Below are 55747 nucleotides of genomic sequence, written 5' to 3' on the forward strand. Positions count from 1 at the left end.
TCTCGCGGGCCTTGCCCTGCGCGTCGCGCAGCGACTTGGCGTAGGCCTCGCCGGCGGCGTCGGCTTCCGTCTTCATCGCCTGCGCCTGGTCGAGGTCGGCGGCGAGGCGCGCGGAGCGGTCGTGGAGAATGCCCTGGATGCGCGGGAGCGCGATGTTGGCCATCAGCCAGTAGAGCAGGCCGAAGGCGAGGGCGAGCCAGATCAGCTGCGCCAGGAAGGTGTGGGTCTCGAAGGGGGGGAACGCGGCGGCGTGCGCCGGCTCCGCGGCACCGGCCGGGACCATGTGGACGTCGGAACCGGCGGGCGGTGTGGTGAGGGAATTCGGCTGCGCCATGGCCCCGTCCGTATGACCTTGAAAGACGATGGAGCGCTCGCGCGAGGGGCGGAGCGCTCACTGGTGATCGGCCGCCGCGACCTCGAACGGCGCGGCGGCGGTGTCGGCGTCGATCAGACGGCGAACAGCAGGAGCAGGGCGATCAGCAGCGAGAAGATGCCGAGCGCTTCCGTCAGCGCGAAGCCGAGGAGCAGCGTGGCGCGCTGGCCGTCGGCGGCCGAGGGGTTGCGAAGGGCGCCTGCCAGGAACTGGCCGAACAGGTTGCCGAGGCCGATGCCCGCGCCGGCCATGCCGAGGCAGGCGAGGCCGGCGCCGATGTACTTCGCAGCGACGGGATCCATAGAAAACTCCTGAAGTGTCTTGAGAGTGCGTCGTTTGCCGCGGGTGGAGCCGGCCTGTTCAGTGGCCGGGGTGAAGCGCGTCGTTGAGGTAGATCGCCGTCAGCGTCGCGAAGACGTAGGCCTGAAGCGCCGCAACGAGGAATTCGAGAGCCGTCAGCGCGATCGTCAGGAACAGCGGGAGGGGCGATAGCACGCTCCATGCGCCTGCGGAAAGCAGCCCGACGACGAAGAACGCGAAGATCTTCATCGCGATGTGACCGGCGAGCACGTTCGCGAACAGACGCACCGACAGGCTGATCGGCCGCGAGATGAACGAGATCACCTCGATCGGCACGAGGAGGGCCAGCAGCGGCTTGGGCACGCCCTGCGGCACGAACAGGCCGAAGAAGTGCGCGCCGTGCTTCATCACGCCGTAGATCACCACGACCGAGATCACCAGGGCGGCGAGGCCGAAGGTGATGACGAGGTGGCTGGTCACCGCGAAGGCGTAGGGGATCATGCCGAACAGATTCAGGATCAGCACGAACATGAAGAGCGAGAACACCAGCGGCATGAAGCGCTTGCCGCCGTCGCCGGTGGCCTGGTGCAGGGTGTCGGCGATGAACTCGTAGAAGATCTCGGCCAGCGACTGCATCCGGCCCGGCACGACCGAGCGGCTGGAGGTGGCGACGATCGTCAGGAGCGCGATGACGCCGACGGCGGCGAACATGTAGAGCGCCGACTGGGTGAACGCGAGTTCCTGATGGCCGAGATGCCCGAAGGGCAGGATCGACTTGAGCTCGAACTGATGGATCGGATCCGGTCGCAAGGCGACGGAGTGCCCCGGGTCGATGCTGGCCGCCATGCCGTCTTCCGCCCTCACGTCTCGTTGCCGGCGGCCCGCATGGCCGAACCGGATCGATGGTTACAAAACACCGGTCGCCCTCACGGATCCCGCGGGGTGTCCCGTCCGGAACGGGCGCCGGCGAAGCCGGATGCCCGCATCACGTTGAAGACGCCAGCGACGAAGCCCAGCATCAGAAGTACGATCAGACCCCAGGGTTTCGTCCCGAGCATCCGATCGAAGATCCAGCCGAGCACCCCTCCCGCGATCACGCCGGCGACGAACTCCGTGGAGAGCGTCATGGCCTGCCCGAGGGAGGACGGACTTTCGGACGAACCCGAACGCGACGAATGAGCGGGAGGGGCCGGGGGCCGCTTCCGTTCGATCTGCGTCTCGAGGCGTCGGAGCCTCGCTGAGAGTTCGCTGTCGGGCGGCGTGGGCCGTCCGGTCTCTCCCTCGTCCCTTGCGTCGTTGCCGCTCACAGCGAGAACTCACATCGGCGAGAGGAACGGAACCGGGCGGATTGCCTCCTTCGAGCGCGGCGCACCTTAGTTTCGGCGCCCCGGGGTGTCAAGGCTCGAAAGGTCGAGCTTAAGGCATTCCAGGCGTTGAGAAAATTACGCTCGGGGCCGTGCGCGTGCGCAGCGTCGCGCGAGACCCGCCCGGAACCCTCACGCACCGAGGATCGGCTTGATGATCTTCTCGATTCCGTCGACCGTCATCTCGCCGGTGTAGCGCTCGCCGTTGATGAAGAAGGTCGGCGTCGAATCGACCTTGAACGTCTCAAGGCCGCGCTGCTTCACGCCGTTGACCGCCGCGTAGAGCTTCTGGTCCTTGAGGCAGGCCTCGAACTTCTCCTTCGAGAACCCGGCCTGCTTGAGCATCTGCTCCAGGGCGTCGACCGGCTTCGGGGTGAAGGCCCAGGCCGGCTGCTGGTCGAACAGCAGGTCGGTGATCGGGTAGTACTTCGCCTCGCCGTCGCAGCGCGCCAGCATGAAGGCGGCGGTGGCGAGCGGATCGAGCGGAAACTCGCGCAGCGTGAACCGGACCTTGCCGGTGTCGATGTAGCGCTCCTTGAGCGTCGGATAGGTCATCTTGTGGAAGGCGGCGCAGTGCGAGCAGGTCATCGAGGCGTACTCGATGATCGTCACCTTCGCGTCCTTCGGCCCGAGCCAGACGTCGCCGAGCGGGCCCGGCTGCATCAGGCCGTCGACCGGCACGCTCTCGGCGAGCGCCGCCATCGACAGCTTGGGGAGGGTGAGGGCGGCGCCGATGGCGAGGCCCGTGGCTTTCAAAGCGTCGCGCCGGGTGATCATGGCCGTGGCTGCCTCCGCGTTCCGTCCTGTCGTCTTGTTGAGAGTGCGGTAACGGCGCGGGCGCATCGTGGCAAGGCGCCTAGCGCTTCGCCGACGTCGCGACGACGGCGAGCCCGAGCCGGTCGAGGGCGTCGCGCAGGCCGTCGTGCTCGATCGTCGAGACCGCCTGCGCGATCTCGCCGCGCCGGGCCGGGTCGACGGTCGCCTCCGGCGGGCGCCGGGCGCTGCGGCCGACCCGGTCCTGCTGCAGCACGATCCGGCCGACGCAGGCCCAGCCGTAATGGGCGTTGATGCGCTGGATCACCACCGGCGCGAGGTGCTGCAGCTCGATCGCGAACACGCCCTCGACCCGCACCACCAGCGTCCCCGAATCGGGCGCGTCGTCCGTCCGGCGCTTGCGCTTGGGCCATTCGAGCTTCGAGGGCCGGCAGAATCGTGCCAGCCGCTCCCCGACGATGTCGGGCCAGGCGGCGAGGATGTCGGTCGAGGCGAAGCCCTGCGCCGCGAAGGCCGGGCCGATGCAGCCCTCGATCAGTTCCGCCAGCGGTTTGACGCGCGCCATGTTCTTGGGACATCCCGCCGGTTGCGGGCGCGAGGATAGCGCAAGGCCGGCGGCAAAGGGAGCGCTTTCGGTGGAGAGCCCGGGCCGCTATGCCTGCCGGCGATGCCCGCGTCCGAACCCTTTCCGAAGGCCGCCGACCTGCTGGTCTGGTACGACCGGCACCGCCGCGTGCTGCCGTGGCGGGCGCTGCCCGGCGAGCGGCCCGATCCCTACCGGGTCTGGCTCTCCGAGGTGATGCTGCAGCAGACCACGATCGCGGCGGTGAAGCCCTACTTCGCGACCTTCCTCGCCCGCTTCCCCGACGTCGACGCCCTGGCCGCGGCGCCGGAGGAGGCGGTGATGTCGGCCTGGGCCGGGCTCGGCTACTATTCCCGGGCGCGCAACCTCCACGCCTGCGCCAAGGCGGTGGCCGCGGCCGGGCGCTTCCCCGATACCCTCGACGGGCTGCGCAAGCTCCCCGGCATCGGCGCCTACACGGCCGGCGCGGTCGCGGCGATCGCCTTCGACCGCCCGGAAGCGGCGGTCGACGGCAACGTCGAGCGGGTGATGACGCGGCTCTACGCGATCGAGGCGCCGCTGCCCGGCGCCCGGCCCGAGATCCGGCGCGTGACGCAAGCGCTGGTGCCGCTCGACCGGCCCGGCGATTTCGCGCAGGCCGTGATGGATCTTGGCGCCACCATCTGCACGCCGAAGCGCCCGGCCTGCGCGCTCTGCCCGTGGATGGCGCCCTGCCGCGCCCGCGCGGCCGGCAACCCGGAGACCTACCCGCGCAAGCTTAAGGCCGTGAAGGGCTCCCTGCGGCGCGGCGCGGCCTTCGTCGTCCTCCGCTCCGGCGACGAGGCCGTCCTGCTGCGCACCCGGCCGCCGGAAGGCCTGCTCGGCAGCATGGCCGAGCCGCCGATGAGCGCATGGGCACCGGACTACGACCCCGCAGGCGCGCTCCTCGACGCGCCCCTCGACGCGCGCTGGAAACGGCTGCCGGGCCTGGTGCGGCACGGCTTCACGCATTTCCCGCTGGAGCTGACCGTGTTTCTCGCCCGCGTCGCGCTGTCGACGCAGGCGCCGGCCGGGATGCGCTTCACGCCGCGGCGCGACCTCGACGCGGAGCCGCTGCCCGGCGTGATGAGGAAGGTGCTGGCCCAAGCCTTCGATCCGAAGCCGGAATCCGAGGCGAAGCCCCGCGGCCGGCCGAAGCGCGATCCGCCGCCGATGCCGATGCTGGCGGTCTGGGAAGCGCCCGAGATGGTCGCGGACCCGCCGCGCTTCCGCCCGGTGCCGAAGCCGACGCCGCGCATCGTCGAGCCGCCGGCGCCGACGGACGAGATGTTCGAAGGGGAGGCGGAGGTCGTGCCGCCCCCCCGCAAGCCGGCGCGGAAGGCGACGCGGAAACGCTGACGGCGCGCACGCATTCCCTCCGCCGCACCCAAGTCGGGCCTGCCCGACTTGGGCACACGAGATGCGGATCTCGGGAAAGCCCGCGATCCGTCGGGGGGGAGGGGGCGGGGTTCTAGCCCGCCGCCCCCATCACCGCGCGGAGCTTCGCGCGATAGGTGTCGATCACCACCAGCTTGCCGGCGCGCTCGGCGTGCCAGAACGTCCAGCCGTTGCAGGCGGGCAGGCCCTGGACCAGGGCGCCGACCTTGTGGATCGAGCCGATGGCGACGCCGACGTCGAGCTGGCCGTCCGGCCGCACCGTCGCCTTGAAGCAGCGGCGCTCGTCGGTGAGCACGTCGCCGGCCTTGAGATGGCCGGCCTCGACCACGCCGAGGAACGGCACCCGCGGCTCGGCGCGCTTGGTCGGCGCGACGAGGAGCGCGGCCCGCGACAGCGGCACCACCGCGTCGATGCGCCGGCGCGCGGCGTCGGCGTAGACCGCCTCGCGCTCGCAGCCGATGAAGCGACGCCCGAGCAGCTTGGCCACCGCGCCGGTGGTGCCGGTGCCGAAGAATGGGTCGAGCACCACGTCGCCGGGATTGGTCGCCGAGAGCAGCGTGCGGGCGAGCAGCGCCTCCGGCTTCTGGGTCGGGTGCACCTTGCTGCCGTCGGCGCCCTTCAGGCGCTCGTCGCCGGTGCAGAGCGGGATGAACCAGTCCGAGCGCATCTGAAGGTCTTCGTTGCCGCCCTTCAGCGCGTCGTAATGGAAGGTGTAGCCCTTCGATTCGGCCGAGCGGGAGGCCCAGATCAGGGTCTCGTGCGCGTTGGTGAAGCGCTTGCCGCGGAAGTTCGGCATCGGGTTGGCCTTGCGCCAGACGATGTCGTTGAGGATCCAGAAACCAAGATCCTGCAGCACGCTGCCGACGCGGAAGATGTTGTGGTACGACCCGATCACCCACAGCGTGGCGTTCGGCTTCATCACCCGGCGGCAGGCGGTGAGCCAGTCGCGGGTGAAGCTGTCGTAGCTGGCGAAGCTCGCGAACTTGTCCCAGTCGTCGTCGACGGCGTCGACCCGGCTCTGGTCCGGCCGCATCAGCGAGGCGTCGCCGAGCTGGAGATTGTAGGGCGGGTCGGCGAAGACGCAGTCGACCGACGACGCCGGCAGGCGGTTCATCGCCGCGATGCAGTCGCCGACGAGGATCTCGTCGAGGGGAAGGCGCTGGACGGCGGGTACGAGACCCATCCGTGGTGCCGACGAAGCGCGCCCGGTACGCGAGACATGTTTCCGGGCGGCGGCGTCGGCAACCACGGTACGCGGGGAAGCCATGGCAAACACCGGTTACGCGACTGACCGGCAGACCATGGCCCCGTTAAGGTAAAGGTCGCGTTTCCGATTTGCGGAACTTCATGTCCCGGTTTGGGGCTGGCGTTGCTTTCGATCTTTTTCTGGATCGTCGCGGCCTGTCGCGTTCACGTCGCCTTAACCATTCCCGTCACGGCGATTTGCCTTGCCGGGACCGCATCGACCGCACCCGATGCGGCGATTGTCGCGTTTCGCGCTCGCATGTCCGGATGGATCGCTCCAAGCGCCACGCGGCGACCGGGTCGTGCGACGACACGGTCGGGAACCGGAACGACCCGGCGGTGCAGGCAGGCGCCTGCGGCGCCGCGCCCACGAGCCCGGCCCAGCCCTACGCTAAGGCCAAGCTCAGTCGCGGGGCGGGCAGCAGGGTTTCGCTGAGTGCACGTCTCGGACCTCGACGGCGGTTCTTCCTGCGTCCCTGTGCGGGGGCATGAAGACTATACCGCAGCGTAATCGGGCATTCGCACCGAGAAAAAGACAAGTCTTCAATGCTTGCGCGTTGCTTGTAGCGACGAATGCGGACGACATCTTCGAAATTCGGCCGGAATGTGATCCGGCTGCCCAAAATGTGGGGGTCTCATTTCAGCCCCGTTCGGTCTCGATTGGCGCCGCCCTCGTCAACAGCCAAGGACCGAAGCATGCATTTCCGACCCGTCGCCAGAAACGCCGCCGTCACCCTCGGAACCGCCCTGTCGCTCGTCGCCGCCTCCTTGCCGGCCGCCGCCCAGAGCGGAGGCGCATCCTGGTACGGCAGCGGCCATCGCACCGCGAGCGGCGAGCGCTTCAACCCGAACGGGATGACCGCCGCCCACCGCAGCCTGCCCTTCGGCACCCGCGTCCGCGTCGAGAACCGGCGCACCGGCCGGTCGGTCGTGGTGCGGATCAACGATCGCGGCCCGTTCGTCCATGGCCGCATCATCGATCTGTCCCGCGGCTCGGCCCGGGCGCTCGGCATGGGCGGCACCACCTACGTCTCGCTGCACGTCGTGAACTGATGGGCAGGCCGGCCGACGTTGCCCTGCACCCCGGCCGGCCCCATCTCCGGGCTTGAACCGGAGACGCAGCGCGAAAAGCCATGGCAAAACCCCTCATCGTCGACATCCCGCACGACCTCGGCCGCGACGAGGCGCGCCGCCGCATCGAGACCGGCGTCGAGCAGGGGCGCGCCTTGCTCGCCAAGAGCGGCGTCACCATCGAGAACCTCGCCTGGACCGGCGACCGGCTCGACTTCGCGATCTCGGCGATGAAGCAGAACATGAACGGCCAGATCGACGTCGGCCAGGAGAGCGTGCGCGTCGAGTGCCACCTGCCGCTGCTGCTCGCGCTGTTCGCCGACAAGGTGAAGAAGATGGTCGGCAAGGAAGGCAATCTGCTGCTGACCAAGAAGTAGCGCCGGAACACCCGGCGCGACCGCGCCGTTCACGCTCGTCACGCGGCGCGCGCCAAGACGCGCCGCGACCCCAGCGAGGAGCGTTTCCCATGGCCGATCCCGGCGCGATCCCCGAGGTGCCGACGAACCCGACGCCGGCCCCCGACACGCCCTACGACCCGCCGACCGTGCCGAGCCCTGCGCCCGGCCCGGAGATCCCCGGCGAAACCCCGAGCGAGGCGCCCGGCATCACCCCGGCCGAGGTCCCCGTGACCACGCCCGGCATGCCGACGCCGACCGGCCCCGCCGACCCGGTCGCCTGAGCGCATCGGCATTTGTGGTGAAGCGGCCGCGCTGCCATAAGCCCGGCCATGGCCGCCCCACCGCTCCTGACCCTTCAAGACATCGCGCTCACCTTCGGCGGCACGCCGCTGATCGAGGGAGCGGGGTTCTCCGTCTCGCCCGGCGAGCGCACCTGCCTCGTCGGGCGCAACGGCTCGGGCAAGTCGACGCTGATGAAGATCGCCGCCGGGCACGTCGAGCCGGATCGCGGCGTCCGCTTCGTCCAGCCCGGCACAACGATCCGCTATCTCGCCCAGGAGCCGGATTTCTCCGGCTTCGCCACCACCCTTGACTTCGTCGAGGCGGGCCTCGGCGACGGCGACGCCCATCACCGCGCCCGCTACCTGCTCGAGAGCCTCGGCCTCGACGGCAGCGAGGACCCGACGCGGCTCTCGGGCGGCGAGGGCCGCCGCGTCGCGCTCGCCCAGGCGCTGGCGCCCGAGCCCGACGTGCTGCTGCTGGACGAGCCGACCAACCACCTCGACCTGCCGGCGATCGAGTGGCTCGAGGCCGAGCTGAAGGGCACCCGCGCCGCGATGGTGCTGATCAGCCACGACCGGCGCTTCCTCTCCGCCCTGTCCCGCGCCACGATCTGGCTCGACCGCGGGGTCACCCGCCGGATCGAGCAGGGGTTTTCCGGCTTCGAGGCCTGGCGCGACGCGTTCTTCGAGGAGGAGGAGCGCGACCGGCACAAGCTCGAGCGCAAGATCAACGACGAGGAGCACTGGCTCCGCTACGGCGTCACCGCCCGGCGCAAGCGCAACGTGCGCCGCCTCGGCAACCTGCACGCGCTGCGCAAGGAGCGCCGCGACGACCGCCGCCCGGTCGGCACCGTGACGATGCAGGCCGGCGAGGCCGAGGCCTCGGGCACGCTGGTGATGGAGGCCAAGAACGCGAGCAAGAGCTTCGGCGAGCGCCGGATCGTCGCCGACCTGTCCCTGCGGGTGATGCGCGGCGACCGCCTCGGCATCGTCGGCGCCAACGGCGCCGGCAAGACCACGCTGATCAACCTGCTCACCGGCAAGCTGCAGCCCGACGACGGCAGCGTCCGCCAGGGCACCAACCTGAAGATGATGCTGCTCGACCAGGCCCGCGCGGTGCTGGAGCCGAGCATGACCGTGACCGAGGTGCTGACCGGCGGCAGCGGCGATTCCGTCGTCGTCAACGGCGTCAGCCGCCACGTGGTCGGCTACCTGAAGGATTTCCTGTTCACCCCCGAGCAGGCGCGCACCCCGGTGTCGGTGCTCTCGGGCGGCGAGCGCAACCGGCTGCTGATCGCCCGCGCGCTGGCGCAGCCGGCCAACCTTCTGGTCCTCGACGAGCCGACCAACGACCTCGATCTGGAGACCCTCGACCTGCTGCAGGAGATGCTTGGCGACTATTCCGGCACCCTGATCCTGGTGAGCCACGACCGCGACTTCCTCGACCGCGTCGTCGGCAGCGTGCTGGTCTCGGAAGGCGACGGGCGCTGGGTCGAGTATGCCGGCGGCTACTCCGACATGGTCAACCAGCGCGGGATCGGCGTGCAGGCGCGCGCCGGCGCCAAGGGAAAAGCCGAAGCCAAGAGCGGCGCAAAGGCGGACCTCCGCGAAAGGGCCGAGGCGGCGCCCGCGTCGAAGGCGAAGCTGAACTTCAAGGACCAGCACGAGCTGAAGACGCTGCCCGCGCGGATGGAGAAGCTGCAGGGCGCAATCGCGCAGCTGCGCACGGTGCTGGCCGATCCCGGCCTGTACGCCCGCGACGCGGCCCGCTTCGACAAGGCGTCGGCGATGCTCGCCCAGGCCGAGGTCGAGCTGTCCGGCGCCGAGGAGCGCTGGCTCGAGCTGGAGATGCTGCGCGAAGGGTGAGCGTCCGCCGGCCTTCATGATGCCGCGATGGCGGTTCAGGTTTCCGGTGCAGAAGTTCCAGGACTCACACATCTCCGGGTGGCGGCACCGGACGGCGTGTTCGAAGCACGGCGCAGCACTCTCTCCCGCGCGGGGGAGGGGACCCGTGCCCGATCATGCGCTCTGTGAGACGAGGATCGCCCGCCATCATCGGATCGTAGCCCGTGCCGTCTCGCCATCCGCCCGCATCGCTTGACGGCCTGCGATCCAAGGGCTGGCTGCTCGGCTTGCCCGTGGTCGGGCTGATCTGGGTCGGCACCACGCTGTACGCCGGGCCCGGGATCGGCGCGCGGATCGCCGAGGCCGGCGAGGCGGTGGCGCAGGCGACCGAGGCCGGATCGCCCGAGCCCTGGCTCCGCGTCACGGTCCGCGGGCGCGACATCGTCGCCGAGGGCGAGGCGCCGGGGCCGGCCGCGCGCGCGGCGGCGCTCGCCCGGCTGGAGGCGCTGGCCGAGCCGCGCCGGATCGTGCCCGAGATCGGGCTGATCGAGACCGCCGCGCCCTTCGCCTGGAGCGCCACCCGGACCGCCCCCGACCGCATCGCGTTCTCCGGCAGCCGCCCGGCGGAGATCGGCCGCGCCGCCCTGCGGACGCGCCTGGCCGCCGAGATCCCCGACGAGACGGCGATCGACGACGCGGCCCATGCCGCCCGCGGCGCGCCGCCCGACTTCCCCGCGGCGGCGGCCTACGCGGTCGCGCGCCTGCGCAACCTCGCGCCGGGCGCCATCGCCACGGTGACGGACATGGCGATCGCCGTTTCGGGCGAGGCGGTGGACGTCGCCGCCTACGACGCGCTGCGCGCCGCGCTCGCCGAGCCGCCGCCGGGCTACACGCTCGGCCGGGTCGACGTCCTGCCGGCGCGGATCGACGACTTCACCATGGCCGTGTCGCGAAACCCCGGCGGCGGGGTGGTGCTCACCGGCTCGGTGGTCTCGGAGGCGGCGCGGGCCGAGATCGGGCGGCTGGCCGCGGAGATCGCCGATGGCGTCGCGGTCGAGGACCGGATGCGCACCGCCCGCGGCCTCGCCAAGGACATCGAGCCGGACGCGCTCGCCCGGTTCCTGGTCCGCCTCGTCGGGCTGATGCAGAGCGGCGGCGCCCGCTTCGACGGCGCCCGGGTGTCGGTCGCGGGCGACGCCGTCGACAGCCAGGCCGTCGGGGAGATCGAGACGGCGATGCGCGACGCCAGGCCCGCCGGGGTCGGAGCCGGCGCGGTGGCGCTCACGGTGAAGCCGCTCTCGCCCTACCGCGTCGCGATCCGGCGCGAGGCCGACAGCGTCAGCCTGTCCGGCCACCTCCCCGATACGGAAGCGCGCGACCGGCTGCTCGCGGTGGTGAAGCCGCGCTTCTTCCGCGAGCGCATCGTCGACCGCACCCGCATCGCCGACGGCGCGCCGCCGGACCTCGCCGCCGCCCTGTCCGCCGCGGTGCCGGTGCTGGCGAGCCTGTCGAGCGGCGAGGTCGCGGTCGCCGACCGCACGCTGACGCTCTCGGGCGAGAGCCTGTATCGCGAGGCCGCGGGACGGGTCGCCCGGACACTGCCGGCCGCGATGCCGCCGGGCTGGAGCGCCACCGTCGCGGTGGTGCCGAAGACCCCCGTGCCGACGCGCGATCCCGAGGCCTGCCGCGCCGAGGCGACGGCGCTCGTCGGCGGAACCAGCCTGCGCTTCCCGCCCGGCTCGGGCGCGCTCGCGCCGATCTTCTATCCGGTGCTCGATCGTCTCGCCGATCTCGCCAAAACCTGCCCCGCGCTGCGCATCTCGGTCGCCGGCCACGGCGATCCGGCCAAGCCCGCGCCCGCTCCGCCCGAGGCGAAGGTCGCCGACGCGTCCGGGGCGCAGGCAGGGGCCAAGCCCGATCCGGCCAAGGTCGATGCCACGAAGCCTGACGCCAAGGCATCGGACAAGAAGGCCGCGCCGGCGTCCAAGGATGCCAAGCCTGCCAAGGATGCCAAGTCGAGGGATGCCAAGCCGAAGGACGCGAAGCCCAGGGAGGCGACCGAAGCGCCCGAGCCCGACCTGGCGCGGCTGCGCGCCGGGGTGGTCGTCGAGTACCTGCTCCAGGCCGGCGCCGGCGTCGATCAGCTCAGCATCGCGGACAAACCCTCGGACCGGCCGGGCATCGCCTTCGCCGTGCTGCCCTGACCGTCAAGAGGCTGTTCGCCCGTGATGCTTCTCCTCGCCGGCCTGTGGCCGGGATCGCTCGCCGCCCTGATGCTCGGGCTCGGCGTCGGCCGGCTCGCCGGGTTGCCTTCCGGCCCCGCGATTCCCGCTGCGCTCGGGATCGCGACCCTGGTGCTGGCCGGCATCGCCCTCGCGGGGATCGTGCCCGGCACCGCCGGGTTCTGGCTCGAGAGCGCGGTCGCGATGCTGGCGCCCTACCTCGCCGGCTGCGCGCTCGGCGGGCTCGCCCGGCGCCTCGCGGGGGTGCGACCGAGCGAGCCCCCCACAACCTGAAGCCGGCGCGGAACCGAGGCGCCCCGGTCCGGCGTTGCCCCTCCAGACAGAGCCTTCGGGCTCACCGGAGACACGCAACGGACCCCAAACCATGAGACTCGATCGCTCCGCCCGCCGTCGCCTCACCTTGCGCCCGCGCGCCGGCCTCGCCGCCACCGCGCTCCTCGCCGCCGGCCTCGCCGGCTCCGGTGCGCTCGCAATGCTCGGCGACTTCGTCGAGCCGGCGCGCGCGCAGTCGGCGGCCAGCCGCATCGACCAGCCCACCGCCGCGACCCTGCCGGAGGCCGAAGGGCGGTTGAACGGGACCGTCCCCTCGGCCCGCGCCCTCGCGCCCGGCACCGACGTGATGGACACCGGCACCGTCGGCGCCGCGCGGGTGAACCCGAAAGCGCACCTACCCGACGCCACGCGCTCCGCCCGCTAGGCGCGACGCAACCTCGGCCCGGCCCCCGCCGTTGATCGGCGGGGCTTTTTCGTGCGCTCCGTCCATCCTGATTGAAGGAAACCACCATGGGTCTGCTCGATTCGGTGATCGGCGGCGTGCTCGGGCAGGTGCTCGGCGGCGGACGCAGCGGCAACCCGGGCGGCGCGGCCGGTGGCGCGATGTCGCCGATCGTGAAGGCGCTGCTGATGCTGCTGCTCGCCAAGGGCGCGAGCGGCGGGTTGGGCGGCGCCCTCGGCGACGTGTTTGGCGGCGGCCAGCGCCGGCCGGAACCCGGCCCGGACACCGAACGCTCCGGCGGCGCCGGCCCCTACGGCCGCGATCCGGGCCACTCCGCCGACGATTCCGCCCAGGATCCCGGCGACATCGGCGGCTTCGACCAGGACGGCGGCCGCCGCGACGCTCCGCTGCCGCCCGGCGATTTCAGCGACCTCTCCGGCATGCTCGACGGCCCCGGCGACCGAGCCAATGTTCCTCAATCAGGAAATGTTTCACATGAAACATCGGGCCAGATCGGCGGGCTCGACAGCCTCGTCGACCGCTTCCGGCAGGGCGGCCTCGGCGACGTGATCGACTCATGGATCGGCCACGGCAGCAACCGCAGCATCGAGCCCCAGGACCTCGCCCGCGCGCTCGGCCCCGACACCCTCGGCGCGCTCCAGTGCCAGACCGGGATGGACCGGGACTCGCTGCTGTCGCAGCTGTCTCAGGTGCTGCCGGAGGTGGTGCACGGGCTCACGCCGCAGGGGCGTGTGCCGGATGCAGGTGAGCGGCGGGGGTGGTAAACCTAAGGTACGATAGCGCTCATATTTTCGACTTTCGAATCTGTTTTATCAGATTGTCTCGAAAATCCTGTTGTCTCGCAGTCTCTGAAGAAAAATCTCTGCCTGTATCTTTGACCGCTAGTTCGATAAATTCACAGACTTTATCAAACTCTATCTTCGACTTTTCCTCATCCCATAAAACGGCGTTCACTTTATTACAGTAACTATCGATTTTTCCACTCGAAAGCTGCGGCATTTCATCGCCACTTATTGAATAACGCAATCCCATGGGAAGATACCATCTAAAATTTTTATACTTTGACTCCAGGCGAGTATTTCGAAATAGAAATTCCATCCTATATGCTGCGAACGCTGATGTATAGTAGGGTGATAATTTATGCCCTTTGGCAAAAATATTTTTTCCAACTGTGCTCAATATTCTGCCGTAATAGCGGCTAGACCTGTGAGGTTCATCTAGAAATGTCGCAGCAAAAGCGCGTACTAATACGCCGCGCGAGATAACCTTGACTTTCTGCAGCGATTGACCTGCATATTGTTTAGATCTCCTTTCATAGAAAACTCTTTGCTCATCATCAAATGTTTCAAAATAGGATTCTATCTTTTTCTGAAATTCATCCAAGGATATAAAGTCTTCTTCAGTTACCTCTGTTTGGCGATTTGATGATCGGATTACAAAATTTATTATTTCTTCATTTTCGGTGACGACAATCTTTACCGGAACATTGACTGTGTCATCGAGTAATTCTTTGTTTGAATACAAAACAAGACTCGTCTGACAACCATTTACAATCTGAAAATCTTTTAGAGTGAAGGTATCTGAAACTCTTACAAGTTCTTTCGCGACAACTGTCACGCCATTGTTTTTGATCGCAAAGTCAATCTTTCGATCAGATTGCAAAGTACTGTCGATTTCTTTATTTACATCGTTACTTCCTTGATAGTCTCTAACATTTGCATAAAAGACGGACTTTCTGATATTACCACTTTCGTCAGTGATAAGTTTCAAATATTCGGACGAAGGTAAAAGCGCTAGATGAGCTTCACTCACTTGCGCGTCAGTGGGTATAATAATGGATTTCGAAACCTTAAATTTTACGGTCAATGCAGCTTCGGCAGATCGATATAGATCTTGCAGCTCGGATCCGCCTACTGGAATAAATTCAACACTCCTGAAAATTTGCAGGTCTTGTAGTTGCTTTTGATGGGCCGTTGCAGCATTCTGCGGATGAACTTCGTTATTCCAAATACCGGTTGTAACATAGTAACATTTTATTCGAGGATTTCCATGCTTGAAGAGAGATGGATCAGAGTAAATAGCGTCACGCATTAACTCGAAATCTTGGATTTTTTCTGCCCTAGGAAGTTTCGGATCCGTCGAGAAAAAGTCATTCACTCCAAGAAAGAACTTAGAAATGTCTCCAGTGTCGAAAGACGGAGATGTTTTAGACTGGACAAAGATAAATGTATCGTCTAAAAATTTATTGTCTTTTGCGTAAGACATGATTTCTTCGGCAGAAGAAACAAACGACCCGTTCACGAAAACGCCCATTCCATCAATGGACATCTGATCGTTTTCTCCAGTATGGAAATCCATTACTGAGATTTCGTCTTCGTCAAATTGTTTGAGTATTAGATAATTCGCAAAATGCTCAAATTGCGTTTCAATAGTTAGATTTGTAATGCTTTGATTTACAACAAATTTATCAAGTAGACTTTTAGTAATTCTGTCCATCGAAGTGGTCTTTACTTCGGCTTTTTTTGCCATCTTAACCTACCAGTTCGACGGACATTTTTAAGTCCGGTCAAACTGATTATACCTAGGTTCGATTAAAAATCAACGCTAGGTTAAACCCGACGCATCACCAAGCTCGCATTCGTCCCGCCAAACCCGAACGAATTCGACAGCGCGATGTCCACCCGCCGGCGCTTGGCCTCGTGCGGCACGAGGTCGAGGGCGGTCTCGACGCTCGGGTCGTCGAGGTTGAGGGTCGGGGGGATGACGCCGTCGCGGATGGTCAGGATCGAGAAGATCGCCTCGATCGCGCCGGCGGCGCCGAGGAGGTGGCCGACGGCCGACTTGGTCGAGGACATCGCGACGCCCTCGGCGGAGGCGCCGAGCAGGCGCTCGACGGCGCGCAGCTCGAGCTCGTCGCCCATCGGCGTCGAGGTGCCGTGGGCGTTGATGTAGTCGATCGCGCCCGGGTCGATGCCGGCCCGCTTCACGGCCGCCGTCATGCAGCGGAAGGCGCCGTCGCCGTCCGGCGAGGGGGAGGTGATGTGGTAGGCGTCGCCCGACATGCCGTAGCCGACCACCTCGGCGTAGATCTTGGCGCCGCGGGCCTTGGCGTGCTCGTACTCCTCGAGCACCACCACGCCGGCGCCTTCGCCCATCACGAAGCCGTCGCGGGCCTTGTCGTAGGGGCGCGAGGCCTTGGTCGGCGTGTCGTTGAAGCCGGTGGACAGCGCCCGGCAGGCGGCGAAGCCCGCGATCGACAGGCGGTCGACCGGCGATTCGGCGCCGCCCGCGACCATCACGTCGGCGTCGCCCAGCATGATCAGGCGGGCCGCGTCGCCGATCGCGTGCGTGCCGGTGGAGCAGGCGGTGACGACGGCGCTGTTCGGACCTTTCAGCCCGTGCGCGATCGAGACCTGGCCCGAGGCCATGTTGATGATGCGGCCGGGGATGAAGAATGGCGAGATCCGCCGCGGGCCCTTGTCCTTCAGGGTCACCGAGGCGTCGTAGATGCCGCCGATGCCGCCGATGCCGGAGCCGATCATCACGCCGGTGGCGCACTGGTCCTCGTAGCTCGTCGGGTGCCAGCCGGCATCGTCGAGCGCCTGGCCCGCGGCGGCCATCGCGAAGACGATGAACGGGTCGACCTTGCGCTGCTCCTTCGGCTCCATCCACGCGTCGGGATCGAAGGTGCCGTCGCTGCCGTCGCCCAGCGGCACCGTGCAGGCGATGCGGCAGGCGAGGTCGGAGGTCTCGAAGGTGGTGATCGGCCCGGCGCCGCTGTCGCCGGCGATCAGCCGGCTCCAGGTGTGCTCGACTCCGCTGCCGAGCGGCGTGACCATCCCCAGACCCGTAACCACCACCTGCCGCATCGCGCTATCCCGAACCCGTTCCGCTTGAACAACGACAGCGGCGCGTCGGGTGTTTCCACCCCGCCCGCGCCGCGTCGACCCGAAGGACGTTTTGGCCGATCAGGCGGCCGAGTTCTTCTCCAGGAACTTCACCGCATCGCCGACCGTCTGGATGGTCTCGGCGGCGTCGTCCGGAATCTCGACGTTGAACTCTTCCTCGAACGCCATCACGAGCTCGACGGTGTCGAGGCTGTCGGCACCGAGGTCGTCGATGAAGTTGGCGCCCTCGACCACCTTCTCGGGCTCGACGCCCAGGTGCTCGACGACGATCTTCTTCACGCGCTCAGCGATATCGCTCATCGTTGCTGGTCCTCGGTCTTCACGTTACGTGGGTGAAAGGAATGGCGCCGTTGCCGCCGTGGCCCTTGCTTCGGGCCGGTCCTGTTTCGAGCGGCTGGTGACCGAACGCGCTGGGTCCTGAAATCCTGTTGGCCTTGGACTCGGAACCCGCCGAACCGTCAACCCCTTGCACGGCAGCCGGGGTGTTAACACAGGGTTTCGGCGCTGGCGAGGCCCGGTTCACGAACCGTTCATCGGTGTGCTCCGGGCGCCGATTCCGCCGCGTTTTCCGCGGGATGGCCGGGCCGCGCGCCCCGGCGTCACACCATCGCCATGCCGCCGTTGACGTGCAGCGTCTGGCCGGTGACGTAGGCCGCTTCCGCCGAGGCGAGGTAGACCACGGCGGCGGCCACCTCCGCGCCCTCGCCGAGGCGCCCGGCCGGCACCCGGCCGAGGATGCCCTCGCGCTGCTTCTCGTTGAGCACGTCGGTCATCGGCGAGGCGATGAAGCCGGGGCTGACGCAGTTCACGGTGACGTTGCGCGAGGCGACCTCCGCCGCCAGCGCCTTGGTCAGCCCGACGAGCCCGGCCTTGGCCGCCGCGTAGTTGCCCTGGCCGGGGTTGCCGGTGGTGCCGACCACCGAGCCGATGTTGACGATGCGCCCGGCCCGCCGCCGCATCATCCCCCGCACCGCCGCCCGCGACAGGCGGAACGCGGCGGTGAGGTTGACGGCGATGACCTGGTCCCACTCCTCGTCCTTCATCCGCACGAAGATGTTGTCCCGGGTGATGCCGGCGTTGTTGACGAGGATGTCGAGACCGCCGAGCGCGGCCTCCGCCGCCGGCACCAGCGCCTCGACGGCGGCCGTGTCGGACAGGTTCGTCGGCAGCACGTGCGTGCGCTCGCCGAGCTCGCCCGCCAGCGCCTCCAGCGCCTCGGCGCGGGTGCCCGACAGCGCCACCGCCGCCCCCTGCGCATGCAGCGCCCGCGCGATGGCGCCGCCGAGCCCGCCGGTGGCACCGGTGACGAGGGCTTTCTTGCCGGTGAGATCGAACATGGGGATCACCTCATCTGTGGGTGTCGAAGTCTTGGTATCGGCTCCGCGCGTTTCCCGCCCCCTCTGCGGGGGAGGGTGGCCCCTGCGTCAGCGGGGGGCGGGGGAGGGGAGCGCCGTATCCGGAGGCGTCGCTCCCCGCATCCGACCCGCTTCGCGGGCCACCTTCTCCCGCAGAGGGGAGAAGGAAGGCGCCCGCGGGCCTCGATCACGCCACGGAGAACGCGGCGACGTCGTCCGGCGTGCCGACTGGCACCGCCGCGGCACCGGCCGCGATGCGCTTGACGAGGCCCGACAGAACCTTGCCGGAGCCGATCTCGGAGAACGCGTCGACGCCCGCCGCCGCCATGGCCGCGATGCTCTCGCGCCAGCGCACGGTTCCGGTCACCTGCGCCACGAGGTTTCGGCGAATCGCATCCGGATCCGAGACCGGCGCCGCGAGCACGTTGGCGTAGAGCGGCACGGCCGGCGGGTTGAGCATGACCGCGTCGAGCGCCGCCCGCATCGCCTCGGCGGCGGGCTGCATCAGGCGGCAGTGGAACGGCGCCGAGACGTTGAGCATCACCGCGCGCTTGATCCCGCGCGCCTGCGCGAGCGCCACGGCGCGCTCGACCGCGGCCCGGTCGCCCGAGAGAACGACCTGGCCGGCGCCGTTGTCGTTGGCGACGTCGCAGACCGCGCCCTCGGCCGCCTCCGCCGCGATCGCCGCGGCGGTCTCGACCTCGGCGCCGATCAGCGCCGCCATGGCGCCGTCGCCGGGGGCGACCGCCGCCTGCATCGCCTCGCCGCGGATGCGCAGCAGCCGCGCGGTGTCGGCGATCGTGAGGCTGCCGGCGGCGGCGAGGGCGGAATATTCCCCGAGCGAATGCCCGGCGACGAAGGCGACGTCGCGCGCGAGATCGAGCCCGCGCTCGGCCTCCAGCACCCGCAGCACCGCGAGGCTCGCGGCCATCAGCGCCGGCTGCGCGTTGGCGGTCAGCGTCAGCGCGTCGAGCGGGCCCTCGAACATCACGCGGGAGAGCGGTTGGCCCAGAGCGTCGTCGACCTCGGCGAACACGGCGCGCGCCTGCGGGAAGGCCTCGGCCAGCGCCTTGCCCATGCCGACGGCTTGGCTGCCCTGGCCCGGAAAGATGAGTGCCCGCACGGTCGCTCCGTCGCCTAACCCATTGTCGGAAAGGGCGGCGCAGTCGCACCACCCGCCGCGGGTGTCAACAATGCAGCGCACAAACGGGGCCTGCGCCCCGGGTCGTCGCGGCTCGGCGATTCGTGCCGTCGGCGGCACGGTCTCGCGGGGATGCACGACGCAATAAACCGCTGTGCTTGTTGCCAAACCGCAACCGGTGTATGAGCCGGCACCGCCCGACATCCCCGTATCCGCTGGAAGGAGCCGCCGCGCATGGCTCGCGTCACCGTCGAAGATTGCATCGAGAAGGTCGAGAACCGGTTCGAGCTGGTCCTGCTCGCGAGCCACCGCGCGCGTCTCCTCGCCGCCGGCGCGCCGCTCACCGTGGACCGCGACCGCGACAAGAACCCGGTCGTGGCGCTCCGCGAGATCGGCGACGAGACCATCACCGCCGACGACCTCAAGGAACAGCTGATCCACTCGATGCAGAAGTACGTCGAGGTCGACGAGCCGGAGGCCGAGGCCGTGCCGTTGCTGTCGAGCTCGCCTACCGCCGCCGCCGTCTCGCCGACCGCCGCGAGCGACGATTCCGCGCCGCAGTTCGACCGCATGAGCGAGGAGGACCTGCTCCGCGGCCTCGAGAACCTGGCGCCGCCGGTCGAGACCGACGACGAGGGCGAGTAGCCTTCGGCGTCGTCGCCGGACTTCGGACTTTCACGGGCCCGGCGGAGACGCCGGGCCTTTTGCTTGCGCGCCGCCTCGGCTTTCTCGGGCTGCGACGCATTCGGGGCTGGCGCGCGGCCGCGGCTTGCGTGAGACTTGCGCCTCCTCGCGATCGGAAAGGGTCTCCCGGCGGATGATGCGCCAGTACGAACTCGTCGAGCGGGTGAAGCGCTACAACCCCGCGACGAACGAGGCGCTGCTCAACCGTGCCTACGTCTACGCCATGCGCGCGCACGGCACGCAGAAGCGGGCGTCCGGCGACCCGTTCTTCGCCCATCCCCTCGAGGTCGCCGCGATCCTCACGGACTTGCGCCTCGACGACGCGACCATCGTCGCGGCGGTGCTGCACGACACCGTCGAGGATACGGCGGCGACGCTCGACGAGATCCGCGAGCTGTTCAGCCCCGAGATCGGCGCGCTGGTCGACGGCCTGACCAAGCTCAAGCGCCTCGACCTCGTCTCGAAGCGCGCGGCGCAGGGCGAGAACTTCCGCAAGCTGCTGCTCGCCGTGGCGGCGGACGTGCGCGTGCTGCTGGTCAAGCTCGCCGACCGCCTGCACAACATGCGCACGCTCCAGCACATGCGCGCGGACAAGCGCGAGCGGATCGCGCAGGAGACGCTGGACATCTACGCGCCGCTGGCCGGCCGCATGGGCATGCAGGAGCTGCGCGAGGAGCTGGAGGACCTGTCCTTCCGCAACCTCAAGCCGGAGATCTACGCCACCGTCACGCGGCGGCTCTCCGACCTCACCGCGAAGACCGAGAGCCTGGTCGACACCATCGAGCGCGACCTCACCGCAAAACTCTCCGCCCGCGGGATCGAGGCCGCCGTCACTGGCCGCCAGAAGCGGCCGTTCTCGATCTGGTCGAAGATGGAGCGCAAATCCGTCGCCTTCGAGCAGCTCTCGGACGTGTTCGGTTTCCGCGTCGTCGTCGAGACGCTGGACGATTGCTACGCGGCGCTCGGCGTCGTCCACACCACCTGGCCGATGGTGCCGGGGCGCTACAAGGACTACATCTCGACACCGAAGCAGAACGACTACCGCTCGATCCACACTACGGTGATCGGCCCGAAGAGCCAGCGCGTCGAGCTGCAGATCCGCACCCGGGCGATGGACGACATCGCCGAGTACGGCATCGCCGCGCACGCGCATTACAAGGAGGCCGGCAAGCTGCCGGCCGGCCGCGAGCCGGAGGGCGGCGTCGCCCCGCGGCTGGCGGCCGAGAGCGGCGCCTACCAGTGGCTGCGCCGCACGATCGAGCTGCTGGCCGAGGGCGACAGCCCCGAGGAGTTCCTCGAGCACACCAAGCTCGAGCTGTTCCAGGACCAGGTGTTCTGCTTCACGCCGAAGGGCCGGCTCATCGCCCTCCCGCGCGGCGCCACGCCGATCGACTTCGCCTACGCGGTGCACACCGACGTCGGCAACTCGGCGGTCGGCGCCAAGATCAACGGCCGGATGGCGCCGCTGCTGCACGAGCTCGCCAACGGCGACGAGGTCGAGATCTCGCGCTCGGACGGCGCCGCGCCGCCGGCCGCCTGGGAATCGCTCGTCGTCACCGGCAAGGCCCGCGCCGCGATCCGGCGCGCGACCCGCTCGGCGGTGCGTCGGCAATATGCCGGCCTCGGGCGCCAGATCCTCGACCGGGCGTTCGAGCGCGCGGGCAAGAGCTTCACCGACGACAAGCTGCGCGGCGCGCTCCCGCGCCTCGCCCGCGCCTCGGCCGAGGACGTGTTCGCGGCGGTGGGGCGCGGCGAGATGTTCTCGGGCGACGTCGTGCGCGGCGTCTACCCAGACTACAAGGACGAGCGGAAATCGGGCCCGGCCGGGGTGCCGCAACCGGTAGTCAACGGCGCCGGCCGCTTGATCCGGTCGAAGGACCAGACCATGCGCCTGACCTTCCCGGGCGGCGGCGCGGCGGACGGAACCGACGCGATCCCGATCCGCGGCCTCGCCGGCGACCTGCCCGTGAGCTTCGCCCCGGACGGCGGCGCGGTGCCCGGCGACCGCATCGTCGGCATCCTGACGCCCGGCGTCGGCGTGACGATCTACCCGATCCAGTCGGCGGCCCTGGCCGCGTTCGACAACGAGCCCGAGCGCTGGCTCGACGTGCGCTGGGACATCGAGGCGGACGCCACCGAGCGCTTCCCCGCGCGGCTCGCCACGCAATCGATCAACGAGCCCGGCGTGCTGGCGCAGATCGCACAGGTGATCGCCGACCACGACGGCAACATCGACAACCTCTCGATGAAGCGCCGCACCCAGGACTTCACCGACATCGTGATCGACCTCTCGGTCTGGGACCTGCAGCATCTGAACGCGATCATCGCGGAGCTGCGCGGCAAGCGGACGGTGAGCCGGGTCGACCGGGTGAACGGGTAGGGCGCCTCGGCGCGAGGACGTGGACGACGACTCGCGGCTTGCCACACCAGCTCGCCGCACCCTGGAGGCCATGCCCGCGGTGCCCGTGCTCTTGGTCGAACGATGCTTCACGCCGGGCCCGGTCGACGCCATCGCGGAGCGCTTTTCCCGGTCCGGGCGGGTGAGCCCGGACTTGTGGCGATGCCGCTCTCGGATCGCGTGGCCGCAGCACGAACCCGATCGCGCCGCCTGAAGCACGCTCGGGACGATGGATCCAGTCCCGACCGGATCATCCCTGAAGAATGCACCGTTCAGTTTCGCAAGATCGCCGGAATGGCGCTCGCGGTGATCGGCGCGAAGCGGCAAAGCTCATCGGCGAGATCGGCACCCCGGCGCTCGACCCGATGCTCGAAACCGTTCTGTCGCGCCTTTCCATCCTTCGGGGAGCCGGCCTTCTGGACGCGGTCCTCGACCCGGCATCGATCGGCATCCACCCGATCGACTATCGTTCGCGAAATGAGCGCCCTCGACACGCCTCCGAAATTGGTAGAGGATCGTATTCGCTCGACGATGTATTATATCGTCCGATTCGCATGCAATCACCCGAGGAGGCGCCCATGCTACGCAGCCTGTGTGCGGTCGCGCTGCTGTCGATCCCGGCGACCGCCGACGCCATCGAGCCGTCGGAGGTGTACGGCACCTGGAAGCTTGTCAGCAGCGTGACGCGCTTCATCGATTCCGGCGAGGAGCGCAACACCCTCGGGTCGAAGCCGGTCGGTTACATCACCTACTCGCCCGACGGGCGCATGATGACGGTTGCCGTGAGCAACGAGCGGCCGAATGTCGAGAAGGCGACCAATCTGACCGATGCCGATCGCGCGAAACTGTTCCGGACGATGTGGGCCTATGCGGGAACGTTCACCTTGAACGGCAACGCCATCACCCACCACGTCGATGCATCGTGGAACGAATTCTGGAGCGGCCAAGACTTCATACGGGATATCGTGGCTCGGGATGGTCGGCTGATCTACACGACGAAGCCGCAGATGTCGGTCCAGGAGGGGAAGATGGAGGTGCTCACGATCGTCTGGGAGAAGGTCAGATAGTTTTCTTGCTGCGTACTCGACACGCTGCTCGGCGAGGCATGGCGCATGTCGAAGGATCGAGAGCGACCCCTCTGCGACTCAGCCTGCATTGGTGCCGCTCGTTGCCCGAAGACGTTTCGGATACGGTCGAGAATGGCATGCGCCACGTACTTCGCCGTATCGCATGATCCATCATATTATTTGGATGTTTCGATTGCGAGGTCGATTGTTGTTCGAGGAAATATTGCAGATACGGACAGTTGTTTGATCGGCCGTAGATACGTATATAGACGTGTCTGACCGCCATATTTCATAAGAGGGTTTGGCGATAATCTACGTCCGTTAAAAAAATCATGCACCTCAGCGAGGAGGACGTCCAATGTTGAAGAAGACAGTGGTATCCGCTGCCGTTGCAACGATGATCGCCGGGACGGTGGCTGCTCGCGCCATGCCGATGAACGGCACGTTCTGGGTTCACTACGACAAGCAGAGTCCGCAACCGACGGGTCCTGACCGCGTGCAGATCGACGAGAGCGGTTCGGGCGTCAACAGGAGCCCGGGTCAGCCGCTCGACAACGCGCAGGTCACGCTCGAGGACAGCGTGACGCTCGTGAAAGGTCAGGGGCCGGTGAAGGGTAGGATTACCCTGACGACGCCGGACGGTTCGGTGACCAGTACGCTGCAAGGGAAGGTGACGACCGATCCGCAGGGGCGCCTCATGGCCGTCGGAAGCTCGAAGGTCGTCGAGGCGACGGGCCCGTTCGTGGGCATGAAGGGGAACGGGAATTTCACGACCACCTTCTCCTCGCCGACGGATCAGGTCACCCAATGGCAGGGGAACTTCAAGCCGCCCGCCGGCATGGCGTCCAACCGCTGACGTCGGCGACGCCGGCCCGTCCGCTGCCCCGCGGGCGGGTTTTTCGGGTTCCGAATGCGAGCCGGGACACGAACGCCTTCCTCTTCCCCTTCCGCTTGCCTCCACCTGCTCCCGCTGCCACAAGCGCAGCGGCCGCCATCACCCCGCGAGGAGCCGTGCGCATGAGTCCGGATGAGGTTCTCGCGGAGTTCCGCGATGCGGGCGCGCTGCTCGAAGGCCACTTCATCCTGAGCTCCGGCCTGCGCTCGGCGGTCTTCCTGCAGAAGATGGCGATTTTCTCCGAGCCGCCGCGCACCGAGCGCCTGTGCAGGGCGCTCGCCGCCGTGATCACGGCGCGCTTCGGCCCAATCGACATCGTCGTTTCGCCGGCGATCGGCGGCATCGTGCCCGGCTACGAGACCGCGCGGCACCTCGGGGCGCGCGCGATCTTCGTCGAGCGCGATCCCGGCGGCCCGTTCACCCTGCGGCGCGGCTTCAGCATCCCGGCCGGCCAGCGCGCGGTGATCGTCGAGGACATCGTCACGACCGGGCTGTCCGCGCGCGAATGCCTCGCCTCGCTGCGGGGCGAGCCCGGCGAGATCGTCGGCGCCGCCTGCCTGATCGACCGCTCGGGCGGCCGCGGCGAGATCGGCCTGCCGCTGCTCTCGCTCGTCACACTCGACATCCCGGCCTATCCCCCCGACGCGCTGCCGCCCGAGCTGGCCGCATTGCCTCCGGTAAAGCCGGGCAGCCGTGTCATGTCGCAGGCCTGAGCGCTGGCCGACGGGCTCACGCGCGTTTGATCGTCCCGGCAGCAGATGTTTCGCTGTTGTTGCGGGGCGAATGAGAAAAAGATCGACGAGGTTGTGTCGACCGATCGTCGAAAGGACGTTTTCCGTCGAAGGTTGACACATTCCATCGTGCGCTTCACACATGCCGTACGGTCACTATTGCGCACCGTCGCCGGCGATTTTTGGAACAAGCAGCGTCCACTGTCCTCCGTTGGGCCGACTTTGCACCCGTAACCTTGATGCGTGTCGTCCACCTGCTTTTCCGCGGGCGGTACGTGCCATGATTGTTTTGGTTATATTTTAGAAATGGATCGTGCCATGAGTGCACTACAGCGCAGCGCCCTGTTCATCGACGGCGCCAACCTCTACGCGACGACGAAGGCCCTCGGCTTCGACATCGACTACAAGCGGCTTCTGAAAGAATTCCAGTCCCGCGACAACATGATTCGGGCGTTCTACTACACCGCGATGATCGAGGATCAGGAGTATTCCTCGATCCGTCCGCTGATCGACTGGCTCGACTACAACGGCTACCGCGTCGTCACCAAGCCCGCCAAGGAGTTCACCGACTCGCTCGGCCGCCGCAAGGTCAAGGGCAACATGGACATCGAGCTTGCGATCGATGCGCTCGAGCTGAGCCAGTACATCGACCACATGGTGCTGTTCTCCGGCGATGGCGATTTCCGCTCGCTGGTCGAGGCGATGCAGCGCCGCGGCGTGAAGGTCACGGTGGTCTCCACCATCCAGACCCAGCCGGCGATGATCTCCGACGACCTGCGCCGCCAGGCCGACGAGTTCGTCGACCTCGTGCAGCTGATCGGCAAGGTCGGGCGAGACCCCGGCGAGCGGCAGGCTCGCCCGGCCGGCGACCGGACGCGCGACTATGCCGAGCGGCCCGCCCGCGCCAACCCGGGCCTGGAAAGCCGCTACGGCATCCGTCAGGGCGCGAACGGAGCGCCGGACGCCCCCGCCGAGGATTAGGCCTTCGCGGTTCCCTCCCCATCGAGCCAGGCCAGGATGTCGGCCGCGCTGCGATCGGGTGGGAACACCGGGTAGAACACCTTCGTCACGACGCCGTCGTCGACGACGAGGCTGAGCCTGCACAGCAGGATGGTACCGGCCGCCTCGAAGGTCGGCAGCCGCACCGCCATCGCGAAGGCGCGCGAGGCGTCCGACAGCAGCGTGAACGGCAGCTGCAGGCGCGTCGCCGCCTCGCGCTGGTAGGCGCCCGTCTGCGTCGAGAGCCCGTGCACCTGCGCGACGCCGCGGGCCTTCAGGTCGTCATGGAGATCGCGGAAGCCGCACGCTTGCGGCGTGCAGCCGCGTGCACCGGGAATCGCGTCCCAGTCCGCCACCAGGTTCGGCTGTCCCGGCGCGCCGGTTCGCGGATAGGCGAAGACCACCGTCCGCCCGGCGAGCTTCGCCAGCGAGACGCGGGTGCCGTCGGTCGCCGCGAGCGACACGTCCGGCAGCCTCATCCCGGTCAGGTGCGCCGCCGCACCGTCGTCGATCGGGGTGGGAAGGTCGGCGGGCAGGGCGAGGTTCGGGTCCATGGCGCGGCTCCGGTTCGAGCAGGCGATTCAACGAGATGGGGCATCGCGCACGCCACCTCTCGTTCCAGCCTCGAAATCTGCTTTCTTGAACGAACATCCGCGCGTCGCTTCCCTCCCCCCTCTGCGGGGGAGAGTGGCCCGCGAAGCGGGTCGGGAGAGGGGTGCGACGCTGCCGGATACGGCGCACCCCTCTCCCGACCCTCGCTCACGCGAGGCCCACCCTCCCCCGCAATGGGGGGAGGGAAGGCGCAATCGGACTCTCGCAACCCGGGCCGGGCATCGTCGCGCCGACCCGCGCGGCCGTCCGGGAGCTACCCCCGGTCGCGCATGATCCGGGCGCGGTCGCGCTGCCAGTCGCGCTCCTTGGCGGCCTCGCGCTTGTCGTGGGCCTGCTTACCCTTGCCGAGACCGAGCTCGACCTTCGCGCGGCCCTTCTCGTTGAAGTAGATCTTCAGCGGCACCACCGTGTAGCCCTGGCGCTGCGTCGCGCCGATCCACTTGTCGATCTGGCGGCGGTGCATCAGCAGGCGCCGCGGGCGCTTGGTCTCGTGGTTGAAGCGGCTCGCCTGGACGTATTCCGGGATGTAGGCGTTGAACAGCATCAGGTCGCCGCCCGACGGGCCGGCATAGGCCTCGCCGATGGTCGCGCGCCCGCTGCGCAGCGATTTCACCTCGGTTCCGGTCAGCGAGATGCCGGCCTCCAGGGTGTCCTCGATCGCGTAGTGGAAGCGCGCGGCGCGGTTGTCGGCGACGATGCGGCGGTTCGGTTCGGGTTTGGGAGCCATCGGTCTCTTCGGTGCCTGGCGTCAGCCGGCCAGGAGGCCGGCATGGCGCAGGGCGGCGTCGACGATCGCCTTGGTCGCGTCCGAGACCGGCACGAGCGGCAGGCGCACGTCGGCGCTCATGTGGCCGAGGCGTTCCAGGGCGTACTTCACCGGCGACGGGTTGGATTCGGCGAACAGCCCGACCTGGAGCGGCAGCAGCCGGTCCTGCAGCTGCAGCGCCTTGGCGAAGTCGCCCGACAGCGTCGCCTCCTGGAGGTCGGCGCAGAGCCGCGGCGCCACGTTCGACACCACCGAGATGCAGCCGTGGCCGCCATGGGCGTTGTAGCCGAGCGCGGTCGCATCTTCGCCCGAAAGCTGGATGAAACCCTCGCCCATGGCCTGCCGCTGGAGGCTGACGCGATCGATCTTGGCGGTCGCGTCCTTCACCCCGGCGATGTTCTTGAGCTCGAACAGGCGCGCCATCGTCTCGACGCTCATGTCGACGACGGAGCGCGGAGGGATGTTGTAGATGATGATCGGAATGCCGACCGCGTCGTTGACGGCCTTGAAGTGGGCGTAGAGCCCGCTCTGCGTCGGCTTGTTGTAGTACGGCGTGACCACGAGCACCGCGTCGGCGCCCGCCTTCTCGGCGTGCTGCGCCCGCTCGACCGCCTCGGCCGTGGAGTTCGACCCGGCGCCGGCGATCACCGGCACGCGGCCGCCGGCCTCGTCGATGCAGGCCTCGACCACGCGGTCGTGCTCGCTGTGCGTCAGTGTCGGGCTCTCGCCGGTGGTGCCGGTCGGCACCAGGCCGTGGCTGCCCTGCTCGATCTGCCAGGCCACGAACTTTCGGAACGCCGCCTCGTCGAAGGCGCCGTCGCGGAACGGCGTCACCAGGGCGGTCATGGAGCCCCGAAGGCGGCGCGCAGTGGTCTCGGTCATCTCGGGCGTCCCAGCCGGTCTCGTTGCCCGCTCCGGCCTGGGCCGGTGGTCCGGCGCCGCGCTGCGGGCGGCGCAGACATAGGGCTTCCGCCACCCCCGCGCAAACCCTTCGCGCACGCGGTTAATGCGTTCTTAACGCTCGGCGTCGAGGCTGTCCTTTGCCGGCATCCGTCGAAACCGGATCGCAGAGAGTGACCGCATCCATGGCGTCCCTCACACGCTCGCAGATCGTTGCCCTCGGCCTCGCGCTGACCGCGGGCGTGGCGCTGGCCGCGCCGGCGGTCGACCTGCCGCGGGTCCAGGCCCCGCCCGCCTCGCAGCCGACGCCGCCGGCGAGCGACGCCACGGCGCCGGCCAGCCAGGTCGAGGGCTCCAGGACCGCGATCGATCCGGTCGCCGCCGACGCGCTCAAGCTCGATCTGAAGGCCGCCGGCGATGCCGGGGCCGCCAAGCCGCTTCCGCCCGGGCAGGCGCTCCCGGCGGGCTCCGCCGCCTACGCCTCGGCCGACCCGGACGCGCCCGTCGCCTTCCCGCTGCCCGACGCCGCCGTGACGCCGGCCGCCCCCGTGCCGGAGGTGCCGGGCCTCGGCCCGATCGCCCGCGTCGGCGACACCGACGTCGCCCAGCTGCGCCAGGCGATCGACTTCTACCGCAAGGGCAAGGTCGCCGACGGCGACCGCCTGCGCGACGGCTTCTCCGATCCGGCGGCGCGGGCGCTGCTCGAATGGGTCGCGATCCGCGCCGGCGCCGGCATCGGCTTCGAGCGCACCGTCGCCTTCACCCGCGCCAACCCGGACTGGCCGGCGGGCCCGCTGCTCCGCCGCCGCGCCGAGGAGGCGTTGCTCACCGAGCGCAGGAATCCGGCGACGGTGCGCGCCTATTTCGGTGCGACCCGGCCGGCGAGCGCGCCGGGCAAGTTCGCCCTGGCGCTGGCGTTCAAGGCGGACGGGCTCGATGCGGACGCCGCCGACCTCGTCCGCGACCTGTGGCGCTCCGAGACCTTCGGCCGCTCGCTCGAGGCCAGGGTCGCCGACGCCTTCCCGGGCGTGCTCACCCGCATCGATCACCGCTACCGCATGGAGCGTGCGCTCCTGAAGGAAGACTGGGAGGCGGCCGGCCGGGCCGCGACCTATGCCGGCGGCGCGTATGCCAGCCTGGTGCGGGCGCGCCGCGCCGTCGAGGACAAGAGCTCCGGGGCCGCGTCCGCGCTTGCGGCGGTGCCGCCGTCGCTGCGCAGCGACAGCTCCTACATCCTGTCGCGGGCGCAGTTCCTGCGCCGGGCCGACAAGCCGGCCGAGGCGGCGGCCGTGCTGGCGACCGCGCCGAGCAATCCGGACGTGCTCGTCGACGGCGACGAATGGTGGGTCGAGCGCCGCATCGTCGCGCGCAAACTGATCGACCTCGGCGACGCCAGGACCGCCTACGCGGTGGCGAGCGCCAACCCGGCCCGCACGGTCGAGAAGCGGATCGAGGCCGAGTTCCACGCCGGCTGGATCGCGCTCCGCTTCGGCAGCGACCCGGAGGCCGCGTCCCGCCACTTCGCGCTCGCCGCCGGCATCGCCGAGACGCCGATCTCGATCGCCCGCGCCGCCTACTGGCAGGGCCGGGCGGCCGAAGCCCTCGGGCAGGCCGATGCGGCCAAGGGGTTCTACGAGACCGCGGCGCTGCAGCCGATCGCCTATTACGGGCAGCTCGCCCGGGCCAAGCTCGGCCAGACCAGCCTCGCGCTGCGCGCGCCCGCCGACCTCGACGGCCCGGCGCGCGCCGCCTTCGACGACCGGCTCTGCATCCGTGCCCTGCGCCTGCTCGGGGCCGCCTCGCTGAAGGAGCTGGCGCTTCCGCTCTACATCGACACCGCGCAGCGCCTCACCGATGCGCGCGAGGTGCAGGCCCTCGGCGACCTCGCCGTCGAGATGAAGGACGCCCGCGCCCTCGTCGCCGTCGGCAAGCTCGCGGTGCAGCGCGGCCTGCCCCTCGACGCGCACGCCTACCCCACCATCGGCATCCCGGCCTACGAGGCGTTCGGCTCGGTGCCGCTGGTCGAGAAGGCGATGGTCTTCGCGATCGCGCGCCAGGAAAGCCAGTTCGACCCGCGGGCGCAGTCCGGCGTCGGCGCGCGCGGCCTGATGCAGATGATGCCGGCCACCGCCCAGCGCACCGCGCGACGCGTCTCGGCCGCCTACGACCCGGACCGGCTCGGCACCGACGCGATCTACAGCGCGCGCCTCGGCCAGGCCCATCTCGGCGAGCTGATGGAGGATTGGCGCGGCTCCTACATCCTCGCCTTCGCCTCCTACAACGCCGGCGGCGGCAACGTGAAGAAGTGGATCGACGCCTACGGCGATCCGCGCAAGGGCGAGGTCGACGCGATCGACTGGGTCGAGCGCATCCCGTTCACCGAGACCCGCAACTACGTCCAGCGGGTGATGGAGAACCTGCAGGTCTACCGCACCCGCCTCGACGGCAAGAGCGCGCTGCTGATCGACGGGGACCTTCATCGCGGAGCGCGGTGAGGGGGTCGCGGGCGGCCGACGTGCCCGAACGGCGAAGCACGGTTCGACGACCCGACCGCGACCGTCCTGAAACCCGACCCGTCAGTCCGGGGCCGCGCAGCCGAGCCCGGAACCCAGAACCGCCAGCGAAGCTGTCCGAATCGACCGTCGCCGCCCTTTCGGGTCGGCTCGGCGGTTCGGGATTCCGAGCTCGCCTTCGGTGCCCCGGAATGACGGGTCGGGTTTGGCGAACGAGCCGCCCCGATCGGCGCAATTCGACCCGTCCGCAAGTCGATGCGGGAGACGAGCCCCATCGCCCGATCGCATGGGGGTCCGACGAAGACGACCCCTGGATGGCGGGCACGCCCTTCACCCAGAGGCCTGGCCTGCTGCTTCGACTGCCTCAGGACCAACGCGATGGCCCGAGCCCACCCGGCCCGAGCCGGGCGGGAGGCGCGCTCAGAACTCGCCGCCGAGCCCGGCCCGCACCCCGTGGCCGCCGTCGCCGCCATAGGCGTAGCCGACGTTGATCGCCAGCGGCACGGCGGTCGGCAGGCGGTGCGAGAGTGCCGCGCCGCCGGCCCACTCGCCGCGATAGGTCGCGCTGTTGAGGACCCAGGTGGTGCGGCCGGGTGCCGAGGGCATCGACGCGGTCGGCATCGCCAGCGCCGTGGCGACGCCCTGGCGTGCCTCGCGCCGGGTCTCGGTAGTGTATTGCGACAGGGCGTTCGTGCGCGATTCCAGCGCGCCGACGCGCGACTCGACGCCGCCGATCCGCCCTTCCGCCGAGTCGAGGCGGGAGCCGAGGCCTGCGATGGTGCTCGGGCCGTAGCCGGAGGTCGCGAGGTTGCCCGCCGCGTCGGTGGTCACGAACTGCGTCGCGCCGTTCTGGGCCGCGGCGCTCTGCGCCGACGTGATCCCGCCGAGCGTATAGGTGTTCGAGCCGTTGCCGATCGCGACCTGGTTCGTGCGGGTGGTCTGCGCGCCGGGACCGATCGCGATGGTGTTGGCCTGCGTCGCCGAGGCGCTGCGGCCGATCGCGATGGAGCCGTCGCCCGCCGCGTTCGCCTCGGTCCCGAGGGCCGTCGCGCTTACGCCGCCCGCCGTGGCGCCGTAGCCGGCCGCGAGCGCGTCAGCGCCGCCGGCGACCGGGAGCGGGAACTGGCTGACGTTGTTGCCGCGGATCGGCAGGTTCTCGGCGTTCGACAGCCGCAGCTCGATCGCCGCGATGCGGGCCGGATCGTACACGGTGCTGCCGCCGCCGCCGCCGGGTCCGGCTCCGCCGCCCGTGCAGGGATTGCAGGCGGTGCCGCCCGTCGTGCCGGTTCCGGTTCCGGTGCCGGCGGTGGTCCCGGTTCCGCCGCCGACCGACACGCCGACGGATCCGATCGTGCCGCCGCCGACCGTGGCGCCGACATTGGCGACGGTGCCGCCGCCGACGGTCGCGCCGACCCCGGCGATCGTGCCGCCTCCGACCGTGGCGCCGACATTGGCGATCGTGCCGCCGCCGACGGTGGCACCGACCGTCGCGACCGATCCGCCGCCGACCGTCGCTCCGACGTTGGCGACGGTGCCGCCGCCGACGGTGGCCCCGACATCCGCGACCGATCCGCCACCGACGGTTGCACCGACATTCGCGACCGATCCGCCGCCGACCGTCGCGCCGACGGTCGCGAGGTTGCCGCCGCCGAGGGTCGCATCGACCGTCGCCAGGCTTCCGGCGGTGCTGTTCACGGCCGTGGTCACCGTATCGAGCGCCCCGCGCAGGACCTGGGCCTCGGCCAGGCCCGAAGTGCCGAGGAGCAGAACGCCTCCGAGCAGCGGGATCGCGATCGTGCTGCGCGAGCGGGCCGCTTCGCGACGCGGCGCAGGGGTGGACGTGCGCGCGGAGGCGCGGTTCTGGCGACGAGACATGGGGGCACTCCGACAGGGAACCACGCCGGGAGGCTGCATCGTGCCGAGAACACAACGCACGAGATCCATTGCATGGCTCATGCAATCTGAGCGGGAATGCTTAACGAGGGTTTGAATTTACAACCGAGAGTTGCTTTTCTTCGCGTGGGTTCAGCGCGCGCCCGACCGTCCGCATTCGGCGCGGCGACCGCTTGCGCGCAGGAGCTTCGGGACGGGATGGGATGACGGGGAGCGAGCCGCGGCGGCCGAGCAGGCGCTGCCGCCCTGCGCGGGACGTGATCCCGCTCGCGGCAACCGTCCGACGCAGGAGTCCGATCTCAGCGCCGGCCGCCGCCGCCCTTGTATTTCGGCTTCTGGCCGCCGAGCCCTTGCGTCGAGCGTGGCTTCGGCCGCTCCACCCAGGCGACGGCGCTCGCCGGCAACTCGCGGTCGGTGCCCGGCCCCATGTTGTCGAGGGTCGGCTTCGAGATCCGCGTGCCCGAGCCGCGCGGGGCCTTGCGGCCGTACTTGCCGGCATCGCGCTCGACGTCGGCCTGGCGCGCCATCGGGTCGTCGGAGATCATCAGCTCGGTCGCCTGGAGCCGCTTCAGCTCGTCGCGCAGGCGCGCGGCCTCCTCGAAGTCGAGATCGGCGGCGGCGGTGCGCATCCGCTTCTCGAGATCGGACATCACCGCCTTGAGGTTGTGGCCGACGGTGATCTCCGCCATCCCGGTATCGACCTGGACGTGATCGCGTTCGAACACGCTGCTGAGGATGTCGCTGATCCCGCGCTTGACGCTCTGCGGGGTGATGCCGTGCTCGAGATTGTAGGCGAGCTGCTTCTGGCGCCGGCGCTCGGTCTCCGCCATCGCCCGCTCCATCGAGCCGGTGATCTGGTCGGCGTAGAGGATGCAGCGCGCATCGGCGTTGCGGGCGGCGCGGCCGATGGTCTGGACCAGCGAGGTCTCGGAGCGCAGGAAGCCCTCCTTGTCGGCGTCGAGGATCGCGACCAGCGCGCATTCCGGGATGTCGAGGCCCTCGCGCAGCAGGTTGATGCCGATCAGCACGTCGAAGGCGCCGAGCCGCAGGTCGCGGATGATCTCGATGCGCTCCAAGGTGTCGATGTCGGAGTGCATGTAGCGCACGCGCACCGAGTTCTCATGCAGGTACTCGGTCAGGTCCTCGGCCATGCGCTTGGTCAGGGTGGTGACCAGGGTGCGGTAGCCGGCCTGCGCCACCTCGCGGACCTCGCCGAGCAGGTCGTCGACCTGGGAGCGGGCCGGGCGGATCTCGATCACCGGGTCGACGAGGCCGGTCGGGCGGATCACCTGCTCGGCGAAGACGCCGCCGGTCTGCTCCATCTCCCACTTGCCGGGGGTGGCCGAGACGTTGACCGTCTGCGGCCGCATCGCGTCCCATTCCTCGAAGCGCAGCGGGCGGTTGTCGAGGCAGGAGGGCAGGCGGAAGCCGTACTCCGCGAGCGTCGCCTTCCGCCGGAAGTCGCCCCGGTACATGCCGCCGATCTGCGGAACCGTGACGTGGCTCTCGTCGGTGAAGACCAGCGCGTTGTCGGGCAGGTACTCGAACAGCGTCGGCGGCGGCTCGCCCGGCTTGCGGCCGGTGAGGTAGCGCGAATAGTTCTCGATGCCGTTGCAGGCGCCCGTCGCCTCGATCATCTCGATGTCGAAGGTGCAGCGCTGCTCGATCCGCTGGGCCTCGATCAGCCGGCCCATCCGGGTCAGCTCCTCGACGCGGCCGTTGAGCTCGTGCTTGATCCCCTTGATCGCCTGCTGCAGCGTCGGCCGCGGCGTGACGTAGTGCGAGTTGGCGTAGACCTTCACGAACTTCAGCTCGTTGATCTTCTTGCCGGTCAGCGGATCGAACTCGACGATGCTCTCGATCTCGTCGCCGAACAGGCCGATGCGCCAGCCGCGGTCCTCCAAGTGGGCCGGCCACAGCTCGATCACGTCGCCGCGCACCCGGAAGGTGCCGCGGGCGAAGTCCGCCTGGATGCGCTTGTACTGCAGCGCCACCAGGTCGGCGACGAGCTGGCGCTGCTCGATCTTCTCGCCGAGCGTCACCGTGAACGACATCGCGGTGTAGGTCTCGACCGAGCCGATGCCGTAGATGCACGAGACCGAGGCGATGATGATGACGTCGTCGCGCTCCAGCAGGGCGCGGGTCGCCGAGTGCCGCATCCGGTCGATCTGCTCGTTGATCGAGGATTCCTTCTCGATGAAGGTGTCCGAGCGCGGCACGTAGGCCTCGGGCTGGTAGTAATCGTAATACGAGACGAAATACTCGACCGCGTTGTCGGGAAAGAAGCTCTTGAACTCGCCGTAGAGCTGCGCCGCCAGGGTCTTGTTCGGCGCCAGGATCAGGGCCGGGCGCTGCGTCTCCTCGATGATCTTGGCCATCGTGAAGGTCTTGCCCGAGCCGGTGACGCCGAGCAGCACCTGGTCGCGCTCGGCCGCGTTCACGCCCTTGACCAGCTCGGCGATGGCGGTGGGCTGGTCGCCGGCCGGCGTGAACTCGGATTCGAGGCGGAACGGCTTGCCGCCCTCGGACTTCGCCGGGCGGTCCGGCCGATGCGGCACCCAGGTCTGCCCGTCGCGGAACAGAGGGTTTCCCTCCTCGAGCAGGCGCTGCAGGGCGTCGACCGTGGCGGAGACGCCGTCGGCGGCGAGCGGGGCCTGGTCCGGCTCGCCTTCGGGGGCGGGGCCGTCCTCGGGTGGGGTCATCCCGAGGGCCTGGGCCAGCGCCGGATCGACCTCGGCGCCCGGTGCGACGGTGAAGCCGCGCTGCGGCGCCTCGCCGAAGCCGGCGGGCTCGGTCGTTGCGGCTTTGGCCGGCGGTTTCGCCTTGGCCTTCGCCGGCTTGCGCTGGCCCGGCCGCGGCAGCTCGGCCGGCCGCTCGGATTTGACCTGCGGCGTGCGGGCGAGGGCGGGGCTCAGCAGCTGCGCCAGGAACGGATCGAGCGGCTGCACGTCCGGCCGGTCGGCCTTCCCGGTCGCTGAGACGTGCCGGGGCTTCTTGGGAATTGCCATGTGCCAAATATGGCGCGGCCCTGGGCCGGACGGAAGAGGCCCGACGGTCGCTGCCGGCATCCCGCCCCGATACCAGGGGCTCATACACCGTTCGCCGCTATCAACGGCTGGGGTCGTCCGCCGCAATGCCGCCGGCTTGCGCGATCACACGCGAGCCGTGGGCGGCAGGCCGGCCTGACCGCTGAAAGCTGATGGGATGATGAACTTCGTTCTGGGAGCCGTGGCCGGGGCGCTGATCGTCGGCATCGCGGCGATCGCGGCGGCGCGGAACCCGGAGATCCAGCAGCGGCTCGGCCTGTTTCCGGCCGCGCCGATCACGCTGATGGCGGCCCCTCAGCGGCCGGAGCCGATCTGCCCGCCGCCGCCCGCGGTGGGGCCGACGATCGGAACGCAGGACATGCTGTTCAACAAGCGCCGGTTCTGGTCGGTCGCGCCCTGACCCAACGGCGACGGCCGGCGGTGCGCATTCGCCGGCGAGCCTCGGCTCAGACGCTGCTCAGCAGGAACATCAGGATCGTCGTGGCCGCCGTGGTGCTGAGGAAGCCGCACAGGGCGGCGGCGAAGGACGGGCCGGTGGCGGCGGTGAAGGTCTGGGTTTCGGTGGTCATGACGGCTGGCCTTGTCGGCGACGTGCTGCGTCGCGTTCGATGGGACGATGCTCGGAACGGAGAAGCTTTGCGGTGCGAACGCGCACCCGGTCAGTCGCAGCGGTTGACTTGCTTGGCGATGCGAAGGTTTCGCAGCTCGGTGCGAAGATCGATCGCGACGACGCCGGCACCGCAATCCTCGAAGGCGTCGCGGGCCTCGTTGTAGCGGTCCCCGATCTCGTCGAGGGTGTCGCAGACCCGATCGTGGTTGCCGAGGCGCGCTTCCTGACGGGCCTGGTAGCGGAGGGCGGACGCCTCATCGACCTTGGCGCGGCCTTCGAGGCAGGAGGGCGCGGCGAATGCCGGGCCGAGGCAGAGAACGAGGCCGAACGCGGCCAGTATCGTGGTCTTGGTTCGGGTCATGGGCCACCGTGAAGACAATCACGCGAGCGGTACGCTGGAAGAGGCAAAGTATTCGACCGGTGTCGTTCAACCCCCGGTTACGTGCGCTCAACGGCGGAGCTAGGCCGATGGTTCCGCTTTCGCTGCGCTGCGGCCGCGGCGCGAAACCAGGATCGCGGCGAGGTCGACCGGCGCGAAACCCTGCGCGTCGACGCCGACGTCGTACTGCTTGGGCGCGGTACGGAGCTGCCCGTGCGAATGGCCGTGCAGATTGAGAACGCCGCGGCCGATGCCGTTCCAGGTGCGGAAGGCGTAGTGGCACAGCACCAGGCCGCGGCCGTCCACCGCGATCTCGGCATAATGCGCGATCGAGGCCCAACCCGGCGCATCGAGCGTATCGGGCCCGTCGTTGTTGCCGACGATCAGGTGCTTCTCTCCGTTCAGGCCGGCGAGGATCGCGTGGACCCGCTCCCGCGGCGGCCCGAGGGCGAAGTCTCCGAGATGCCAGACGGTGTCGTCGGGCGCGACGACGCGATTCCACGTTGCGATCAGCGCGGCATCGTGCGCGGCGAGGTCGGGAAAGGGCCGGCGGTCGAGCCGCAGGATGCGCGGGTCGCCGAAATGCGTATCGCTCGTGAAATAGACCGCCACCGCCCGCCTCGCTGCGCCAGACCGCACGCGGTCTCGTGTCCGATCCGGCCCGCCTCGCGCAAGGGGCGTCGGGATCGGTGCGACACCCCACCCTGTTTCGGCGAAGCGCCGGAACGGGGCTTGCGTGCCCCGGAGCGGAAAGCTAAGACCCGCGGACCCTTCGGGGTGTCGGCGGCCCAACGGCATGCCGACGCGAGAGCGGACGTGACGGAGTATAGCGCAGCCCGGTAGCGCACCTGTCTGGGGGACAGGGGGTCGCAGGTTCAAGTCCTGCTACTCCGACCAACAAAACGGGACGTCGGTCGAATGATCGATGTCGCCGCTCTGAGGAAAGGCCGGGGCCGAGCAGGCCCCGGCCTTTTTTCGTGGTCGTGGGGCCGGCCGTTCGGGTCCGCATCCCGAGAGGCCTTGGGGACGCGGAAGCCTCGAAGGCGCCCGCCGGAGGCCGCGCGATCGTCCCGACGCCCCGTCCGACGCCCGATCGCGCGGAGACCTCGGGACGAGGGCTGACTCGCGAAGCGTTGAGCCTCAGCTCTTCTTTCGGAACGCGTCGAGGCTGACGACCTCGGCGCTGGCCTCGTTGCCGTCGGCGTCCTTCTTCGCCGCCTTGGCCGCGACGCGCGGCTCCTTCTCGTCCGCCTTGCCGCCGTTCTGCGCGGCGGGGAGGGCGGGGATGGTCTTCGGCGCGGTGCTGCCGATCGCCGCCAGGCCGGTGCCGGGCGTCACCGATTTGGGCTTCATCTCGGTCGGCTCGGAGGCCGCGCCGCGCGGGCCGGCCTTCGCGTTACTCGGCGCGGGCTCCTCGCCGGAGGCCTCCGCCGTCTCGTTGAGGTCGAACTTCAGGCCGAACTGCACGGACGGATCGAAGAACCCCGACAGCGCATCGAACGGCACCAGCAGCCGCTCGGGAACGCCGGAGAAGGACAGCCCGACCTCGAAGCTGTGCTCGGTGACGCCGAGGTCCCAGAACTGGTGCTGCAGGACGATCGTCATGTCCTGCGGGTACTTCTCGCGCAGGGCCTGGGACATCCGCACGCCCGGGGCTTCGGTGCGGAAGGAGACGTAGAAGTGGTGCTCCCCCGCCAAGCCCTCGCGGGCGGCGTCGGTGAGCACCTTGCGCACGACGCCGCGGAGGGCGTCCTGAACCAGGAGATCGTAGCGGATCAGGTCGTCTGCCATCTGCGGTCGCTCTGTGCGGTCTGCCCGACGACCTGTCGCGCGGGACGCGCACCAAATCGGATGAGGAAGGAAGGCGGCTTCCGTCGCCGGAGGCCGGGTATCGAGCGGCCGACGCGCGGAACCGCGTCAGGCTGCCGACCACCGCGCCGGCGGACCCGTCCGGCCGTCCCGCCCGGCAGCGCCATCGTGTCCGAGGGCGGGGGGCTACGGCGAACGGAACGGATCCGATAGGTTCGAAGTGACCGGCGCGTCGCGAAGACCGTTCGTCGCCGTTCCGGCCTTTCGACCGGTGAGAAGAACATAGTGGGGATCGCCGCGGTTTTGAAGCCCGATCATGGTGTCCCGCCCATCGAAGCCGCCGCACCGTCCGAACCGGACCGCCGATGGGTCTCGGCCGGCCGCCTCGGCGTGAACTTGGTCGTGCTGGCCGGGATGCTCCTGCTCTACCTCGCGGCGGCGAGCCTGATGTCGTTGGCCGCGGTCCGGGTCGGCGCCGACCTGCTCGCCGGGATCGATCCGTTCCTCGACGCGGCGCGGCGGCCCTATCTCGGCGCCACCGAGCTCGCCCGGCGCGAACTCGCCGTCGACGTGCTGCGGCAGGTCTTCCTCGCCGGCCTCGTCGTCGCGGTCGCCCTGCGCCGCGACGGCACCGGGTGGCGCAGAAGGCTCGCCCTAGATCGCGAGCGGCCGAACGGGATGCGGCCGCGCACGCTGCTGCTGATCCTGCTGCTGTGGCCGGCCGTGCACATCGCCTGGGTCACCGGCACCGCGGAGGCGTTCGGCGCGGCCTTCGGCAACGGCGTGCGCCTGTCGCCGATGTTGAGCCCGGTTGCCGTGGCGGCGTGGCTCGGCTACGTCGTGGTGCTGGCGCCCGCCGCCGAGGAGATGCTGATGCGCGGGGAGGGCTTCGCCGCCGCCCGCCGCTTCCTGCCGCCGGCCGCGACGATCCTCGTCACGGCATTGCTGTTCGCGATGGCGCACGTCTCGGCCTGGGGATTCGCCCGCCCGGTCTCGCTGGCGCCGCTGGCGCTGATGCTGGGCTGGCTGCGCTGGCGCACCGGCCGGCTCTGGCCGTGCATCGCGCTCCACGGCTGGAGCAACCTCGCGCTGATCGCCTACGTGCTGTGGCCGTGACGGCGCATCAGGCGGGCCGGTTCGCCAGGGCTTCGCGCACGGTGCTCGCCACGGAGCCGTTGCGCAGGTCGCGCGGGATCAGGATCGCGTCGGGGAGGAGGTGCGAGGCGTCGCCCGACATCTCCTCGTAGAGATCGCTGGCCAGGACGATGCGCAGGCCCGGTCGCAGGGCGCGGGCCTCGACCGCGAGCCGCGAGCAGCAGAGCGCGCCTTCGAGCCCGACATCGGCGACCAGCACGTCGACCGGAAGGCCGAGGACGAGGACGGTGAGGGCGTCGACGCCGCTGTCGCAGGCCGTCGCCTGGAAGCCCGCGCGGCGGACCTGATTGGAGACCTCGTCACGCCAGCGCTTCTGCCGGCCGGCGACGAGAACCTGGATCCCGTAGCAGCCCCCTGCGGGCTGGGTCGGGCTCACGAGCGTCGTTCCGCTGGTGGGTTGCGGCATTCCGCGTTCGACTCGGCGTTCGCGTTGCATCGCAGCATGCTAGGCCGGGAAGCAGCGGTCGCGCAAGCCCCACGCCGCGTTTGCGCCGTATTTCTGAGCGCACCCGCCCAGGAAGCAGGCATGCGCCGGGATCGGGCAGGCGGTTGACCGAGGCCGGGCCGGCGGGGCAACAGGGCCGCGTCGCGGGCGACGCCGCGAGCGCACGGAGATGGTTTCGATGTCGTCCGCAAAATCGCCCCCCGTCTCCCCCCTCGCGCCGGCCTCGACGCCGGCGCTGCCCCCGATCCGCGGCGTCGCCCTCGCCACCGCGCAGGCCGGGATCCGCTATTCCGGCCGCACCGACGTGCTCTATGTCGGCCTCGACGCCGGCACCGCCGCCGCCGGCGTTTTCACCCGGTCGCGCTGCCCGTCGGCGCCGGTCGACTGGTGCCGCGAGGCGCTCGCCGGTGGCGCGGCGCGCGTGCTGGTCGTGAACTCCGGAAACGCCAATGCGTTCACGGGATCGCGCGGCCGGGATGCGGTCGCGCTCACGGCACGGATCGCGGCCGCTGCGGCCGGCTGCGCCGAGACCGAGGTGTTCATCGCCTCCACCGGCGTCATCGGCGAGCCGCTGGACGCCACCAAGTTCGAGGGCGTGCTCGCCGGTTGCGCCGGGCGCACGGTGCCGGGCGCCGAGGCCTGGGAGGCCGCCGCCCGCGCGATCATGACCACCGACACCTTCCCGAAATGCGCGACGCGGACCGCCGAGATCGACGGGGTCGCGGTCACGATCAACGGCATCGCCAAGGGCGCCGGAATGATCGCGCCGGACATGGCGACGATGCTGGCCTTCGTCTTCACCGACGCGGCGCTGCCGCAGCCGGTGCTGCAGGCGATGCTGGCGGAGGGCACGGGCAAGAGCTTCAACTGCGTGACGGTCGACGGCGACACCTCGACCTCCGACACGCTGATGCTGTTCGCCACCGGCAAGGCCGCGACCGCGCCGGTCGCGGACGCCGCCGACCCGCGGCTCGCGGGCTTCCGCGCGGCGCTGGACGACCTGCTGATCGAGCTGGCGCAGCTCGTCGCCAAAGACGGCGAGGGCGCCCGCAAGTTCGTCACCGTCGAGGTCGGCGGTGCCGAGAGCGACGCCTCCGCCCATCGCATCGCGATGTCGATTGCCAACTCGCCGCTGGTGAAGACGGCGGTCGCGGGCGAGGACGCCAATTGGGGCCGCGTGGTGATGGCCGTCGGCAAGGCCGGCGAGCCCGCCGACCGCGACCGCCTCGCGATCTGGTTCGGCGACGTGCGCGTGGCGGTGGCCGGCGCCCGCGACCCGGATTACAGCGAGGATGCCGCGAGCGCCGTGATGCGCGAATCCGACGTCACCGTCCGCGTCGATCTCGGGCTCGGAACGGGCAAGGCGCGGGTCTGGACCTGCGACCTGACCAAGGGCTACATCGAGATCAACGGGGATTACCGTTCGTGAGGCGCCTCGCGATCGCCCTGACTTCCGGCTTCTGCCTCCTGGGGTCGCCGGCTCGCGCCGACGATGCCTGCGCGCGCCGGATCACCGTGACCGGGCGCGCGCAGGCCACTCAGGCACCCGACTTCGCGACCGTCGTCATCGGCGTCGAGGCCAAGGCGCCCAACGCCGCGGCGGCACTCGATGCGTCGTCACAGGCGGTCGGCGGCGTCGTGGCGCTGGCCGGGCGACTCGGCGTGCCGACGGGCGACGTCGGCACCGCGGCCGTCGTGCTGGAACCGGCGACGCGGACCGTGACGCGACCGGACGGTACGCGGCAGGAGCAGCCGGACGGCTACCGCGCGACGAACCGCGTCAGCGTGCAGCTCGCCGATCTGGGCCGCCTCGGCGACCTGCTGCGACAGGCTCTCGATACGGGGGCGAATAGGATCGATGCGATCACCTTCGGGCTGAAGGATCCCCTGGCCGTTGAGAACCGCCTTCGGGTGGAGGCGACGCGCGACGCGCGGTCCCAGGCCCAGGCGTTGGCGGAAGCGGCAGGCGCCAAGATCGGCGGCCTCTGCCAGCTCGCCGTCGGCCATGGGCAGCTGCCGGATGCGGCGCAGGCCTTTCGCTTTTCCGCAGGATCGCGGTTTGACGCCAAGCGTGTGCCGATCGAGGCCGGGCTGATCGCGAGTCAGGCCGAAGCGACGGCTTCGTTCGCGGTGGAACCATGACGGCGCCGGTGCGCCTGCTGCTCGTGGTCGCCGTGGCGTTGGTCGATCACGACGGCCGCGTGCTCGTCAGCGAGCGGCCGCCCGGCAAGCAGCTGGCCGGCCTGTGGGAGTTTCCCGGCGGCAAGGTGGAGGCGGGCGAGCGCCCCGAGGCGACGCTGATCCGCGAGCTGGCCGAGGAGATCGACATCCGCGTGGAGGAGCCGTGCCTGGCGCCGCTCACCTTCGCGAGCCATGCCTGTCCGGACTTCCATCTGCTGATGCCGCTCTACGTCTGCCGGCGCTGGAACGGCACGCCGCGCCCGCTCGAGGGCCAGGCGATCAAGTGGGTGCGCCCGCGCGACCTGCGCGACCTCGCGATGCCGCCGGCCGACGAACCGCTGATCCCCTACCTGATCGACCTGCTCGGTCCTTGAGCGCTCTAGCGGAAGCCGGCCACGCGGCGGTCGCGCTTGCGCTCGGCCGCCGGCTGGTAGGCGATCTGGGCGTGGTGCGTGCAGTAGGGCAGCCCGGTGATCGAGCGGGCGCCGCAGAACTCGAATTCCGGCGTGGTCGGGTCGCCGATGGGCCAGCGACACATCGATTCGCGCAGATCCATGATCGTCACGCGCTGCGAGGCGGCGAGCGCCACCGGCTCGGGCGCGGCGGCCGGAACCGGGAAGTCCGGCGCGGGCCGGTGCGCGAGGATCGCCACCGGCTCGGGAGCCTCGGCCTCGACCACGGCGATCGCCGTCTCGATCTCGACTTCCTGCGCCGGCTTGCGCCGAGCGGCCGCGACGTCCTCGGCCGGCTTGATCACGCGGCCCGAAAGGCCGAGCCGGTGCACCTTGCCGATCACCGCGTTGCGGGTGACGCCGCCGAGCTGCGCCGCGATCTTGCTCGCGCTCTGGCCGTCTTCCCACAGCTGGCGCAGCAGCGTCACGCGCTCGTCCGTCCAACTCAAGATTGTGTCCATGGTCTCGCCCCTCCCGATCTAGACCCGCGGACTGCCCCGGTCCCCCGCAGTCAAGGCGCGGATCGGGCGCGACCTGTCCCCGCTGACCGGCTGGTCCCGAAAGTCGGGACGAGGCCGGTCCGAAGCCCGTCGTGCGCGCCGCTGGTCATAGCCGCCATACCCCCCCTGAGGCATCCGGCGACGAGGGCAACCTACAGGACCGTTCTCCGCCGATGCAAGGCCGGCGGAAGCGGAGCCGTGGCTGTCCACCGCCCATTGTCCGGGCGGCGACGACCGCGGTTCCCGCGTGCCGGGTGTGACCCAGCCGCATCACCGCCGGCCGCAAGGCCGCGTTGCGGTCGCCCGGCCGGAACGCTAGTATGGTCAAGCTCGTTCGCATGCCGTGACGGCCCGGATCGGGCGTGGGATTTTTTGACGATGTCGCGTCGATACGGTTGGCTGCGCGGGTGCCTCGCCCTCGCTGTTGCGGCCCAGCTTGCCGCCTGCTCCTCGGTGCCTAGGATCCCGTACACCGCCGCCGAGGCGGCGGTCGCGGGCGTGCCGGGCATTCCCGGCGCCCGCGTGTTCTCGGACGCCTCGGTCGAGACCTTCACCGAGATGGCGTCGACGCCGCAGAACAAGCGCCAGGGCTTCAGCTACCTCGCCCTGTCCGGCGGCGGCGGCGACGGCGCCTACGGCGCGGGCGTGCTGAACGGCTGGTCGGCCTCGGGCACGCGGCCGGAATTTTCGCTCGTCTCCGGCGTCAGCACCGGGTCGCTGATCGCGCCGTTCGCCTTCCTCGGCTCGTCCTACGATTCCTACCTCACCGACATCTACACCAGCGGCATCGCCAGCACCCTGGTGCAGAGTCCGAGCGTCGTGAACGTGCTGTTCGGCTCCGGCCTGTTCGGCGACGGCCGCCTGCGCAACCTCGTCGGGCGCTACGTCAACGCCGACCTGCTCGCCGCCATCGCCGCCGAGCACGCCAAGGGCCGACGCCTGCTGGTGGTGACGACGAACCTCGACAGCCAGCGCGCCACGATCTGGAACATGGGCGCCATCGCCGCGAGCGGCGCGCCCAACGCGCTCGACCTGTTCCGCGACGTTCTCACCGCCTCGGCCAGCATCCCGGCGGTGTTCCCGCCCCAGCTCATCGACGTGCAGGCCGAGGGACGCGCCTTCCAGGAGCTGCACGTCGACGGCTCGGTGGTGACGCCGGTCTTCACCCTGCCGCAGGCACTGCTGCTGCGCGACAAGCGCCTCGCGACTGGTCAGAAGGGCCGGATCTACGTGATCATCAACGGCCGCCTCGAGCCCGAGTTCGACGTGGCGCAGAACAACACCCTGGCGATCGTCGGGCGCTCGTTCACCACGGCGAGCCGCGCCCGCAGCCGCCAGACGCTGGCGGCGACCTACGCCTTTGCCCGCGAGAACGGCGTCGGCTTCAACCTCACCTACATTCCCGAGGACGGCCCCAAGCTGACGACGCCGGACGGCTTCGACACCACCTACATGCGCAACCTCTACGAGGCCGGCTTCGAGCGCGCCAAGACCGGGCGGTTCTGGGAAAGCACCGTGCCGGCCGCGCCGCTGACCAAGGCGATCGCCAGCGCGGCGACCCGGTAGGCCTCGGCGCGCTCGCACATCGTGCTGCAGTGCGGTAGGGAGTGGGGGAGCGCCCCCGCTCCCGGCCCGTGACCCCCCATCATGCTGCAGATCGAAGACCTCACCTTCAACATGTGGGGGCGGCGCTTCTTCACGAAGGCCAGCGTGGCGATCCCGCCGGGGGCCAAGGTCGGCATCGTCGGCCGCAACGGCGTCGGCAAGTCGACGCTGTTCAAGATCATCCTCGGTGCGTTCCAGCCGGATTCCGGAACGGTGTTCCTGCCGAAGACGGCGCGCATCGGCTCGGTCGACCAGGAGCACCCGGCGACGCCGGTCAGCCTGATCGACACGATCCTCGCGGCCGACGTCGAGCGCGACGGCCTCTATGCCGAGCTGGAGACCGCCGAGCCCGAGCGCATGGGCGAGATCTACGGCCGGCTGATCGAGATCGATGCCGACCGGGCGCCCGCCCGCGCCGGCGAGATCCTGGCCGGCCTCGGCTTCTCGGTGGCCGACCTCGAGCGGCCGATGTCGGAGTTCTCCGGCGGCTGGCGGATGCGGGTGGCGCTCGCCGCCGCCCTGTTCGCCGCCCCCGAGATGCTGCTGCTCGACGAGCCGACGAACTATCTCGACCTCGAAGGCGCGCTCTGGCTCGAGGCGCGGCTCAAGCGCTACCCGCACTCGGCGCTGATCATCAGCCACGACCGCGAGCTGCTGAACAACTCCGTCGACGCGATCCTGCACGTCGCCAACGGGCAGCTCGAGCTCTACACCGGCGGCTACGACGACTTCGAGCGGCGCCGCGCCGAGAAGGCGAGGCTCCAGCTCTCGGCCAAGGCCAAGCAGGACGCCGAGCGCGCCCACCTGCAGAGCTTCATCGACCGCTTCAAGGCCAAGGCCTCGAAGGCCGCGCAGGCGCAGTCGCGGGTCAAGCGCCTGGCCAAGCTCGAGCCGATCGCCACCACGATCGAGGAGCACGTCGCGCCGTTCCACCTGCCGTCGCCGAAGCGCCCGCTGGCGCCGCCGCTGATGCACCTCACCGACGTCGAGGTCGGCTACGGCGACGATCCCGCGATCCTGCGCGGCCTGAACCTGACGCTCGACATCGACGATCGCATCGGCCTGCTTGGCGTCAACGGCGCCGGTAAGTCGACCTTCGCGAAGATGGCGGCCGGCGCGCTCGACATCCGCTCGGGGCGGATGACGCGCGAAGGGCGGGTGCAGGTCGGCTGGTTCCACCAGCACCAGATCGAGGCGATGGACCCGAAGGATACGCCGCTGGCCATCATCCGCCGCGAGCGGCCCGAGGACGGCGAGTCGGCCCGCCGAGGCAAGCTCGCGAGCTTCGGCCTCGCCTACGAGAAGCAGGAGACCACGGTCGATGCGCTGTCGGGCGGCGAGCGGGCGCGGCTGCTGCTGAACCTCGTGGCGATGCGGGCGCCCCACCTGCTGATCCTCGACGAGCCCACCAACCACCTCGACATCGACAGTCGCCGGGCGCTGCTCGACGCGCTGAACGACTACGAGGGCGCCGTCATCCTCATCACCCACGACCGCTCGCTGATGGAGCTCGTGGCCGACCGCCTCTGGCTCGCGGCGGACAACACCGTGAAGCCGTTTCCCGGCGACATGGATGACTACGCGAAGTTCGTCCTCGACCGCTCCCGCGCCGGCAAGAGCGCCCCGGGGCAGGGGCGCGAGAAGAAGGGCAAGAAGCGGGCTGCCTGATCCTTCGGCGGGATCATGATAGGGACGATCGAATACAGTCGATCGTTCCGCCGCGGCGCCGTCTGGCCGACGCTGTGCTTGAACAATCGCTTGGGCGGCCGATGCAATTCTCGTCCGCGGCGCTTACCCTATGTTAAGGCGCGCGCTGCCATAACCCCACCCCGTGCCCGCCGGCCTGCGGGTGGAGCGTCAGACCGATGAGTTTCGCCGCCAACGCCTACACGAGAACCGCGAACAGCGTCCTCAGCCCGCGCGAGGCGGAAGCCGCCGTGCTGATCAAGGCGGCCCAGCAGCTTCAGATGGTCAAGGACGACTGGACCAACCAGTCCGCCAACCTGAACAAGGCGCTGAACTTCAATCAGAAGGTCTGGACGCTCCTGGCGGGCGCCGCGACGGCGCCCGAGAGCCCGCTTCCGATCGCGATCAAGAACAACATCGGCCAGCTCTCGGTCTTCGTGTTCCGGCGGATCATCGACACGCTGATCGAGCCGGGCGCCGACAAGCTCTCGGCGCTGATCAACATCAACCAGCAGATCGCCGCCGGCCTGCGCTCCTCGTAGGCCGCGCCGGACCGGCCGACGCGACCGGGCACGGGACGCGGCGCGTCCCGTCGCCTCGGCTTTGGCGACCCGGTCTCGACAGGCATGGCGACGCAAAAAAGGGTCGAGGCGCACAGCCCCGGCCCTTTCGTTCCGCTCGGCGTCACGACCGGCGGAGGCGCCGCTCACGCTTCGCGATCGACGGGCTTGTCGGCCGTCCTGCGCTCCGCCTGAGCCTCGGCGTAGGCGCGCGACCGCAGCACCGACACGTCCGGAAGCTGGACCAGCACCGCACCGGTGCCGGGATCGAGCACCTGATACACGACGCTCTTCGTATCCCGGTCGATGGTGATGCGCCGCTCGTCGTTGGTCCGATCCGACGCGGCGTCGCCGCGCGACCGTCCGTCATCGGAGACCGCAGCGCCGCTGCGATCGCTTCTGCCGATGTCGACGCGAACGGCCGGATCGAGCGCCACCGGAGCCGCCGCCTCGATGGGTCTGGCAGGCTGGACGACGGGCGGTGCGCTCAGGCGCGTCGGCGTCGGGGGTGTCACTTCGAAGGTACTCATCGCGCACCTCTACGGGTCCCGTTGCGGCATGAGACCAGAAGCCGTGCGGCGCGTGAATCGTATCTTAAGACTCCGCACCGGTACCCGACTGAGCGGGATCATCCTGAAGAATCAGGCAACGACGTGGATCGAATTTTAACGGTTCGCCCCGGCATGCGCCGCGTTCCCGGGGCCCGGTCGAGCGGATGCGAGGCCTCGGAAGCGCTCCGCCCCCGCGCGCCTGTCGGCAGGCGGGGGCGGAGCGCTCGGTCATGCGTCCCGGAGTGGCGCCGTCACTCGGCGGCGTCGACGTAGAGCTTGCCGCCCTCGGCCAGGAACTCGCGCGACTTCTCCGCCATCCCGGCCTCGCGCTCGGCGCTGGTGAGGATCGGCGCGGTATTGAGCACCTCGCCGGCGGCCTCCATCGCCAGCACCTCGGCGCGCAGGTCCTGCGTGATCTTCATCGAGCAGAACTTCGGCCCGCACATCGAGCAGAAATGCGCGACCTTGTGGGCGTCCTTGGGCAGGGTCTCGTCGTGGTAGGCGCGCGCCGTGTCCGGGTCGAGGCCGAGGTTGAACTGGTCCTCCCAACGGAAGTCGAAGCGGGCCTTCGACAGGGCGTCGTCGCGCAGCTGCGCCGCCGGGTGGCCCTTGGCCAGATCCGCGGCGTGGGCGGCGATCTTGTAGGTGATGACGCCGGTCTTCACGTCGTCGCGGTTGGGCAGCCCGAGATGCTCCTTGGGCGTGACGTAGCAGAGCATCGCGCAGCCGAACCAGCCGATCATCGCCGCGCCGATGCCGGAGGTGATGTGGTCGTAGCCCGGCGCGATGTCGGTGGTCAGCGGGCCGAGGGTGTAGAACGGCGCCTCGCCGCACTCGGCGAGCTGCTTCTCCATGTTGACCTTGACCTTGTGCATCGGCACGTGGCCCGGCCCCTCGATCATCGTCTGGCAACCCTTGTTCCAGGCGATCTTGGTCAGCTCACCCAGCGTCTCGAGCTCGGCGAACTGCGCCGCGTCGTTCGCGTCGGCGATCGAGCCGGGGCGGAGGCCGTCGCCGAGCGAGAACGAGACGTCGTAGGCGCGGCAGATGTCGCAGATCTCCTCGAAGCGCTCGTAGAGGAACGATTCGCGGTGCCCGGCCAGGCACCAGCGCGCCATGATCGAGCCGCCGCGCGACACGATGCCGGTGACGCGCCGCGCGGTGAGCGGCACGTGGGCGAGGCGCACGCCGGCATGGATCGTGAAGTAGTCGATGCCCTGCTCGGCCTGCTCGATGAGCGTGTCCTTGAACACCTCCCAGTCGAGCTTGAGCGGATCGCCGCCGACCTTCTCGAGCGCTTGGTAGATCGGCACCGTGCCGATCGGCACCGGCGAGTTGCGGATGATCCACGAGCGGATGTTGTGGATGTTGCGGCCGGTCGACAGGTCCATCACCGTGTCGGCGCCCCAGCGGATCGACCAGACCAGCTTCTCCACCTCTTCCGCCGCCGACGAGGTGACGGCCGAGTTGCCGATGTTGGCGTTGATCTTCACCAGGAAGTTCCGGCCGATCGCCATCGGCTCCAGCTCGGTGTGGTTGATGTTGGCCGGGATGATCGCCCGGCCACGGGCGACCTCGTCGCGCACGAACTCGGGCGTGATGAACGGCGGCACCGAGGCGCCGAAGCTCTCGCCATCGGCGAGCGCCGCGTGCGCCCGGTCGAGCATCTGCTCGCGGCACAGGTTCTCGCGGTGGGCGACGTAGATCATCTCCTCGGTGACGATCCCGGCGCGGGCGAACTCGTACTGCGTCACCATCTGGCCCGGGCCGGCCTTGCGGATCGTCCGCTCGGCGGGGCAGGGGGCCACCAGCTTGTCGGCCGGCACGAAGCCGTTGTCCTCGGGCTTCACGATGCGCGGCTCCACGGCGGCGTAGTCGCGCTTGGCGATCCACGGGTCGCGCAGGGTCGGCAGGCCCTTGGCGAGGTCGATGCGGGCGTCGGTCTCGGTGTAGGGGCCGGACGGGTCGTAGACCCGCACCGCCGGCTCGTTCGGGTCGGTCAGCACGATCTCGCGGAACGGCACCCGGATGTCCTCCCGGCCGGCCACGCTCGCGTAGACCTTGCGCGAGCCAGTCACCGGACCCGTGGTCACGGTCTCGGGACTTCCCTTGACGTCTTTGGAAAGGACGGGCGCGTTCATCGAGTGGGTCTCCCGGCTTTGGGGCGACCCGGCACGCGTCGATGGAGATGCGATGAAGCGGCAGACGCCGGGATCGGCGCCGCAGGTTCCCGTCCCTCCGCCGGTACGAGCCGGATCAGGTTCAAGGGTCAGGACGTCGCGTCCACTCTCAGCCCCCGGTTGCGGGGCCCCCCTCGGAATGGTTCGAATCTCCGCGTGCCGCCGGACTTTGTCAATGCGTGCGGCAGACCATGCCGGGACGGACGGCTGCCGGCGTCGCCGCGGAACGGTTAGGGTCCGGCCGCGAGACCCGGCGGAGACCCATGCGCATCCTGCTCGTCCTGGCGGCCGCCGCCATCGTCTTCGGCGGCCCCATCGCCGCGCTGGCCGTCTTCCAGCGCAACCTCATCTACCCGGGCGCCTTCATCGCCGGCCCGCGCGCACGCCTGCCGGTGCCGCCGGGCACCGAAGCGATCTCGCTCGTCACCGCCGACGACGAGCGCCTGCATGCCCTGTGGCGGGCGCAGCGCCCCGGCTGCGGCGTCGTGGTCAGCTTCCACGGCAACGGCTCGCGCCCCGAGCCCGCGGCTGCGCGCTTCGCCGCCGCGCCCTGGTCCGGCGCCGGATGGGGCGTGCTGGCGATCGCCTATCGCGGCTATCCCGGCTCGACCGGCACGCCGACGGAGGAGGGGCTGATCGCCGACGGGCTCGCGGCCGTCGCCGAGGCCGCGCGGCGGGCGCCCGGCGCGCCGATCCTGCTGCACGGTCATTCCCTCGGCGCCGCGGTCGCGGTCGCCGTGGCGGAGCGGGTGCCGCATCTCGGGCTCTACCTCGAGGCGCCGTTCGATTCGCTGCCCGGCATCGTGCGCCTCGCCTTCCCCTACGCGCCGACATTCCTCCTGCGCGATACCTGGCGCTCCGATGCGCGCATCGCGCGGGCCGGCGGGCCGATGCTGATCGTCCACGGCACGGCGGACGGCGTCGTGCCGGTGAAGCTCGGGCGCCGCCTCGCCACGGCGGCGGGCGCGAGCGCCCGCTTCGAGGCGGTCGCCGGCGACCACGTCTCGGTGCTCGGAACCCACGATCGCCTGGCCGAAACCCTGTTCGGCGACCGCGTCCGGCCGGGCTGCCCGGCGCTCGCCGCAGCGACGCCTTGACGCCGCGCCGCGGTTTTCCCGCAATCCCATATCGCCGGTCGGACCCGATGCGAACGGAGGCGAGGCGGTGGGGCGACGCGAGCGGCGCTGGCGCGAGGACGATCCCGAGACGCAGGGGCGCAGCCCCGAGCCGGTGATCTGCCCGCTCTGCGAGCGTCCGATCCCGCCCCGCGCCCGCTCGAGCCTGCATCACCTCGTGCCGAAGCTGAAGGGCGGCACCCACGGCACCACCGTGCGGCTGCACCAGGTCTGCCACTCGGCGATCCATGCCCGCCACAGCGAAGCCGAGCTCGCCCGGCGCCTCGCCGACGTCGGCGCGCTCCGCGCCGAGCCGGAGATCGCGCGCTTCATCGCCTGGGTGCGGACCAAGCCCGACGACTTCCACGCTGCCACGCGGATGACGCGGGACCGTCGCTCGGCCAAGCGCAAGAGCTGACGCCGGGCCCCGGAGCGGATTCACCCCGCGTTCGCCATGCCGCGCGATGGCGCTGCGGGGCTCAGGCGGCCTTTACGCATCCCGCCCAAGGGTTGCGCCGACGGGGCGACCGGGCGGAGGCGGTGATGGCGGGGGCGGCGGGCACGGCGGGGCCGGGGGATGCGATGCGTCTCGCCTGGGTCGACGTCGCCAAGGGCATCTGCATCCTCCTCGTGGTGATGATGCATTCCACCCTCGGCACCGGCGAGGCGATGGACGGCGAGGGTTTCCTCCACACGGTGGTGAGCTTCGCGAAGCCGTTCCGGATCCCGGACTTCTTCCTGCTGTCGGGCCTGTTCGTCGGCCGGGTGATCGACCGCGACTGGCGCTTGTTCGCCGACCGGCGTGTCGTCCACTTCGCCTACTTCTACGGGCTCTGGGTCGTCGTCCAGTCGCTCGCGAAGTATCCGGCGATCGTCGGCGAGGCCGGGCCCGGCGCCTTCGCGGCCCATCTCGTCCACACGCTGATCGAGCCGTACGCGACGCTGTGGTTCATCTACCTGCTCGCGGTGTTCTCGGTGGTGACCAAGCTGCTGCGCCGCGTGCCGGCGGCGGTGCTCCTGGCCGGCGCCGCCCTGCTGCAGGTCGTGCCGATCGCGACCCCTTCCTATCTCGCGGAGGAATTCTGCGCCCGCTACGTCTACTTCGTGGCCGGATACCTGTTCGCCGGGCGCATCTTCGCCTTGGCCGACCGGGTCGCGCGCCACCCGGGGGCGGCCTGTGCCGGGCTGATGCTCTGGGCGGGGATCGAGGCGTGGCTCGCCTTCACGCCCTCGCAGCTGCCGGGGCACCCGACGCTCGCCAGCCTGCCGCTGGTCAGCCTGATCCTCGGCGGCGCCGGCGCGCTCGCCATCGTCGCCGGCGCCGCCCTGCTGACGTCGGCCGGGGGGCCGGTCACCGCGGTGTTGCGCGCCTGCGGGCAACGCTCGATCGTGATCTACCTCGCGTTCTTCCTGCCGATGGCGGTCACGCGGACGCTGCTGGTCAAGGTCGGGCTGATCGACGATGTCGGCCTCGCCAGCCTGACGGTGATGGTCGTCGCCGTGATCGTGCCGCTGGCCCTCGAGCGCGCGGTGCGCGGCACCGCCCTCCGCTTCCTGTTCGCCCGCCCGAAGGCGTTCCGCATCGCGAGGGCCCGGCAGGCCCCCGCTCCGGCGCTGCAGCCGGCCTGAGCCGGCGCGCGCCGGTTTCGCGGTCCGTCTCAGCCTTCGAACCGTACTCCCAGCCGCCGACCCTCGCGCCGGACGACGCGACAGCGCCGCGGCGGCTCGTAAGCGGTCACCCGCAGCGTGAACCGATCGGGGGCGACGATCTCGGCCGCGACCTCAATCTGCGCGCCGGTCTCGGAGACGTCCCAGACCAGGCATTCGCAGGGCTCCCCGCATTCGTCCGCGATCAGGCTCGCCACCTGGAAGGCGTCCTTGCGCGGGGTGCTGCGTCGATTGTCGCTCATGGCATCACCCCAAGGTCGAAGGCGGAGCGCATCTTGCGCGCAATCGCTTAGCAAAAGCCGCGTCCGGCGCCAAAAACCCCGTGAACTCGGCGACGCCGGGCCGCATCGCGGAGCGCGAACGCCAAGTTCCTGATCGTCAACGGGTTCTGAAAATCGGCGGTTAACATCCCTTAAACCCGCCGCATTTACCGTGCGGAACCGGGCCTCCGACGATCGCCACCGCACCGCCTTCGCAGGGCATCTCGGACGGGCCTCAGGACAGACGGGACGCATGGCGAACGGACGCGGACGGGACGGCCGGGGCGAACCGAACTTCGACGTGCCCGAGGGGCGCGGCGCGGGTCGGGGCGGCACGGACCTCCGCCTGTCGCGGGCCGATCGCCCGGGAGGCGGCGTGGCCAGCAGAAGCCGAGACAGCGAGGACGCGGGCAGCCGCCGGGCGAAGCCGGCCGCCAAGGGCGGCGCGCGGCGTGGCGCTTCGTCGAAGAAGGTCCGGCGGCGCTCGCTGCTCGGGCGCGTGGTCTACGCCGGCTGGGTGCTCGGCCTGTGGGCGGTGGTCGGGATCGCCGGCCTGATCGCCTACCATGCCTCCCAGCTTCCGCCGATCGACCAGCTCGCGGTGCCCAAGCGCCCGCCGAACATCGCGATTCTCGCCTCCGACGGCTCGCTGCTCGCCAACCGCGGCGAGACCGGCGGCCGCGTCGTCGGCATCAAGGAGCTGCCGAGCTACCTGCCGCGCGCCTTCGTGGCGATCGAGGACCGGCGCTTCTACAGCCATTTCGGCGTCGACCCGGTCGGCATCCTGCGCGCCATCGGCCAGAACCTGACGCGCCGCGGCGTCGCCCAGGGCGGCTCGACCCTGACGCAGCAGCTCGCCAAGAACCTGTTCCTGACGCCCGAGCGGTCGGCCTCGCGCAAGATCCAGGAGGCGATCCTCGCCCTGTGGCTCGAGCACAAGTACAGCAAGGACGAGCTGCTCGAGCTCTACCTGAACCGGGTCTACTTCGGCGCCGGCGCCTACGGCGTCGAGGCGGCGGCGCAGCGCTACTTCGGCAAGCCGGCCAAGACCGTCAGCGTCGCGGAAGCCGCGATGCTCGGCGGCCTCGTCCAGGCGCCCTCGCGGCTGGCGCCGAACCGCAACCTGCCGGCGGCCCAGGCGCGCGCCGCCCAGGTGGTCGCGGCCATGCAGGAGCTCGGCTTCATCACCGCCCAGGACGCGAAGGTGGCGCTCGCCCAGCCGGCCCGGCCGGCGAGCACCCGCGGCGGCGGCTCGGCGAACTACGTCGCCGATCTCGTGATGGACGTGCTCGACGACTTCGTCGGCACGATCGAGGGCGACATCGTCGTGCAGACCACGGTCGACACCAACCTTCAGGCGACCGCCGAGAAGGCGCTCGTCGATGAGCTGAACGCCAAGGGCGGCCGCTACAACGTCGGCCAGGGCGCGCTGGTCTCGATGCGGCCGGACGGCGCGATCCGTGCGCTGATCGGCGGGCGCGACTACGCGCAGAGCCAGTTCAACCGCGCCACCACCGCCAAGCGCCAGCCCGGCTCCTCGTTCAAGCCGTTCGTCTACCTTGCCGCGGTCGAGCGCGGCGCGACGCCGGACACGGTGAAGGAGGACGCGCCGATCAAGATCGGCAACTGGCAGCCAGAGAACTACTCACACCAGTACGAGGGCCCGGTCACGCTGCGGACCGCGCTCGCCCTGTCGCTCAACACCGTCGCGGTGCGCCTCGGCCAAGAGGTCGGCGCCAAGGCGGTGGTGCAGACCGCGCAGCGCCTCGGCATCACCTCGGCGCTGCAGGCCAACGGCTCGATCGCGCTCGGCACCTCCGAGGTGACGCCGCTGGAGATGGTCGGCGCCTACAGCGCCTTCGCCAACGGCGGCACCGGCGTGATCCCCTACGTCGTCGCCGGCGTGAAGGCTGCCGACGGCAAGGTGCTGTACAAGCGCGGGGAGGGCGGCCTCGGCCGCGTCATCGATCCGAACGCCGTTGGCATGATGAACGCGATGATGCACGAGACCTTCGTGATCGGAACCGCCAAGAAGGGCGACATCCCGGGCTGGGACCTCGCCGGCAAGACCGGCACCAGCCAGGATTTCCGCGATGCCTGGTTCATCGGCTATTCCGGCAGCCTGGTGACGGGTATCTGGCTCGGCAACGACGACGGCGAGCCGACGAAGAAGGCGTCGGGCGGCAACCTGCCGGTCGAGATCTGGAAGACCTACATGAGCGTCGCGCTGAAGGGCCAGACGCCGGTGCCGCTGCCCGGCCTCAACCGCTGGCGCAAGGCGCCCGAGACGACCGCCTCGGTGGCGAGCGCGCCGAGCCCGGGCAACATCCTCGGCCAGATCTTCGGCGAGCCCCCGGCGCCGGCGCCCCGCCCGAATGCGGCCCGCCGTCCGGCGGCCCGCGACTCGGACGACCGCAACTTCATCGAAAAGCTGTTCGGCATCGGCGAGTGACGTGAGCGAACGGCTCGGCCATCGCCCGCGTCGCGCGGCGGACCCGGCGCCCGAGGCGTCGCGCTGCGCGACGCCTCGCTCACGCGGACGCCCTCAGGCGGCCAGCTCCTCCTCGTTGGCGATGAGCTTCCGCCCGGTCTTGATCGCCAGGTGGTACTGCTTGGCCGCGACCGCGTCGTGGATCGCCACGAGATACGGGGCCGCGCCCGGGATCGTCTTCAGGATCTCGGTCGACTGCATCACGAACAGGTTCTCCGCCTCCGCCTGATCGTCGGCGAGATAGATCACCTGCAGGGTCACGCAGAGCTTCTTGCACGGCGTGTCGGCGTCCGCCTCGCGGATGATCTCGCTCTCGCGCAGGAACTTGCACTGGGTCTCGACGAGGAAGACCGACCGCCGATCGCCGTTCCGGATCAGCGCCCCGTTGATGATCAGCCGCTCCGCGGGCTTCAGCTCGATGCGTAGGGCCATGCCGGCAACTCCATTCTAGAGACGCCACGACCATCGACACGATCTGTTAATGTTGTTTGAACTCTCATCGCGTAATTGGGCGCAATACGCCCTGCACACCCGCGATATGCCGGATTCGACCGGTCGATTT

General features: G+C 69.8%; 54 protein-coding genes, 1 tRNA gene, 1 pseudogene and 1 riboswitch. Of the genes and pseudogenes, 29 read left to right on the forward strand and 27 right to left on the reverse strand.

Going from position 1 to position 55747, the window contains the following annotated elements:
- From MKK60_RS05615 to MKK60_RS05640, 6 genes and pseudogenes are all read right to left on the reverse strand, one after another.
- Positions 1-334 (reverse strand): annotated as a pseudogene (locus tag MKK60_RS05615) (F0F1 ATP synthase subunit B'); the annotation flags it as partial.
- Positions 335-447: 113 nt separating this feature from the next.
- Entirely contained in the window at positions 448-675 is a 228-nt protein-coding gene (locus MKK60_RS05620; RefSeq protein ID WP_007566773.1) for a F0F1 ATP synthase subunit C, read from the reverse strand.
- A gap of 58 nt (positions 676-733) precedes the next feature.
- Positions 734-1519 (reverse strand): F0F1 ATP synthase subunit A, encoded by a 786-nt coding sequence (locus tag MKK60_RS05625; RefSeq protein WP_147727170.1) that lies wholly within the window; start codon positions 1517-1519, stop codon positions 734-736.
- 80 nt (positions 1520-1599) lie between these two features.
- Positions 1600-1980: an AtpZ/AtpI family protein gene (locus MKK60_RS05630; protein ID WP_243984227.1), complete on the reverse strand. Its 381-nt coding sequence runs from the start codon at positions 1978-1980 to the stop codon at positions 1600-1602.
- A gap of 189 nt (positions 1981-2169) precedes the next feature.
- Entirely contained in the window at positions 2170-2814 is a 645-nt protein-coding gene (locus MKK60_RS05635; RefSeq protein ID WP_243984230.1) for a DsbA family protein, read from the reverse strand.
- A 79-nt stretch (positions 2815-2893) separates the two neighbouring features.
- Positions 2894-3376 carry a DUF721 domain-containing protein gene (locus MKK60_RS05640; protein WP_147727167.1) on the reverse strand — a complete coding sequence of 161 codons (483 nt, stop codon included), beginning with the start codon at positions 3374-3376 and terminating at the stop codon, positions 2894-2896.
- 102 nt (positions 3377-3478) lie between these two features.
- Between MKK60_RS05640 and mutY the strand changes: the two genes are divergently transcribed.
- Positions 3479-4771 (forward strand): A/G-specific adenine glycosylase, encoded by a 1293-nt coding sequence (gene mutY, locus MKK60_RS05645; protein ID WP_243984233.1) that lies wholly within the window; start codon positions 3479-3481, stop codon positions 4769-4771.
- A 112-nt stretch (positions 4772-4883) separates the two neighbouring features.
- Here the strand turns inward: mutY and MKK60_RS05650 are convergent, their stop codons facing one another.
- Entirely contained in the window at positions 4884-6077 is a 1194-nt protein-coding gene (locus tag MKK60_RS05650) for a site-specific DNA-methyltransferase (protein ID WP_279603985.1), read from the reverse strand.
- A 674-nt stretch (positions 6078-6751) separates the two neighbouring features.
- Between MKK60_RS05650 and MKK60_RS05655 the strand changes: the two genes are divergently transcribed.
- From MKK60_RS05655 to MKK60_RS05690, 8 genes are all read left to right on the forward strand, one after another.
- Complete coding sequence (locus MKK60_RS05655) at positions 6752-7108, forward strand: septal ring lytic transglycosylase RlpA family protein (RefSeq protein WP_243933022.1); 357 nt, start codon at positions 6752-6754, stop codon at positions 7106-7108.
- An 80-nt stretch (positions 7109-7188) separates the two neighbouring features.
- Positions 7189-7503, forward strand: coding sequence for a polyhydroxyalkanoic acid system family protein (locus MKK60_RS05660; RefSeq protein ID WP_147729107.1), 315 nt, complete (start codon positions 7189-7191; stop codon positions 7501-7503).
- 89 nt (positions 7504-7592) lie between these two features.
- Complete coding sequence (locus tag MKK60_RS05665; RefSeq protein ID WP_147729106.1) at positions 7593-7805, forward strand: hypothetical protein; 213 nt, start codon at positions 7593-7595, stop codon at positions 7803-7805.
- 48 nt (positions 7806-7853) lie between these two features.
- The gene (locus MKK60_RS05670; RefSeq protein WP_243984237.1) at positions 7854-9671 is read left to right on the forward strand and encodes an ATP-binding cassette domain-containing protein; all 1818 of its coding nucleotides are present in this window, start codon (positions 7854-7856) and stop codon (positions 9669-9671) included.
- A 203-nt stretch (positions 9672-9874) separates the two neighbouring features.
- Positions 9875-11854, forward strand: a complete 1980-nt coding sequence (locus tag MKK60_RS05675; RefSeq protein WP_243984239.1) for a BON domain-containing protein — start codon at positions 9875-9877, stop codon at positions 11852-11854.
- Between the two features lie 24 nt (positions 11855-11878).
- Positions 11879-12166, forward strand: coding sequence for a hypothetical protein (locus MKK60_RS05680; protein ID WP_279603987.1), 288 nt, complete (start codon positions 11879-11881; stop codon positions 12164-12166).
- 91 nt (positions 12167-12257) lie between these two features.
- Positions 12258-12590, forward strand: a complete 333-nt coding sequence (locus MKK60_RS05685; protein WP_243984245.1) for a hypothetical protein — start codon at positions 12258-12260, stop codon at positions 12588-12590.
- An 86-nt stretch (positions 12591-12676) separates the two neighbouring features.
- Positions 12677-13393: a YidB family protein gene (locus MKK60_RS05690; RefSeq protein WP_243984247.1), complete on the forward strand. Its 717-nt coding sequence runs from the start codon at positions 12677-12679 to the stop codon at positions 13391-13393.
- A 19-nt stretch (positions 13394-13412) separates the two neighbouring features.
- On the opposite strand, the gene MKK60_RS05695 is transcribed toward MKK60_RS05690, so the two are convergent.
- From MKK60_RS05695 to fabD, 5 genes are all read right to left on the reverse strand, one after another.
- Positions 13413-15158, reverse strand: coding sequence for an AIPR family protein (locus MKK60_RS05695; protein ID WP_243984249.1), 1746 nt, complete (start codon positions 15156-15158; stop codon positions 13413-13415).
- Between the two features lie 80 nt (positions 15159-15238).
- The gene (fabF, locus tag MKK60_RS05700; protein WP_243984251.1) at positions 15239-16498 is read right to left on the reverse strand and encodes a beta-ketoacyl-ACP synthase II; all 1260 of its coding nucleotides are present in this window, start codon (positions 16496-16498) and stop codon (positions 15239-15241) included.
- 99 nt (positions 16499-16597) lie between these two features.
- Positions 16598-16837, reverse strand: a complete 240-nt coding sequence (locus tag MKK60_RS05705) for an acyl carrier protein (RefSeq protein WP_066926221.1) — start codon at positions 16835-16837, stop codon at positions 16598-16600.
- 299 nt (positions 16838-17136) lie between these two features.
- Positions 17137-17874 carry a 3-oxoacyl-[acyl-carrier-protein] reductase gene (gene fabG / locus MKK60_RS05710; protein WP_243984254.1) on the reverse strand — a complete coding sequence of 246 codons (738 nt, stop codon included), beginning with the start codon at positions 17872-17874 and terminating at the stop codon, positions 17137-17139.
- 205 nt (positions 17875-18079) lie between these two features.
- Entirely contained in the window at positions 18080-19015 is a 936-nt protein-coding gene (fabD, locus tag MKK60_RS05715) for an ACP S-malonyltransferase (RefSeq protein WP_313901113.1), read from the reverse strand.
- Between the two features lie 252 nt (positions 19016-19267).
- Here fabD and rpoZ point away from each other — a divergent pair, with 252 nt between their 5' ends.
- From rpoZ to MKK60_RS05745, 6 genes are all read left to right on the forward strand, one after another.
- The gene (gene rpoZ, locus MKK60_RS05720) at positions 19268-19678 is read left to right on the forward strand and encodes a DNA-directed RNA polymerase subunit omega (protein ID WP_147727742.1); all 411 of its coding nucleotides are present in this window, start codon (positions 19268-19270) and stop codon (positions 19676-19678) included.
- Positions 19679-19850: 172 nt separating this feature from the next.
- Entirely contained in the window at positions 19851-22097 is a 2247-nt protein-coding gene (locus MKK60_RS05725) for a RelA/SpoT family protein (RefSeq protein WP_147727741.1), read from the forward strand.
- Positions 22098-22378: 281 nt separating this feature from the next.
- Positions 22379-23182: a lipocalin-like domain-containing protein gene (locus MKK60_RS05730; protein WP_243984256.1), complete on the forward strand. Its 804-nt coding sequence runs from the start codon at positions 22379-22381 to the stop codon at positions 23180-23182.
- 358 nt (positions 23183-23540) lie between these two features.
- Positions 23541-24038: a hypothetical protein gene (locus tag MKK60_RS05735; RefSeq protein ID WP_243984258.1), complete on the forward strand. Its 498-nt coding sequence runs from the start codon at positions 23541-23543 to the stop codon at positions 24036-24038.
- Between the two features lie 161 nt (positions 24039-24199).
- Positions 24200-24790, forward strand: coding sequence for an orotate phosphoribosyltransferase (gene pyrE / locus MKK60_RS05740; protein WP_243933954.1), 591 nt, complete (start codon positions 24200-24202; stop codon positions 24788-24790).
- 336 nt (positions 24791-25126) lie between these two features.
- A complete protein-coding gene (locus MKK60_RS05745) occupies positions 25127-25789 on the forward strand; it encodes an NYN domain-containing protein (RefSeq protein ID WP_243933007.1) in 663 nt (220 codons plus the stop codon).
- Here the strand turns inward: MKK60_RS05745 and MKK60_RS05750 are convergent.
- The 3 genes from MKK60_RS05750 to dapA form a co-directional block, all read right to left on the reverse strand.
- Positions 25786-26361: a peroxiredoxin gene (locus MKK60_RS05750; protein WP_243984260.1), complete on the reverse strand. Its 576-nt coding sequence runs from the start codon at positions 26359-26361 to the stop codon at positions 25786-25788. The two genes, MKK60_RS05745 and MKK60_RS05750, sit on opposite strands and share 4 nt — an antisense overlap.
- A 311-nt stretch (positions 26362-26672) precedes the next feature.
- Entirely contained in the window at positions 26673-27146 is a 474-nt protein-coding gene (gene smpB / locus MKK60_RS05755) for an SsrA-binding protein SmpB (protein ID WP_147727737.1), read from the reverse strand.
- A gap of 21 nt (positions 27147-27167) precedes the next feature.
- The gene (dapA, locus tag MKK60_RS05760; protein WP_147843636.1) at positions 27168-28067 is read right to left on the reverse strand and encodes a 4-hydroxy-tetrahydrodipicolinate synthase; all 900 of its coding nucleotides are present in this window, start codon (positions 28065-28067) and stop codon (positions 27168-27170) included.
- Positions 28068-28270: 203 nt separating this feature from the next.
- On the opposite strand from dapA, the gene MKK60_RS05765 reads away from it, so the two are divergent.
- Entirely contained in the window at positions 28271-30580 is a 2310-nt protein-coding gene (locus tag MKK60_RS05765; RefSeq protein WP_243984262.1) for a lytic transglycosylase domain-containing protein, read from the forward strand.
- A gap of 438 nt (positions 30581-31018) precedes the next feature.
- On the opposite strand, the gene MKK60_RS05770 is transcribed toward MKK60_RS05765, so the two are convergent.
- Both MKK60_RS05770 and uvrB read right to left on the reverse strand, forming a co-directional pair.
- A complete protein-coding gene (locus tag MKK60_RS05770; RefSeq protein ID WP_243984265.1) occupies positions 31019-32473 on the reverse strand; it encodes a hypothetical protein in 1455 nt (484 codons plus the stop codon).
- Positions 32474-32790: 317 nt separating this feature from the next.
- Positions 32791-35499, reverse strand: coding sequence for an excinuclease ABC subunit UvrB (gene uvrB / locus MKK60_RS05775; RefSeq protein ID WP_243984267.1), 2709 nt, complete (start codon positions 35497-35499; stop codon positions 32791-32793).
- Positions 35500-35695: 196 nt separating this feature from the next.
- Between uvrB and MKK60_RS05780 the strand changes: the two genes are divergently transcribed.
- On the forward strand, positions 35696-35938 hold the full coding sequence (locus tag MKK60_RS05780) for a hypothetical protein (protein WP_147729112.1): 243 nt from the start codon (positions 35696-35698) through the stop codon (positions 35936-35938).
- 46 nt (positions 35939-35984) lie between these two features.
- Here the strand turns inward: MKK60_RS05780 and MKK60_RS28415 are convergent, their stop codons facing one another.
- The 3 genes from MKK60_RS28415 to MKK60_RS05790 form a co-directional block, all read right to left on the reverse strand.
- Positions 35985-36107: a hypothetical protein gene (locus tag MKK60_RS28415; protein ID WP_279596406.1), complete on the reverse strand. Its 123-nt coding sequence runs from the start codon at positions 36105-36107 to the stop codon at positions 35985-35987.
- Between the two features lie 90 nt (positions 36108-36197).
- Positions 36198-36509: a hypothetical protein gene (locus MKK60_RS05785; protein ID WP_243984270.1), complete on the reverse strand. Its 312-nt coding sequence runs from the start codon at positions 36507-36509 to the stop codon at positions 36198-36200.
- 99 nt (positions 36510-36608) lie between these two features.
- Positions 36609-37139 (reverse strand): metallophosphoesterase, encoded by a 531-nt coding sequence (locus MKK60_RS05790; RefSeq protein WP_243939070.1) that lies wholly within the window; start codon positions 37137-37139, stop codon positions 36609-36611.
- Positions 37140-37347: 208 nt separating this feature from the next.
- Here MKK60_RS05790 and MKK60_RS05795 point away from each other — a divergent pair.
- Positions 37348-37424, forward strand: a tRNA-Pro gene (locus MKK60_RS05795).
- 243 nt (positions 37425-37667) lie between these two features.
- On the opposite strand, the gene MKK60_RS05800 is transcribed toward MKK60_RS05795, so the two are convergent.
- Positions 37668-38318, reverse strand: coding sequence for an SspB family protein (locus MKK60_RS05800; RefSeq protein WP_147729109.1), 651 nt, complete (start codon positions 38316-38318; stop codon positions 37668-37670).
- A gap of 408 nt (positions 38319-38726) precedes the next feature.
- Between MKK60_RS05800 and MKK60_RS05805 the strand changes: the two genes are divergently transcribed.
- Positions 38727-39452 (forward strand): CPBP family intramembrane glutamic endopeptidase, encoded by a 726-nt coding sequence (locus MKK60_RS05805; RefSeq protein ID WP_243984272.1) that lies wholly within the window; start codon positions 38727-38729, stop codon positions 39450-39452.
- Between the two features lie 7 nt (positions 39453-39459).
- Here MKK60_RS05805 and MKK60_RS05810 read toward each other — a convergent pair whose 3' ends face one another.
- Positions 39460-39897, reverse strand: a complete 438-nt coding sequence (locus tag MKK60_RS05810; RefSeq protein WP_147729923.1) for a histidine kinase — start codon at positions 39895-39897, stop codon at positions 39460-39462.
- 217 nt (positions 39898-40114) lie between these two features.
- Here MKK60_RS05810 and argJ point away from each other — a divergent pair, with 217 nt between their 5' ends.
- From argJ to MKK60_RS05825, 3 genes are read left to right on the forward strand one after another with little or no spacing between them, the layout of a single operon-like run.
- Positions 40115-41365, forward strand: a complete 1251-nt coding sequence (argJ, locus tag MKK60_RS05815; RefSeq protein WP_243984275.1) for a bifunctional glutamate N-acetyltransferase/amino-acid acetyltransferase ArgJ — start codon at positions 40115-40117, stop codon at positions 41363-41365.
- Complete coding sequence (locus MKK60_RS05820; protein ID WP_243984277.1) at positions 41362-42078, forward strand: SIMPL domain-containing protein; 717 nt, start codon at positions 41362-41364, stop codon at positions 42076-42078. The genes argJ and MKK60_RS05820 overlap by 4 nt, the downstream gene beginning before the upstream one ends.
- Positions 42075-42491 (forward strand): (deoxy)nucleoside triphosphate pyrophosphohydrolase, encoded by a 417-nt coding sequence (locus MKK60_RS05825; RefSeq protein ID WP_243984279.1) that lies wholly within the window; start codon positions 42075-42077, stop codon positions 42489-42491. Before MKK60_RS05820 ends, MKK60_RS05825 begins: the two co-directional genes overlap by 4 nt.
- 5 nt (positions 42492-42496) lie before the next feature.
- Here the strand turns inward: MKK60_RS05825 and MKK60_RS05830 are convergent, their stop codons facing one another.
- Entirely contained in the window at positions 42497-43030 is a 534-nt protein-coding gene (locus tag MKK60_RS05830) for a GcrA family cell cycle regulator (protein ID WP_243984281.1), read from the reverse strand.
- Positions 43031-43447: 417 nt separating this feature from the next.
- On the opposite strand from MKK60_RS05830, the gene MKK60_RS05835 reads away from it, so the two are divergent.
- The 3 genes from MKK60_RS05835 to flaF all read left to right on the forward strand — a co-directional run bounded on the left by MKK60_RS05835 (position 43448) and on the right by flaF (position 46902).
- Positions 43448-44635, forward strand: a complete 1188-nt coding sequence (locus MKK60_RS05835; RefSeq protein WP_243933902.1) for a patatin-like phospholipase family protein — start codon at positions 43448-43450, stop codon at positions 44633-44635.
- A gap of 81 nt (positions 44636-44716) precedes the next feature.
- Positions 44717-46342: an ABC-F family ATP-binding cassette domain-containing protein gene (locus MKK60_RS05840; protein WP_147859688.1), complete on the forward strand. Its 1626-nt coding sequence runs from the start codon at positions 44717-44719 to the stop codon at positions 46340-46342.
- A gap of 197 nt (positions 46343-46539) precedes the next feature.
- Positions 46540-46902, forward strand: coding sequence for a flagellar biosynthesis regulator FlaF (gene flaF, locus MKK60_RS05845; RefSeq protein WP_147727251.1), 363 nt, complete (start codon positions 46540-46542; stop codon positions 46900-46902).
- A gap of 164 nt (positions 46903-47066) precedes the next feature.
- Here the strand turns inward: flaF and MKK60_RS05850 are convergent, their stop codons facing one another.
- Together MKK60_RS05850 and thiC are read right to left on the reverse strand one after the other, a co-directional pair.
- The gene (locus MKK60_RS05850) at positions 47067-47357 is read right to left on the reverse strand and encodes a hypothetical protein (RefSeq protein ID WP_147727250.1); all 291 of its coding nucleotides are present in this window, start codon (positions 47355-47357) and stop codon (positions 47067-47069) included.
- Positions 47358-47722: 365 nt separating this feature from the next.
- Entirely contained in the window at positions 47723-49612 is a 1890-nt protein-coding gene (gene thiC, locus MKK60_RS05855) for a phosphomethylpyrimidine synthase ThiC (protein WP_243984284.1), read from the reverse strand.
- A gap of 75 nt (positions 49613-49687) precedes the next feature.
- Positions 49688-49796: riboswitch (TPP riboswitch) on the reverse strand.
- Positions 49797-49914: 118 nt separating this feature from the next.
- Here thiC and MKK60_RS05860 point away from each other — a divergent pair.
- The 3 genes from MKK60_RS05860 to MKK60_RS05870 all read left to right on the forward strand — a co-directional run bounded on the left by MKK60_RS05860 (position 49915) and on the right by MKK60_RS05870 (position 52395).
- Positions 49915-50748, forward strand: coding sequence for an alpha/beta hydrolase (locus MKK60_RS05860; protein ID WP_243984287.1), 834 nt, complete (start codon positions 49915-49917; stop codon positions 50746-50748).
- 67 nt (positions 50749-50815) lie between these two features.
- The gene (locus tag MKK60_RS05865) at positions 50816-51184 is read left to right on the forward strand and encodes an HNH endonuclease (RefSeq protein ID WP_243984289.1); all 369 of its coding nucleotides are present in this window, start codon (positions 50816-50818) and stop codon (positions 51182-51184) included.
- A gap of 125 nt (positions 51185-51309) precedes the next feature.
- Entirely contained in the window at positions 51310-52395 is a 1086-nt protein-coding gene (locus MKK60_RS05870) for an acyltransferase family protein (protein WP_243984291.1), read from the forward strand.
- Positions 52396-52424: 29 nt separating this feature from the next.
- Here the strand turns inward: MKK60_RS05870 and MKK60_RS05875 are convergent, their stop codons facing one another.
- Complete coding sequence (locus tag MKK60_RS05875) at positions 52425-52676, reverse strand: PilZ domain-containing protein (RefSeq protein WP_147729070.1); 252 nt, start codon at positions 52674-52676, stop codon at positions 52425-52427.
- Between the two features lie 271 nt (positions 52677-52947).
- Here MKK60_RS05875 and MKK60_RS05880 point away from each other — a divergent pair, with 271 nt between their 5' ends.
- Positions 52948-55146: a transglycosylase domain-containing protein gene (locus MKK60_RS05880; protein ID WP_243984293.1), complete on the forward strand. Its 2199-nt coding sequence runs from the start codon at positions 52948-52950 to the stop codon at positions 55144-55146.
- A gap of 93 nt (positions 55147-55239) precedes the next feature.
- Here the strand turns inward: MKK60_RS05880 and MKK60_RS05885 are convergent, their stop codons facing one another.
- Entirely contained in the window at positions 55240-55617 is a 378-nt protein-coding gene (locus MKK60_RS05885) for a flagellar biosynthesis repressor FlbT (protein ID WP_243984295.1), read from the reverse strand.
- Positions 55618-55747: the final 130 nt, after the last annotated feature.

The sequence above is a fragment of the Methylobacterium sp. J-092 genome (assembly GCF_022829325.1).
Lineage (GTDB): Bacteria > Pseudomonadota > Alphaproteobacteria > Rhizobiales > Beijerinckiaceae > Methylobacterium.

Coding starts and splice junctions, on each gene's coding strand:
- MKK60_RS05770 (WP_243984265.1), bottom strand. CDS start 32,473: ATGTCTCGTCGCCAGAACCGCGCCTCCGCGCGCACGTCCACCCCTGCG.
- MKK60_RS05655 (WP_243933022.1), top strand. CDS start 6,752: ATGCATTTCCGACCCGTCGCCAGAAACGCCGCCGTCACCCTCGGAACC.
- smpB (WP_147727737.1), bottom strand. CDS start 27,146: ATGGCTCCCAAACCCGAACCGAACCGCCGCATCGTCGCCGACAACCGC.
- MKK60_RS05735 (WP_243984258.1), top strand. CDS start 23,541: ATGTTGAAGAAGACAGTGGTATCCGCTGCCGTTGCAACGATGATCGCC.
- argJ (WP_243984275.1), top strand. CDS start 40,115: ATGTCGTCCGCAAAATCGCCCCCCGTCTCCCCCCTCGCGCCGGCCTCG.
- thiC (WP_243984284.1), bottom strand. CDS start 49,612: ATGAACGCGCCCGTCCTTTCCAAAGACGTCAAGGGAAGTCCCGAGACC.
- MKK60_RS05785 (WP_243984270.1), bottom strand. CDS start 36,509: ATGACCCGAACCAAGACCACGATACTGGCCGCGTTCGGCCTCGTTCTC.
- MKK60_RS05665 (WP_147729106.1), top strand. CDS start 7,593: ATGGCCGATCCCGGCGCGATCCCCGAGGTGCCGACGAACCCGACGCCG.
- MKK60_RS05620 (WP_007566773.1), bottom strand. CDS start 675: ATGGATCCCGTCGCTGCGAAGTACATCGGCGCCGGCCTCGCCTGCCTC.
- MKK60_RS05870 (WP_243984291.1), top strand. CDS start 51,310: ATGGCGGGGGCGGCGGGCACGGCGGGGCCGGGGGATGCGATGCGTCTC.
- pyrE (WP_243933954.1), top strand. CDS start 24,200: ATGAGTCCGGATGAGGTTCTCGCGGAGTTCCGCGATGCGGGCGCGCTG.
- MKK60_RS05670 (WP_243984237.1), top strand. CDS start 7,854: ATGGCCGCCCCACCGCTCCTGACCCTTCAAGACATCGCGCTCACCTTC.
- MKK60_RS05840 (WP_147859688.1), top strand. CDS start 44,717: ATGCTGCAGATCGAAGACCTCACCTTCAACATGTGGGGGCGGCGCTTC.
- MKK60_RS05875 (WP_147729070.1), bottom strand. CDS start 52,676: ATGAGCGACAATCGACGCAGCACCCCGCGCAAGGACGCCTTCCAGGTG.
- MKK60_RS05725 (WP_147727741.1), top strand. CDS start 19,851: ATGATGCGCCAGTACGAACTCGTCGAGCGGGTGAAGCGCTACAACCCC.
- MKK60_RS05730 (WP_243984256.1), top strand. CDS start 22,379: ATGCACCGTTCAGTTTCGCAAGATCGCCGGAATGGCGCTCGCGGTGAT.
- uvrB (WP_243984267.1), bottom strand. CDS start 35,499: ATGGCAATTCCCAAGAAGCCCCGGCACGTCTCAGCGACCGGGAAGGCC.
- MKK60_RS05625 (WP_147727170.1), bottom strand. CDS start 1,519: ATGGCGGCCAGCATCGACCCGGGGCACTCCGTCGCCTTGCGACCGGAT.
- MKK60_RS05640 (WP_147727167.1), bottom strand. CDS start 3,376: ATGGCGCGCGTCAAACCGCTGGCGGAACTGATCGAGGGCTGCATCGGC.
- MKK60_RS05705 (WP_066926221.1), bottom strand. CDS start 16,837: ATGAGCGATATCGCTGAGCGCGTGAAGAAGATCGTCGTCGAGCACCTG.
- MKK60_RS05810 (WP_147729923.1), bottom strand. CDS start 39,897: ATGCCGCAACCCACCAGCGGAACGACGCTCGTGAGCCCGACCCAGCCC.
- MKK60_RS05780 (WP_147729112.1), top strand. CDS start 35,696: ATGATGAACTTCGTTCTGGGAGCCGTGGCCGGGGCGCTGATCGTCGGC.
- MKK60_RS05765 (WP_243984262.1), top strand. CDS start 28,271: ATGGCGTCCCTCACACGCTCGCAGATCGTTGCCCTCGGCCTCGCGCTG.
- MKK60_RS05885 (WP_243984295.1), bottom strand. CDS start 55,617: ATGGCCCTACGCATCGAGCTGAAGCCCGCGGAGCGGCTGATCATCAAC.
- fabF (WP_243984251.1), bottom strand. CDS start 16,498: ATGCGGCAGGTGGTGGTTACGGGTCTGGGGATGGTCACGCCGCTCGGC.
- MKK60_RS05635 (WP_243984230.1), bottom strand. CDS start 2,814: ATGATCACCCGGCGCGACGCTTTGAAAGCCACGGGCCTCGCCATCGGC.
- MKK60_RS05825 (WP_243984279.1), top strand. CDS start 42,075: ATGACGGCGCCGGTGCGCCTGCTGCTCGTGGTCGCCGTGGCGTTGGTC.
- MKK60_RS05835 (WP_243933902.1), top strand. CDS start 43,448: ATGTCGCGTCGATACGGTTGGCTGCGCGGGTGCCTCGCCCTCGCTGTT.
- MKK60_RS05830 (WP_243984281.1), bottom strand. CDS start 43,030: ATGGACACAATCTTGAGTTGGACGGACGAGCGCGTGACGCTGCTGCGC.
- MKK60_RS05680 (WP_279603987.1), top strand. CDS start 11,879: ATGCTTCTCCTCGCCGGCCTGTGGCCGGGATCGCTCGCCGCCCTGATG.
- rpoZ (WP_147727742.1), top strand. CDS start 19,268: ATGGCTCGCGTCACCGTCGAAGATTGCATCGAGAAGGTCGAGAACCGG.
- MKK60_RS05880 (WP_243984293.1), top strand. CDS start 52,948: ATGGCGAACGGACGCGGACGGGACGGCCGGGGCGAACCGAACTTCGAC.
- MKK60_RS05660 (WP_147729107.1), top strand. CDS start 7,189: ATGGCAAAACCCCTCATCGTCGACATCCCGCACGACCTCGGCCGCGAC.
- MKK60_RS05750 (WP_243984260.1), bottom strand. CDS start 26,361: ATGGACCCGAACCTCGCCCTGCCCGCCGACCTTCCCACCCCGATCGAC.
- MKK60_RS05650 (WP_279603985.1), bottom strand. CDS start 6,077: ATGGCTTCCCCGCGTACCGTGGTTGCCGACGCCGCCGCCCGGAAACAT.
- flaF (WP_147727251.1), top strand. CDS start 46,540: ATGAGTTTCGCCGCCAACGCCTACACGAGAACCGCGAACAGCGTCCTC.
- dapA (WP_147843636.1), bottom strand. CDS start 28,067: ATGACCGAGACCACTGCGCGCCGCCTTCGGGGCTCCATGACCGCCCTG.
- MKK60_RS05800 (WP_147729109.1), bottom strand. CDS start 38,318: ATGGCAGACGACCTGATCCGCTACGATCTCCTGGTTCAGGACGCCCTC.
- fabG (WP_243984254.1), bottom strand. CDS start 17,874: ATGTTCGATCTCACCGGCAAGAAAGCCCTCGTCACCGGTGCCACCGGC.
- mutY (WP_243984233.1), top strand. CDS start 3,479: ATGCCCGCGTCCGAACCCTTTCCGAAGGCCGCCGACCTGCTGGTCTGG.
- MKK60_RS05685 (WP_243984245.1), top strand. CDS start 12,258: ATGAGACTCGATCGCTCCGCCCGCCGTCGCCTCACCTTGCGCCCGCGC.
- MKK60_RS05690 (WP_243984247.1), top strand. CDS start 12,677: ATGGGTCTGCTCGATTCGGTGATCGGCGGCGTGCTCGGGCAGGTGCTC.
- MKK60_RS28415 (WP_279596406.1), bottom strand. CDS start 36,107: ATGACCACCGAAACCCAGACCTTCACCGCCGCCACCGGCCCGTCCTTC.
- MKK60_RS05695 (WP_243984249.1), bottom strand. CDS start 15,158: ATGGCAAAAAAAGCCGAAGTAAAGACCACTTCGATGGACAGAATTACT.
- MKK60_RS05745 (WP_243933007.1), top strand. CDS start 25,127: ATGAGTGCACTACAGCGCAGCGCCCTGTTCATCGACGGCGCCAACCTC.
- MKK60_RS05860 (WP_243984287.1), top strand. CDS start 49,915: ATGCGCATCCTGCTCGTCCTGGCGGCCGCCGCCATCGTCTTCGGCGGC.